Genomic DNA, 55323 nt, shown 5'->3' on the forward strand with positions numbered 1-55323 from the left:
AAGCCGAGAGTGGGGGAGTCGGCAACCGACGACAACGCCGCAGATCGGCGTGCCAGACCCCGCGTCTCCGGCATGATCCGCCGGACAGGCCCTAGACCGTACGTCGCCTGCGCACCGCGACGACGACGCCCGCACCCGCCGCGACGGTCACCGCGGCCGCCACCCCGAGCGCGCCGACCGGCACCTCCGACCCGGTAGAGGCGAGCGAACCGCTCACGCCGCCCGTCGTGGACCCGGTCGTCCCCGTGCCACCGGTGGTGCCGCCCGTGGTGCCCGACGTACCGGAGGACCCGCCCGTGCCGCCGGACCCCGACTCGCCGTCCCCTTCGGGAAGTTCGGCGTCCTCGCTCACCGCCACCGCCAGGTCCACCGGGTCCAGCTCGGTGCCGGTCGGGTAGAAGCCGCCGAACGCCTCCGCGCCCGCCTCGGTCAGCGTGGCCGTGACGTCGTCGAGGGTGATGACGTCGTCCGTCACCGTCAGCTCGGTGGACTTGGCCTTGAGCTTCGCGAGGACCACATCCTCGGACTTCTCGCCGAGGCTGTCGACGTCGGCGGTCAGTTCGCCGGAGCCGCCGTCCAGCTCCGCCTTGAGGTCGCTGAGGGTGAGGTCGAGGCCGTAAGTGCCGTTGTCCTCATGGCCCTTGAAGTTCACCTCGCCCTCGAAGGAGGCGGCGAGGGTGCCGGCGTCGGTGTCGTAGCTGCCGGAGGCGTCCGGGAAGGTGAAGACGCCGTTGTCGGTGGCCTGGGTCGCGCCGTCGGACGCGGTGATCTTCCCCTGGGCGACGCCGTCCACGACGTACGTGCGGAAGGACTGCTTCACGCCCCAGTCGAGCGTGCCGTAGGCGATCTCGCCCTCGGTCGCGGCCTCCGAGCCGGAGGGTGACGGGCTCGCGCTGGTGGACGCGGAGGACGAGGACGAGGCGGACGGCGTCGGGGACGCGCTCTGGGAGGGCGACGCGGAGGTCGACGTGGACGGGGACGGCGACGGGGAGGCCGACGTGGACGCCGACGGGCTCGGTGACTGGGATGCCGTCTTCTGTACGACCGTCAGCGGGTCCCCGGCCGCGCCCTCGTAGCTCGCGCTTCCGAGGACGTCCGCCGCCTGCGCCGTCAGCGTGGTCGCCATGTCCGTCATCGCGCGGGTGACGGTGACCGTGGCGAGCGGCACGTCGTCCGTCGTCGTGCCGTTCTTGGTCACGTCGGCGGTGATCTCGGTGGCGGCGCTGTCGAACTTCACGTCGGACAGGGAGATGTCGAAACCGTGCGCCTTGGAGACGATGCTCAGGCTGCCCTTGAAACCGAGGTCGAGCGTGTGCGCCGTGGAGTCGTAGGTGCCGGTGCCGTCCACGAAGGTGAAGGCGCCGTTGTCCGCGGCCTGGGTGGCACCGTCCGCGGGCGTGAAGGTACCGGCCGCGAACCCGGTCACGTACGTGCGGTAGGACTGCTTGATGCCCCAGGTCAACTCGTAGCCACTGAGGGGAACTTCGGCCGCCGCGGCGGTGGACGCGCCGACGGTGGCGAGCGCGGTGGCGCCCAGCGCGGCGGCCGTGGCGACGGCGGCGGCGAGGGCGAGGGGGCGGCGTGCTCTGGCGGACATGACGGCGGTTCTCCTTGGTGGGTGGTCCGTCACGTGACGGACTGGGTGGCCCGTCACGTGACGGACTGTGTAGGGGGTCAGTCCTCATCGGGGACTGCGGCGGCCGGTCGGGTACGGCGCCTGCGGACGGCGATCACGGAGGCCGCGCCCACCACCAGCAGGAAACCGACCCCGAGGCCGATGGGAAGGAGCGGAGTGCCGTCGGACGTACTCGCGGCGTTCTCGGTCCTGTCGGTCTTGGCCTCGGCCGCCGTCTCGGGCGCCGAGGGGGTTGCGCTCTCGGTGGCCGCGCTGCCCAGGTCGGGCAGGGCGGGCAGCGCCGCGTCGTCGGTGAGGGCGACGGCGAGCGAGAGGGGGTCCATCTCCGTACCCGCCTGATACATCCCGCCGAAGGCCTTCGCGCCCTTGGCGGTGAGCTTCGTGGGTGCCTCGGTCAGCTCGACGAGGTCGTCCCGCGGGGTGAAGTCCTTCGCGGTGAAGGTGGCGAGCGCGACCTTCTTGCCGGTGAAGTCCGCACTGGTCACGTCGGCGTACAGCGTGCCCTTGGTGTCCTCGACGGTGACCCGGACGCCGCTCAGCTTCAGATCGAGGCCCTGTTCGCCGGTGAAGCGCACCGCGCCCTCGAACTCCGCCTCCAGTGAGCGGTCTTGCTTCTTGTACGTCCCCTCGCCGCCGGGGAAGCGGAAGAGCGCGCCGCCGTCCTGGGCCCCGGAGGAGAGCGTCCACTTGCCCTGGGCGATGTCCCCGGTGACGTACTCGCGGAAGGTGCGACGTACGCCCCAGTCGACGGCGCCGTTCGCGATCGCGCCCGAAGTCTCCTTCTTCTTGGCGGACTTCGTGGGAGTGGGCGTGGCCGTGGGCGTGGCCGACGCCTTCGGCGTGGCCGCCGCTCGGACGTCCGCGGACAGACTCACCGGGTCCAGCGCGGTCCCCGCCGTGTAGTACCCGGCGAAGGACTCGGCACCCTGCGAAGTCAGCGTGGCGGGAAGGTTGTTGAGCTGTACGGCGTTGCCGCCGCCCTTCATGTCGATGCCACCGAGGGAGAGGGAGGCGAAAGGCACCTGCGAGGACGTCGTGACCGTCCCGGTGCCCTTCGCCTTGCTGATGATGTCGACGTAGAGCGTGCCGCTGCCGCCGGAGATGCGGACGGTGGGGCGGCTGATCGTGAGGTCGAGCTGGTACGTGCCGTCGTCCTCCTGGTGCCCGACGAAGTGGACCCCGCCGGAGAAGGAGGAGGTGAAGGCGCCGGTGTCGCCGTCGTACGTACCCGTCGCCGAGTGGAAGCGGAACTGGCTGCCGCCGACCGTGGCCGCACCGCCGGTGAGGGAGAAACTCCCCTTGGCGATGGGCCCGGTGACATAGCTCTGGAAGGAGGACTTGAGGCCCCAGTCGAGCCGGCCGCCCTGCACGGTGCGGTCGGCGGCGTGCGCGGCGGTGGCGGGGAGCAGTACTCCCAGCAGGGCTCCGAGCACGGCCACACTCACCGCGGTGATGAGAGCCCTCAGACGCACGGGCATGGGTTGTCCTCCGGATCCAAGGGTCAGCAACCGGCCACTCATGACAGGAAAGGCGAGCGAGAAAGGTAAGGCTAACCTAAGCTATGCCGGGCAGGTGTCGGAAGAGGACCGAGAGGATGGATGGACGAGGATGAGGGACGGGACAGTGCATCGGCGGGGCACACGAACGGCGGGCGTCCTGCTGTCCGCGCTCGCTCTCTTGTCGGCCGCGACCGGATGCGGAGGCTCCGCGGAGAGCGCGGCGTCCGCGAAGAAGGCCTCCGCCGTCGCCGCCTCCACCGCCGATCGAGTGGAACCCCTCACGGACCCGGCGAAGCCCCAACTCCCCGTCACCGTCGGCTCGTCCGACGGGAAGAAGGTGACGATCAAGGCCGCCGACCGGATCGTCCCCCTCTCCGGCAGCCTCAACGAGATCGTCTTCACGCTCGGGCTCGGCGACCGGGTCGTCGCCCGTGACATCACCGCCACCTTCACCCAGGCCAAGAAGCTCCCGATCGTCACCCGCAACCACGACGTCTCCGCGGAGAGCGTGCTCTCCCTCAAACCGGACCTCGTCCTCGCCGAGACGACGACCGGGCCCGAGGAGGCCATGGAGCAGATCCGCGACGCGGGCGTCCCGGTCCTCGTCGTCGATCCGGCCCAGGGCCTCGACGACGTGGGCCCGCGCATCGAAGCGGTGGCCGACGCCCTCGGCGTACCGGCCTCGGGGACGCGGCTGACCCAGCGTTCGGAGGAGCGGATCGCCGCCGTACGCAAGGAGATTCCCGCACAGGAGGACCACCCGCGCGTCGCCTTCCTCTATCTGCGCGGCACCGCCTCCGTCTATCTCATCGGCGGCAAGGGCTCCGGAGCCACCTCGCTGCTCGAAGCGGCCGGCGCGGTCGACGCCGGAGCGGAGTCGGGGCTGAAGAAGGACTTCACCGCCATCACCACCGAGGCGCTGGCGCAGGCCGCGCCGGACGCGATCCTCGTGATGACCAAGGGACTCGAGTCGGTCGGCGGGATCGACGGACTCGTCAAGATCCCAGGCGTGGCGCAGACCCCCGCCGGAATGGACCGCCGGGTCGTGTCGATCGAGGACGGAGTCCTCCTCAACTACGGGCCTCGCACGGACCAGGTGCTCAAGTCGATCGTGGAGCAGCTGTACGGGGACGCCAAGTGACCCTGGTCGAGGAGGGGGTCGCGGACGTGGCCGAAACTCCCGTACGCGGCAAGAAGGCCCGCAGCAGCGCCTGGCTCCTCACCGCCGGGCTCGTCCTCACCCTGCTCATGCTGGTCCCCGTCGCCGCCGGGCTCGGCGCCTATCCGATCCCCACCGGTGACGTCCTCGGCTCCGTGATGCACCGCGTCGGCCTGGGCGGCTCCGCGCTCGAGCGGGTCCCCGAGTCGGTCCTGTGGAACGTCCGCTTCCCGCGGATCGTGCTCGCGCTGCTCGTCGGCGCCTCGCTGGGCTGCGCGGGAGCCCTGATGCAGGGCGTGTTCGGCAACCCGCTGGCCGAACCCGGGGTCATCGGTGTCTCGTCGGGGGCGGCGGTCGGCGCGGTCGCCGCGATCGCGCTCGGTGTGAACTTCCTCGGTACGTGGACCATCCCGGCCTTCGCCTTCGCCGCGGGGCTCGGCACGGTTCTGCTCGTGTACGCGATGTCGCGCTCCGGAGGCCGTACGGAGGTGGTGACGCTGATCCTCACCGGGATCGCGGTGAACGCCTTCGCCGGCGCGCTGATCGGGCTGTTCCTGTTCTTCGCGGACACCGCGGAGGTCAATCAGATCACCTTCTGGCAGCTCGGCTCGCTCTCCCAGGCCACCTGGCCCAAGGTGCTCGCGGTGCTGCCCTGCGCGGTCGCCGGACTGGCCCTCGCGCCGCTGTTCGCCCGGCGGCTCGACCTGCTCGCGCTCGGCGAACGGCCCGCCCGGCACCTGGGCGTGGACGTGGAGCGGCTGCGGATCGTCCTCGTGCTCGTCATCGCGCTGCTGACCGCGGCGGCCGTGAGCGTCTCCGGGATCATCAGTTTTCTCGGGCTGGTCATTCCGCATCTGCTGCGGATGGCGGCGGGGCCCGGGCACCGCTTCCTCGTCCCGGGCAGCGCGCTCGGCGGTGCGGTCGTGCTGCTCGCCGCCGACCTCGCGGCCCGCACGATCGCCGCACCCGCCGAACTCCCCCTCGGCGTTCTCACCGCTCTGGTGGGCAGCCCGTTCTTCTTCTGGCTGCTGCGCAGGACCCGCCGCAAGCAAGGAGGTTGGGCATGAGGTTCCTCGTCCGGGAAAGGAGTTCCCTCGTCCGGGAGAAGAGTTTCCTCGTCCGGGGAAGGCCGAAGCCGCCGCCCCCGGTCTCCCCCGGCGACGTACTCGCCGAGGCCGATGGACTCCATGTCCGCCTCGGCGTCCGCGAGGTGCTGCACGGCGTCGACGTCACCGCCCGCGCCGGTGAGGTCCTCGCACTGGTCGGCCCCAACGGCGCGGGAAAGTCGACCCTGTTGGGCGCCCTGGCCGCCGATCTGCGGCCCTCCGCAGGAGTCGTACGCGTCCACGGCCGCCCGGCCACCCAGTGGTCCGCGCCCGAACTCGCGCTGCGCCGGGCCGTCCTCCCCCAGTCCGCGGCCCTCTCCTTCCCCTTCGCGGTCGAAGAGGTCGTACGTATGGGCCGCGCCCCCTGGGCGAGTGCGCCGGAGGACGACGACGCGGCCGTCGCGCAGGCCATGGCAGCCACGGAAGTGACCGAGTTCGCGGCGCGCCCCTTCTCCGCCCTCAGCGGTGGCGAGCGGGCCCGGGTCGCGCTGGCCCGGGTGCTGGCCCAGCGCGCCCCCCTGCTGCTGCTCGACGAACCGACCGCCGCTCTCGACCTCAGACACCAGGAGTTGGTGCTGCGGATGTGCCGGGACAGGGCGCGCGCCGGGGACGCGGTGGTCGTGGTGCTGCACGATCTGGGGCTCGCGGCCGCGTATGCGCACCGGGTGGCGATTCTGCGCGCCGGTCGCGTCGCGGCTGACGGTCCACCATCCGCGGTTTTCACCGGCGACTTGCTGAGCGACGTCTACCGCCAGCCCGTCGAGGTGTTCCCGCATCCCCGGACCGGCGCCGTCCTGGTGACCCCCGAACGGGACGCTTGACCCACCTTTGACCCTCTCATGGGGTCCACTTTGAGCCATCGTGATCAAGCCGTTTCTGTGCGGCTCCTGTGAGAGATGAATCACTGAACGGGCGGGTATAGGTGAGGTAAGGCTCAGATAAGTTAGGCCGACCTCACCGTGCCGTGCGGGTCCTTCCGTGCGGTCTGCCCGTCGTTCCCTGGGAGCCTGAATGCGCGCCGTCCGACTCTCCGTTGTCACCGCCGCCGCCACCGCGGCCGCTCTGACCGCCATCACGGGCTGCACCGAGAAGAGCGACGCGACGAGCGGTGACCGCGTCATCGAGGTGACCGCCACCGACTCCAAGTGCGAGGTGTCCAAGAAGGAGTTCCCCGCCGGGCATGTCGAGATAGCCGTGGAGAACAAGGGCTCCAAGGTGACCGAGATCTATCTCCTCTTCCCGGACGACCGGATCGTCACCGAGCGCGAGAACATCGGCCCGGGCACCAAGCAGACCGTCACCGCCGAGGTGAAGGCCGGCGACTACCGGATCGCCTGCAAGCCCGGCATGACGGGCGACGGCATCCGCCAGGACGTCAAGGCCACCGGCGGCGGCACAGTCGCCAAGCGCGACCCGCGCCTCGACAAGGCCGTCGCCGCCTATCGCGCGTACGCGCAGGCACAGGCCGACGAGACGCTGCCCAAGGTCAAGGTCTTCACCGACGCCGTCAAGGCCGGAGACCTCGAGGCCGCGAAGAAGGCGTACGCGCCCTCACGCATCGGCTGGGAGCGCACCGAGCCGGTCGCCGAGTCCTTCGGCGACATCGACCCGAAGGTCGACCTCCGCGAGGACGGCCTGGAGGAGGGCCAGGACCTGGAGAAGGACTGGACGGGCTGGCACCGCCTGGAGCGCTCGCTCTGGAAGGACAAGAAGCTCACCGACCGGGACTCCGAGCTGGCCGACCAGTTGGTCAGCGATCTGGAGGTCTGGCAGGACAAGGTCGGCACGGCCGAGATCACCCCGACCTCGATGGCCAACGGCGCCAAGGAACTCCTCGATGAGGTCGCCACCGGCAAGGTCACCGGCGAGGAGGAGCGTTACTCGCACACCGACCTGGTCGACTTCAAGGCCAACGTCGAGGGCGCGGAGAAGTCGTACGAGCTGCTGAAGGCGGTCGCCGCCGAGAACGACGCGGCGCTGACGAAGGAGCTCGACCAGCAGTTCGCGGCGCTGAACACGCTGCTCGACCAGTACCGCGAGGACACGACCTCCTACGAGTTCACCTCGTACGACAAGGTCGGCGAGGCCGATCGCAAGGAACTCTCCGACGCGGTCAACGCGCTCGCCGAGCCCCTGTCCAAGCTCGCCGCCGCCGTCGTCAAGTAAGCGAGGGGCCACCATGACGGAGACCACGGAGACCACCAGCGGCTCTTCTTCTCCCTCCCGGCGTTCGCTGATCGGCTGGGGTGGTGCCGGGCTCGCGCTCGGTGCCGCCGCGGCCGGTGGCGCGGTCGCGATGACCCGTACGGGCAGCGACGTGGACCCGGCCGCCGCCGAGTCCGGTGCCGCGATCGCCTTCCACGGCGCGCACCAGGCAGGCATCGCGACGCCGGTGCAGGACCGGCTGCACTTCGCCGCGTTCGACGTGAAGACGGACGACCGCGCCGAGTTCGTCCAGCTGCTGAAGGACTGGACCGAGGCCGCGCGGCGGGTCACCGCCGGGCACGCGGTCGGCGAGGGAGCGTACGGCGGTCTGGCCGAGGCGCCGCCGGACGACACCGGCGAGGCGCTCGGCCTCAAGCCGTCGCGGCTGACGCTGACGATCGGCTTCGGGCCTTCCCTGTTCGAGAAGTTCGGGCTCCAGGACCGGCGGCCGGAGGCGCTCGTCGACCTGCCGAAGTTCGCCGGCGACAACCTCGACAAGAACCGTAGCGGCGGCGATCTGTGCGTCCAGGCGTGCGCGGACGACCCGCAGGTCGCGGTGCACGCGATCCGCAACCTCGCCCGGATCGGCTTCGGCAAGGTCGTCATGCGCTGGTCCCAGCTGGGCTTCGGCAAGACCTCGTCGACGACGCCGGACGCGCAGACACCCCGTAACCTCATGGGCTTCAAGGACGGCACCCGCAATATCGCGGGGACGGAGACGGACCGGCTGACGAAGCATGTGTGGGTGAGCGCTTCCGCCGGGCCCGACTGGATGACCGGGGGCTCGTACCTCGTGGCGCGCCGGATCCGGATGAACATCGAGACCTGGGACCGGACTCCACTCCAGGAGCAGGAGGACATCTTCGGCCGTGACAAGGGCGAGGGCGCGCCAGTCGGCAAGGCGAAGGAGCGCGACGAGCCGTTCCTGAAGGCGATGAAGCCCGACGCGCACGTACGGCTCGCGCACCCCGACTCCAACGACGGCGCGACGCTCCTGCGCCGCGGCTACTCCTTCACGGACGGCACGGACGGGCTGGGTCGCCTGGACGCGGGCCTGTTCTTCCTGGCATACCAGCGCGATGTGCGCACGGGCTTCATCCCGGTGCAGCGCAGCCTGGCCATCGATCCGCTCAACGAGTACATCCAGCACGTGGGTTCGGCGATCTTCGCGATCCCTCCAGGCGTCCGGGACAAGGACGACTGGTGGGGCCGGGCGCTGTTCTCCGAGGAGGCGTAGCCGTGTTCGCGAACTATCTGATCGGCCTGCGCGAGGGTCTTGAAGCCAGTCTGGTCGTCTGCATCCTCGTCGCCTATCTGGTGAAGACCGAGCACCGCGAGGCCCTGCGGCCGATCTGGATCGGCATCGCCGTGGCGGTGCTGCTCTCGCTCGGATTCGGCTTCGCCCTCGAGTACGGCTCGCAGGAGATGACGTTCAAGGCGCAGGAGGCGCTCGGCGGTTCACTGTCGATCGTGGCCGTGGTCCTGGTGACCTGGATGGTCTTCTGGATGCGGCGCACCGCGCGGCATCTGAAGGCGGAGCTGCACGGCAAGCTGGACTCGGCGCTGCTCATGGGCACGGGCGCGCTGGTGGCCACCGCGTTCCTGGCGGTCGGCCGGGAGGGTCTGGAGACCTCGCTGTTCGTGTGGACGTCGGTGCACGCGGCCGGCTCCGAGGACGGCACGTTCAGGCCGCTGCTCGGCGCGCTGCTCGGCCTGGCCACAGCAGTGGTGCTCGGCTGGCTGTTCTACCGGGGCGCGCTGCGCATCAACCTGGCGAAGTTCTTCACCTGGACCGGCGGCATGCTGGTCGTCGTGGCCGCGGGCGTGCTCGCGTACGGCTTCCACGACCTGCAGGAGGCCGACTTCCTGCCGGGCTTGACGAACAAGGCGTTCGACATCAGCGGCACGGTTCCGCCGGACAGTTGGTACGGCACTCTCCTCAAGGGCGTGTTCAACTTCCAGCCCGATCCGACCGTCCTTCAGGTCACGGTGTGGGCGCTGTACCTGGTCCCGACGCTCGCGATCTTCCTCGCCCCGGTAGGGTTCGCCTCCGGGAAGGGGAAGGTGAAGGTACCTGATGAGCAGGGATCGCACGGCTCGCAGCCCTCAAAAGCTTCGTAGCCTCAACCGGTTCGCCCTGGCAACGGGCGCGGTGACCGTTCTGTCCTTGGCGGCGAGCGGCTGCGTGGTGGTGCACGGCGAGCGGGAGGTCGTGCCGGCGGCGACGCGCGCCGAGGCCGCCCGCGCGCTCAAGGACTTCACCACGGCGTACAACAAGGCCGACAAGGCGAACGACGCCTCGCTGGACGCGGACCGGGTCACCGGCGCCCTCGGTGCCATCGACGGCGGGAAGCTGAAGGCCGGGCAGGTGAACAACCCGGGCGGCAACCCGTCCCACGCGCCCTTGGAGTTGACCGACGCGAAGTTCGCGATACCCGAGAAGGCGGGCTGGCCGCGCTGGTTCGTGGCCGACGCCGCGGCCAACAAGGGTCTGACGAGCAGTCGTTGGATGCTCGTCTTCACTCGCGGCAGCGCGAACGACGTGTGGCAGGCCTCGTATCTGACCATTCTGGCCGCTGCCGACGTACCGAAGTTCCAGCAGGACGAGGACGGTTGGGCGCAGCCGGTCACGGCGGACGACGCGGCCCTCGCGATCGAGCCGGAGAAGCTGAGCCAGTCGTACGCGACGTATCTGAAGAGCGGCGGCGACGGCTTCGCGCCCGGCACCCACACCTCGCTGTACCGGGAGCAGCGAGAGAAGAACGCCAGCAAGCCCGGCCTCGCCCGGCAGTACATCGACGAGCCGCTGACCTCGGGCGACTACGCCCCGGTGGGTCTGCGTACGACGGACGGCGGAGCGCTGGTGTTCTTCACCACGCATCGCTACGAGAAGCAGACCGCCGCGCCGGGCGCGGACATCCCCGTCCCCAGCGCGGATGTCGAGGCTTTGACCACCGGCGAGATCAAGCAGTCCCTCACCCTGGAGTTCGTCTCCAACCAGGCGGTCCTGGACCCGGGGAAGACGGCGAAGGACCAGCGGGTGGCAGTGTTGGGGCGGGTCGAGGGGCTGACGGGGGCGAAGGGCGAGTAGGCCCTCGGCTCGCCACCGGACGGGCTTTCGGCTCCCCGTCGGCCAGGCTTCCGGCTACCCGCCGGTCAGGCCTTCGGCTCTCCGTCGGCGCCTCAGTGGCGGTGGGGCCAGGCCGCCAGCTGGTCCGACTCGTCCTCCCCGGCGTGGCGGGCGCAGGCGTCCGTCAGGGCTTCGAGGAGGCTCAGGGGGTCGGGGAGCGCGTGTTCCGGGCCCCGCACCCAGTCGACCGTAAGGTCACCGGGGAGCTGGGCCGGCGGCACGAGGACGTACGAGCCGCGGCAGTGCCAGCGCAGGCCCGGGTGCTCGTCCGTCGTCTCGGGGTGGGAGTCCAGCTCGCAGGGCCACCACTCGTCCTCGTCCTCGGGCGTGCCGCGGGTGAGGGTGAAGAAGAACATGCGCCCGTCGCCGCTCTCGGCGACGGGGCCGACCTCGACGCCGGTGGCGAGCAGCCGCTCCAGCGCCTCGCGGCCCGCGTCGACCGGCACGTCGAGGACGTCGTGCACCATGCCGGTCGCGGTGATGAAGTTGGCCTGCGGCTGGTGCCGGGCCCACCGCTCGATCTGGGCGCGGTCGGTCGTGGACTGGGTCTGCCAGGCGAAGGAGACGGGGTGGCGCCCGGGGGTGGGACAGCCGACGCGGTCACACGAGCAGCGGTAGGCGGTGGGGTACGCGGCCTGCGCGAGCGGCAGCCCCGCGGCGGCGGCAGCGAGCAGCAGAGCTTCACGCCCGCCGTCTCCGACGGTCTCCTTGGGGCGGCGACCACGCAGCCACTGGGAGATCCTGCCCTGCGCACCGGAGGGGCGGCCGAACTCTGCGCTCATCAATCTCCTCGCCTAGCAGTCGTGCCGACAGACGCCTTCAAAGCCGAAACCTTCAAGAGCAACGTCTCAGGAGCAACGCCCTCAAGAGCGGAGTCTTCAAGACGAACGCCTTCGAAACGCGTTCAAAACGCCTTCATCAAACACCTTCGACAAGCTCTATGATCCCACCATCCTGCGCCTCGGGTGGACAGAGCCCGCATCCGGGGTGGGTGGGGCGATGGTTCCCCCTGGCTCGTATCAGGCGTGATGGGGCGCTTTGACTGGATTTATCGTCGCGGGGCGAGACCGTGGAGGGCGTAGTCCACGAGGGTGTCCGTGTACGCATACGAGATCGGACCGGTGCGCTGGAGCCAGCGCTGGGCGAGCGGGGAGACGAAGAGCTCCAGGGCGACGCGGGGGTCGATACCGGGCCGTAGCTCACCCTTGCCCTGGGCGGACCGCAGCCGCTTCACGTACAGCTGGAGCTGCGGCTCGAGGAGCTTGGCCACGAATTCGACGCCGAGCGGTTCGTTGACGACGCCTTCCGCGGCCAGGGCGCGCGCGGGGATCTCGAACATGGGGTCCAGCAGCTCGTCGACGGTGGCGCGCAGGACCAGTTTGAGGTCGGCGGCCAGGTCGCCGGTGTCCGGGAGCTCGTACGCCTCCTGACCGGCTTCCCGGGCGGACTGCACGCCGAGGTCCAGAAAGGCATCCAGGAGCACCGCGGCTTTCGACGGCCACCACCGGTAGATCGTCTGCTTGCCGACTCCGGCACGGGCGGCGATGCCCTCGATCGTGGTCTTGGGGTAGCCGACCTCACCGACAAGCGCGAGGGCGGCGTCGAAGATCGCCCGTCGGGACTTCTCGCTGCGGCGGGTGGAGTCGGGGGCGGGCTTACGGGCGGACCGGTCGGACGTGGATTTCAGGGCCATGGTTCGAATTTATCAGGTTGACAAGACGGACCGTCTCGCCGCAGTGTGATAGCAGAACGCGGCGAGACGAGACGTGTCGTCCTGCAAGATGTTCCGGAGGAACCGGCCGGAGAACCGGCCGGAAGAGCGGGAAGGAGACATGCCATGGCCCGAGGCGGAGCCGGAAACATGCTGGGAGTGGGCGGTGCGCGCAGCAACCTCGGCCGGAATGCCCTGCGGGGTGGTGGCCGAGGCAAGCGGATCGGCGGCGGGAGCGACCCGCAGGCCCAGAAGCGGGAGCTGCTGCGCAAGCTCCAGGAACAACGTACGAACGACGCGAACGACAAGACCGGCACGACCGACAAGACGTCGTGAGGGGTCGGACGGGGTGCGCGCCTAGAGGTCTTGGTCGTCCTCAGCCGGGGGCGGCCAGGCGTCACCCCAGTCCGCGTCACGGGCCGCCCTGTACAGCGGCCCGTGGCGCTTCGTGACCGTTTCCCTGCGCAGGGACGGCTCGGTCTCGCACAGGTCCAGCAGTACCTGACCCTTGCGGATCTGCGGTCGGCGTACGACGCGGGAGGGGGCCGGGGCGGGCGGGAAGCGGGTGGCGGCCACGTAGCTGAACTTCTCGTCCTCGTACGGCAGGGAGCCGCCCTTGACCTGGCGGTGCAGGGAGGAGCGGCTGACCCGGGCGGAGAAGTGGCACCAGTCCTCGCCGGGGACGATGGGGCAGGCCGCGCTGTGCGGACAGGGGGCGGCGATGTGGAATCCGGCGCCGATCAGGCGGTCGCGGGCCTCGATGACGCGCGCGTAGCCGTCGGGCGTGCCGGGCTCGATGATCACGACGGCCTGGGCGGCGGCCGCGGCGGCGTCCACGACCGAGGCGCGGTCGGCGTCGGTGAGCTCGCCCAAAACATAGGAGACGGTTACGAGATCGGTGCTCTCGATGGTGAGCGCCGCTCCGATACGAGAGCGGTGCCACTCGGCGGACTTCAGCTCCGGGTTGGCGGCGGCGATCTCACGGCCCAGCGCGAGTGCCGGCTCGGCCCAGTCGAGCACGGTCACGGGGCGGGCTTCCTCCCAGGTCGCCTGCACCGCCCAGGTCGCCGCGCCGGTGCCTCCGCCGACGTCCACATGGCTCGACGGTGTCCACCCGGGCGCCGCGTCCGCGAACGCCGCCAGCGCCGACCGGACCGCCTCGAACGTCGCCGGCATCCGATACGCGGCGTACGCGACCACGTCCGAGCGGTCGCGGAGGACGGGGGTGTGTGTCGGGGTGGTGCCCCGGTAGTTCGCGATCAGCCGGTCGACGGCCTGGGCGGCGGCCTTCGGCGGCAGTCCGTCGAGCAGCCCGGCGAGGGCGGCGCGCAGGGTCTCGGCGGGGGAAACGGGGGCGTTCACCCCGCGATTCTACGGTTGGCGAAGTGAGGGTTTTCGCCCCCGCCGCCCCTACCCAGTCCCGTCCCCTGGGGGCTGCCGCCCCCAGACCCCCGCTTCGGCCTGAACGGCCTCGTCCTCAAACGCCGGACAGGCTGAGAGTGCCCAGGGCGCCGCCGCGTCGACCTCAATCGCCATGCTCCGCAACGGTGCCGCCCCTCACCCTCCCGCGGTGTCAGGGACCCGGCCGCCCGGGCGCGCCAGCCCCCGGATCGACAGTCCGCTGTCGGCAGTGACCATGGTTCCGGTCATCGCGGCCGACTGCGACGGGGATGCCAGCAGGGTGAAGATCCCGCTGTACGCGTCGACGTCCGGCACCTCCTGAAGCGGCAGCACCTCCCGGGTGCCGTCAAGGACCGAGTCGGCGGCCGTCTGGCCGAGGGAGGTCGTGCCGCGCAGCCGGGTCGGCGCCACACCCGGTGCCACGCCGTTGACTCGGACGTCCGGGGCGAGTTCGTACGCGAGCTGCCGGACGAGCCCCTGCACCGCGTGCTTGGACGCCGTGTAGAGCACGCCGCCGCCCGCGGCGTTCGAGCTGGCGAACGAGCCGGTCAGGATGATGCTTCCGCGGGACTTCACGAGATCGTCGAGTACGGCCCGCGCGCCGAGCATCGGTGCGAGGACGTTCACGCCGAACAGTTCGGAGAAGGCGTCGGTGAGCCGCTCTCCGGGGATCTCCTCCAAAGGCTGGGCCCCGTCCGTGATACCGGCGTTCCCGACGAAGACGTCGATGCGTCCCCATATCTCCCTGGCGGCAGCGGCCGCCCGGACGTTGCCTTCCCAGGACCGTACGTCCGTGACCACCGGGACGACGGCGTCGCCGAGTTCCTTGGCCAGTTGCTCGACGGTGTCGGAGACGTCCACGGCCACCACGCGGGCGCCCTCCGCGACATAGCGGGTGACGACCGCCCGTCCGATGCCCGATCCGGCGCCGGTGAACACCACGACCTGCCCGTCCAGTGCACCCATGAGAGACCTCCTTGTTCTGCGTTTGTCTATGGAACCCCGTCCCGTGTGCCGCCCCTCTTCGGGGGCGGCACACGGGGACAAGATCACGCGCGACGGGCCTCGAAGAACGCCCCGTGGAGGGCGTCGAAGACCCGTCCGTTGCGCGCGGCGCTGCCGAGCGTGACGACCTCCAGGTCCGGGGCGGCCTCGCGCAGCGCGGTCGCGAGCCCGGAGCCGCTGTCGTTGCCGATGGCGGCCAGGACCGTGGCGGCGGGTATCAGCCGTCCGTCCGCGGTGCGGACGCCGTCCGCGCCGCACTCCGTCACCTCGGCGCCGGTGAGGACCGTCACGCCCATGTCGGCGAGGATCTGCGGCAGCACCATCGCGTCGGTGAAGACCTCACGATTGCCGAGGATCCCCGCTCCGGCCTCCGCCAGGGTGACCTCGTGTCCGGCGCCGGCCAGCCACAGCGCCGTGTCGGCTCCGGCCATCCCGCCGCCGACGATCACAACGGGCGACACGACGTCCTTCGGATCCATGACATCCCGGGCCGGGCGCGCGCCCGGCAGCTCCCGCGGGACCGCGCCCGTGGCCACGTACACCAGGTCGAAGCCCCCGTCCGCGAGCGTCTTGGCGTCGGCGTGCTCGGCGACGATCTCGACGGGGCGGGAACGCACCTGGTGGACGAGGTGGTCGCGGAGTCCCGCGAGGTCCTGCTTGGAGGGCAAGCGCGTCGCGGGCACCAGAGCTCCGCCGAGCTCCCCGGGCTCGTAGAGCGTCACGTCGTGGCCCCGGTCGGCGAGCACGGCGGCGGCGCGCAGCCCGGCGGGGCCTGCGCCGACCACCGCGACGCGGCGGCGGACGGCCGCCGGTTCGACGGGGTAGCGGTACTCCTCCCCCATCGACGGGTTGACCGTGCAGCCCGTGCTGCGGCCCGCGTTGAGACCGCGGTCGAGGCATCCGTCGTTGCAGCGGATGCACGGGACGATGTCCAGCAGCCGTCCCTCCTGGGCCTTGCGGGTCCAGTCCGGGTCGGCCAGCATCGCCCGGCCGAGGGAGACGAAGTCGGCGCCGCCCTCCAGTGCCTCGGCCGCGACCTGAGGAGTGACCAGGGAACCGGAGCCGATGACCGGGATCGTCACCTCGGGCTTGATCTTCTCCCAGCCCCAGCGGTGCAGGGCGCGCGGCATGTACCAGGGGCTGACCTCGTACTCCATCAGCGCGTGGTGGCCGCCGGAGGCGTGGATGACGTCCACACCCGCGGCCTGAAGCAGTTGCGCCAGCTGGACGGTCTCCTCGATCGGGATGCCGTCCTTCTCGTAGTCGGTGACCGAGACGCGCACGCTGAGCGGGAAGTCGCGCGGCACGCGTTCCCGGACGGCGGCGACGACCTCCAGGGTCAGCCGGGCGCGGTTCTCGAAGGAGCCGCCGTAGCGGTCGGTGCGCTTGTTGGTGTGCGGGGACAGGAAGTTGGTCAGCAGGTAGCCGTGGCCTGCGTGCACCTCGACGAGGTCGAACCGGGCCAGCCAGGCGCGCTCGGCGGCGTCCGCGAAGGACGCGACGACTCCCTGGATCTCCTCATCGGTCAGGACCTGGGGCCGCTCGCCGTACTGGGACTCGACGTAGTCCCAGGAGACCTCGGACGCGGTCTTGATCGGCTGGACGCCGAGGAACTTCTGCCGGCCGCAGTGCTCGAGCTGGATGCCGATCTTCGCGCCTGCGGCATGGACCTCGTCGACGAGCCAGCCGAGGCCGGGGATGTGCTCGCGGCGGGAGATCCCGAGCTGCGCGTGGATGGACTTGCTGGCGTCGTCGTCGACGTAGCTGTACTCGACGACGATCAGGCCGGGACCGCCCTCGGCGAGCCGCTTGTAGTGGTTGACCAGCCGCTGGGTGACCGTGCCGTCCTGGTTGGCCAGGGCGGTGGTCTGGGGCGACTTGATGACGCGGTTCTTCAGTTCGAGCGAGCCGATGCGGCCGGGGCGGAACAGGGTGTGCAGTGCCATGGCATCCATCTCCTGGTTCGGTTCCTCAGCGGTTCCGGACAGCTCCGACCGGGTCGGGGCGGGAGGGGTCCGGGCTCGTGCGTTCGGCGCGAAGGCGGCGCCTGCCCGCGCCGGGTCCCCCTGCCTGCTTGTGCATGCACAAATGCATGCACAAGCAGGGCCAAAAGAAGGTCAGCCGCGGTCAGCCAGCAGCCACCCCGCGCGCGGCGCGACCGGGTCCAGTCCGAGCTCCCGCAGCGTCTTCCAGACCGTGGCCACGGAGGCGGTCACCACCGGGATGTCGAAGGCGCTCTGGATCTGCTCCACCGCCGGCAGCGAGGGCATCTGCACGCACGCGCTGAGCACCAGGGCGTCCACCCCGGAGGTGTCGACCTTGGCGGCGATGTCGACGAGCTGCGCCGGGTCCAGACGGCCGACCGCCAGGTTGTCCGGGACCTCCAGGCTGATCGAGTCGTGGACCTCCACGCCCTCGGCCTCGATGTAGTTGCAGACGGTCTGGGTGAGCGGCTTCATGTACGGCGCGATCACCGAGATCTTCTTCGCGCCGAGGTGCTGCAGCCCCTCCACCAGCGCGCCGGCGGACGAGACGACGGGGGTGCCCTCCGCGATCTCGGCCAGGCGCCGCTGGCTCTCACGGTGGTAACCCGTGGCCCGCGCCATGATGGCGACGAGGCAGGCGTAGGCCATCACGTCGACCTCGGCGTCCGCGAGTTCGCGGGCGCAGCGCAGCGACTGGTCGTCCATGTCCCGCAGCTGCTCCGGGGTCACCTGCTGCATCCGCATCCGGGACGAGTGGAAGGTGAACCGCTCGGGGCGCACCTCCTCGCGGGCCCGGAGCATCGCGGGGATCTCGGTCTCCATCGTGGTGTTCGAGCTCGGCACGATGAGGCCGACCCGGGTCGCGGTCATGAGCTGTCTCCTTCGGTGCGCAGCAGGCGCAGGTTGGACGTGTGCAGTTCGAGGTCGGCGCGTGCACCGAGGCGGCGCCAGCGCAGCGAGGCGGGTCGGTCCACCCGGTTGTCGGCGGTGGTGCCCAGCTCGATGCCGAGGCCTCTGGTCGCGACGAGCAGCGCGTCGAACCGGTGGTCCGGGTCGCTGTCCAGCACCAGGCCGAGCGCGGCGTCGATGAGGTGGAACTCCAGGATCTGGCGCGCGAGTTCGGTGTCGCGGGCGCGGACCGCTTCCAAGAACAGGCGATCGACGCTGGTGAAGTGCTCGGGGGCGTGCGGGTGCGACAGATAGAGGCGCTGGTGACGGTAGATCTTCAGGGTCAGCGACTCGGTGAGCTCGGCCAGCGCCTTCGGGTAGCGGCGCAGCGCGTTCCGGTGGAAGCGGTGGTGCGCCTCCTGGAAGTCGCGGATGCGGTGGCGGGCCGCCTCCATCGCCTCCAGGTCCTTGGTCATTCGTTCGAGGTCGTCCTCGGTGAGCTGGTCGATGATGCCGGAGATCGTCGGCGGCTCCACCAGCAGCCGCAGCACATAGTGCTGTTCCACGTCGGCCGGGCTGGTCGGCGCGACCTCCATGCCGCGGTTGGCCTCGGCGACCACCAGCCCGTCGGCCTCCAGGCGGTGCAGTGCTTCGCGCAGCGGGGTGCGGGAGGTCTCCAGCTCGGCGGCCAGCGCGCCCTGCGACATGCGGAACCCGGGCATGTACTGCCCTTCTATGATCCGCTCCCGCAGGGTCCGGTAGATCTCCTCGACCGTCGTCCCCGGTCTGGTTCCCGTTGCCATCAGACGTCGTCCTCCCCCGGCGCCGGCTCCTCGGCTCCGAACGAGATCGCGAACAGCTCGCTGAAGCGCCCGGGCTCCTGAGCCGCGATGATCTCCAGCTGCATGGCGTCGAGCAGGATGCGGTAGCCCCGCTTGGGCACGAAGAGCTCCAGCCGCTCGCCCTGTCGCGTCCACACCTTGCGTACCTGCACTCCGGTGAACTCGTTGCCGATGCCGAAGCTCTCGCCGGCCCGGACGACGCCCTCACCCAGCGGCGGTTCGGTGGTCATGTTCTCTCCCTCGCATCTGCATCAATGATCTCAGGAGGGACCCCGTAGGCGTCAGTCTTCACACCGTTCAGTACCGGCAAGGCCTGGCGACGTGCTGCCACCTGACTCAGGTCCAGGTCGACGACCTGCCAGGCCGCCGCCTGCTCACCGAGGTCGGCGAGCACCTCACCCCAGGGACCCACCGCGAGGGCGTGACCGTACGTGGGGAACGCGTCGTCGGCGTCGTCGCCCCGCCCCCGGATCGTCGCCGAGGCCACCACGTAGGCGGCGTTCTCGATGGCGCGTGCGCGCAGCAGCACCTCCCAGTGGGCCTCGCCGGTCCGCTGCGTGAACGCCGCCGGGACCAGCAGGACTTCGGCGCCGGACAGGGCGAGCGCCCGGTAGAGCTCCGGGAAGCGGACGTCGTAGCAGATCGTCAGACCTAGGGTGGTGCCGGCGACCCGGAGCAGCGCCGGGCGGTCGCCCGCGGTCTCGACGCCGGACGCCTCGAAGGACCGGCCGTCGACGCGGGCGTCGAACAGGTGGATCTTGTCGTAGCCGCCGACGATCTCGCCGTCGGCGTCGATCACCAGGGCCGTGTTGCGAATGTCGTCCGGGCCGCGCCGCTTGAAGCCGCCCAGCACGACCACCGTTCCCGACTCCTTGGCGGCCTGCCGCAGGCTGGTGATCTCCAGGGAGTCCACCGCGAGGGCGGCCTCACGCATCTCGGTGTTGGTACCGAGCATCAGCCCGTTCTCGGGCAGCAGCACCAGATCGGCCCCTGCGGCGGCGCACTCGCACACCATCCGTACGGCCGTGGCCGTGTTGGTGGCCAGGTCCCGGGTGGCGTGCCACTGGGTGAGGCCGACCCGCAGTGTCCGGTCAGTCACGGTCGCCCGCCTCCACGGCTTCGCGCTCCGACAGGAGCATGTCGACGACCGTCCAGCCGCCGCCGGACACCTCCATGGGCTCGTACGCGAGCACCTCGCCGCGTACGCCGGGGCCGGTGAGACCCAGCATGATCAGCCAGTTGGGGAATTCGTACTGCCCGTGGTCGAGCAGCGCGTACGGCTCGAGATTCGCCAGGTCGGTGCCTCGTCCGGCCTGCAGCATCTCCAGGATGTAGGTGTCGAACTCGACGTCCACACCGCCGAACTTGCCCGGGTCGAGCCAGTGCGACAGACCGCCGGTGGCCAGCATCGCCACCTTCAGGTCGCGCTCCTCGACCACGCAGCGGAGCACCTCGCCGAAGGCCCGGGCGCCGAACGGCGAGAAGGAGCGGGCGGGCTGCGTGATGATCGGGATCACCGGCAGGTCCGGTCGGGGCAGCAGTTGCCGCAGCGGGACGATCAGACCGTGGTCGAGGTCGATCCGCTCGGACTCCTCCACCTCCATCTCCTCGGCACGCACCGCGTTGGCCAGCGCGCGGGCGTACTCGGGCGCGCCGGTCAGGGTGAGGTCGAGGTCGGGGCGCTTGAAGAACTCCATCGACCCGGTGTGCTCCTTGCCGGTGCCGATGACGAAGGCGCCGGTCCTGAAGCTCTGGAAGTGGCAGTCCGCCGTCACGATGAGCACGTCGGGCTCGGCGGCCGCGATCCGCTCGGCCAGCTGCCGGTAGCCCTCGGTCAGCCGGGCCACCGCGTCGGCGGGGTCCACCTCGGGCCGGGCCAGCAGGTCCGGTACGTGCGAGCAGCCACCGGCGAACACCAGGTTCTCCGGCACGTTCGGCTCGGGCAGCGGCGTCGAGGTCTCGACGTGGAAGCGGCCGGAGCTCGTCGAGTCGCCCAGGTCGTCGGCGAACCAGCGGCTGACCAGGATGGTGATGCCGTCCACGACCCCGGCCGAGCGCAGCCGGTCGCGGTCGCCTCCGGCGATCACCCCGGCCCATTCGGCGTCCAGACCGAGCTCGGCGGCGCCCACGCCGGCCGGGTCGGCGCGGAACCGGCCCAGCAGCCCGGTGTCCTTGCCGAGCGCGAGGATCGCGCGCTCCAGTGTGCGGGTGTCCATCTACGCTCCCTCGCCGGTCAGCTTGCCGTCACGGACGACCGCCGTGCCGTCGATCTCGACGGTGCAGCCGCGCATCGGGATGTCGAGGTGCGCGGGGGTCTCGCGGTTCGCGAAGCGGTTCGGGCCGGTGGACCACATGAAGTTGCCCGCCGTGGAGCGCAGTTCCTGCCCGTACAGGGAGCGCGGCTCGTACACCTCGAAGGCCGACCAGCGGGCGATCGGGTGCACGCCCCAGCCCATGTGGGAGACCGCGAAGACCTCCGGGTCCTGCCAGGCGTCGAAGTAGTCCTGCAGGACGAACGCGTCGTTGCCCTTGCCCTCGACGCCGGTGATGAAGCCCTTCTCGACGGTGAGGGTGACGGTGTCACGCACGGCGCGCTGCCACGGGATCAGCACGTCGCCCGGCTGAAGCACGATGGTGCCCTCGGCGGTGCGGTCGCGCGGGAAGCAGGCGACGAAGCCGCTCGGCCAGTGGTCCCAGCGGCCGGGCTCGTCGACGTAGCCCCACTGGTGGGTGATCGGGAGGTCCTCGCCGGAAATGTCGGCGGTCAGGTCGGTGCCCGCGGCGCTGGTGACGCGCAGCGTGCTGCCCGCCTTCAGCAGCCGGCCGCCGGCCTCGACGGTCTTGCGGAGGTCGTCGTCGCCCATCAGGCGTTCCAGCACGTCGGCGGGCTCGGCGACGAACAGCATCCGCTTGCCGTTGCCGGTGATCCGGGTGCGCACGTCGGAGTGGATGAGCCCGCCGACGGTCACGTCGATCACCAGGTCGCACTCGGCGGCGGCGGCCAGCAGCGCGGCGACCTCGCGGCCGTCGGCCTCGTACGGCGGCAGCATCGGGTTGGACAGGCTGGAGGCGGTGAGCACCAGGGCGCCGGCGCCGATGTCCCGGGCGGCGGCCACGGCGGCCTCGGAGTAGTCGGTCTTCTGGCCGAGCTCGGAGATGATGGCGACCGTCTCGTTCGGGGCCAGCTTGCACAGCCGGTACTGGTCGACGAACAGTTCACGCAGGGTCTTCGGCATGTCTTACTACCAATCCTTCGGTCGGTCAGAGGGTGGAGCGGATGGCGCCGCCGTCGACGGCGAGCGTCTCGCCCGTGACGAACGCGGCGGCCGGGGAGACGAGGTAGGCGGCGGCCCGGGCGATCTCCTCCGGCTCGGCCCAGCGGCCCATCGGAATGGCGGAGACAACCTTCGCGATCTCCTCTTCACGGGTCGTGCCGTTGGCCGCCGACTTGGCCGCCACGATGTTCTCCATCCGGTCGGTTCCGGTGGCCCCGGGCATGAGCTGGTTGATGCGCACGCCCTGCGCCGCGAGTTCCAGCGACATCTGCTTGGCCAGGGCCGACAGCAGCGAGCGCATGGACGCCGAAAGGCCGCCACCGACAGCGGGCTGCTTCACCCAGGTCGAGGTGATGAAGAGGATCGAGCCGCCGCCGTTCGCCGCCATCGCCCGGGCCGCGCCGGTGGCCAACTGCACCGCGGGCCGTACGAGCTGGTTGTAGGCGGTGTCCCAGTCGGCCGGCTCGGTCTCGAGCACCGGCATGATCTTGGGCCCTGGTGTGTTGACGACCAGGATGTCCAGCGCGCCGTGCGCGGCGATCACATCGGGGATCAGCCTTTCGACGGCCGCGGGGTCCATCAGGTCCGTGGGATACGAGGTCTGGCCTTCCGCCACGACCGGCGTACGGGCGCTGACGGCGACGACTGCGTCCTCGGCGACGAGCTGACGTGCGATCGCCTGCCCGATGCCCTTGCTTGCGGCGGTGACCAGGGCCACCTTGCCCTTGAGTCCGAGATCCATGACTCTTCCGTTCAGTTCAGTCGTGAAGGGTGATGGCGCGCTCGGGGCAGCCCTCGGCGGCCTTGCAGGCGGCATCCTTGTCGGTGTCGGTCACCGTCCCGTCGCCGATGACACCGGCGTAGCCCCACTCGTCGAGCAGGAAGACGGTGGGCGCCTCGTCCGCACAGGTGCCGTATCCGTTGCATTTGGTGGAGTCAACGGTTGCCTTCATGGGGCTCTCCTTCGGTGTCACTGGTGCGGGTGTTGCTGTTGCGGGGTGGTGCCGTTCCTGCTGCTGGTGCTGTTCCTGCTACTGGTGCTGGTGCCGGTGCTGCTACTGCGGGTCCGTGTCGCCGGCGCCGATGTGCTCGGGGAACTCCGCCAGCACCGTGCGCGCCCAGGTCGCGGAACCGTCGAGGAAGGCACAGGCGCCCCGGCCGGGCAGGGTCTGTCCCCAGCGGGCGAGATTGTCCCGGTCCCGGGCCGTGGCGGTGCCCGCGCCGAGCGAGGCGAAGGCGTCCCGGATGGACGCGGTGCCCTTGACGCACACCCCGCACTGCTGCGCGGACTCGGCGGCGTACCAGGCCGAGACCTCGGCCGCGACGGCGAGCGGGTCCTGGTCGGCGTGCAGCGCGGTGATCGCCCCGCAGCCCAGCCCTGATCCCGCCGCGCGGACGGCGTCATAGCAGCAGACGGTCGCCGCGTGCGCCGGGCCGAGCAGACCACCGAACCAGCCGCCCATCAGGAACCCGGCCGGAGGCGAGGTGAACCCGCCCGCCAGCTCGAAGAGTTCGGCGACTGTCAGCCCGTAGGGGACCTCGTAGACACCCGGCCGCGCACAGGCACCGCTGAGCGTCATCAAGGTGGTGCCGGGCGACTCCGCGGTGCCGTGGGCGCGGTAGGCCGCCGCACCGTTCCGGGCGATCCATGCGGCGTGGGCCAGCGTCTCGACGTTCGACACGAGCGTCGGCAGGCCGTCCACTCCCTTCTCGCCGACCCGGGGCGGGCGGGCCGTCGGCAGCGCCGGGCCTCCGCTGATGGACCGGCAGACCGCCGTCTCGTCGCCCGCCACATAGGTCGGCGCCACGACGTGCACATCCAGGCGCACCCCGGTCGCCGGGTCGAGGATCGCCGCGTCGAACTCGGCGATCGCGGCGCGGACGGCGGTCTCGGTCTCGGGGTGGGAGAGGTAGACGACGGCCCGATCGGCTCCGACGGTGCGGGCAGCGAGCAGCAGCCCGTCCAGCACGAGGTGCGGCCGGTGCGTCAGCAGCCAGCGGTCCTTGTACGAACTCGGCTCGCCCTCCTCGCCGTTGGCCACGACCACTCGGGGCCCGTCGGCTTCCGCGACCCCGCGCCACTTGATGTGCGCGGGGAACCCGGCGCCGCCGCGGCCGCGCAGTCCGGCGGCCTCCAGTTCGGCGATCACGTCGGGGCACGTCGGCGGTCCGTACGTACCGCGTTCCTGCTCGGCGGCGAGGTCGAGCGGGCGGTCGGCGGCCAGACGGGGCTCGATGCCGGGCGCGTGCGCCGCGGTCAGACGGTCCACGGCCGGACCGGATACCGCACCGAACACATGCCCGGCGGCCTCTGCGAGGCTCGCGGTCGGCGGCGTCATCCGGCCGTCACCTCGCCGAGCACCTCATTCAGCACCTCGTCCAGGCCCACCACATCGGCGTACTTGGCGTCGATGTCGAAGAGGTTGGCCTCATGCGGCCCTGCGGCCCGGTCGCCCACGCACTCGCGCGGAACGCGCACCGAGAAGTTCTCCGCACACGCGTCGATCACGGTGGCCCGGATGCAGCCGGAGGTGGTGGCGCCGCAGACGATCAGGCTGTCCACCCCCGCGGCTGCCAGCCTCTGGGCGAGATCGGTGCCGTGGAAAGCCGAGGCGGCCTTCTTGGCGATCACCGGCTCGGTGTCCCGGGGCGCCAGCCGCTCGTCCACCTCCACCCACCGCGAACCCGCTGTGAGCGCCCGCAGCGCGGGCATCTTGCGCAGCCAGACGAGTTCGTCCAGGTCACGGTGCTCGTACGAGATCGTGGTGAAGAAGACGGGCAGCCCGGCCGTACGGGCCCGCTCCAGTAGCTCAGCCGTGCGCTCGACGACCGCGTCCAGGTCGGAGCCAGGGGGGCAAGCGGGGTCGGTGAAGCCATTGATGAGGTCCACGACCACCACACCGGGCTTCCGGCCCGCTGCCAGCCGCTCCCCCACTCCCCGCCCGCGGTACTGCTCCCGCACCGCCTCCATCCAGTCAGTCATCGAAACTCGACTTCGGCCAGGTGCCGGGCTCGGCACGCATCATGTCCGCGTAGTGGCGGTACAGGTTGCGCTGTACGCCCTCCTCGTAGCGGGTCCAGTAGGCGATACCCGGGCCCTCCCAGTCCTCCACCGGCTTGGCGATGCCGACGCCCGGCATCCCCATCTGGTAGTTGAGCTTGAAGTCCAGGAGGTCGGCGGCGACGGAGCGGCCGGTGCGGCTGACGGTGATCCACGGCTCGGTGTCGTCCATCTCGAACGCGCCGCCCATGGAGAACGTGCCGAGCCCGGCCCGGTAGGAGCGGTCCTTCTGCTCGGGCGTCATGTTCTTGTAGACGCAGAACCAGTTCCAGATCTCCACCTGGCCGACTCCGTGCGGCTGCCACATGCGAATGGTCACGACGCCGGTCGGCGCGTGGTTGGCGCCGTCCTCGGTCATCGGCAGAGCCAGCATCGAGAAGTTCGGGAAGACGTTGGCGACCATCACGCGGGAACGCCGCGCGATGTCGAGCTGGTGGTCGCTGATGCGGCTGGTGTCGAAGGTCTCGGCGAGCTCCTCGGGGAACCCGAAGAACTTCGGGCCCGGCTCGTCCTCGGTGGGCGCCATCGAGAACGACAGCGAATGCCCGGGGGCCGCCTGGATGTGATAGCCCATCATGTTCTCGCGGAAGGGCACCGGGAAGGCGCCGATCTCCCACACCGACCGGTGCAGTGTGCCCAGGTGGTAGTCGTCGCCGGCGAAGTTCTCGCTGCCCGACTTCCAGTTGGCGTCGATGACGAAGCGCTGCGGCGGCCCGACGACCTCCATGCCGTGCTCGTTGAGACCGAACAGCAGGTCCAAGTACCAGGCCATGCCGCCCAGATACTCCTCCAGCGGAGGAGCCGAAGGATCCAGCGTCGCGAAGATCAGGCCGTGGTACGACTGCACCCGCGCGGCCTTCGACAGCCCGTTGCCCTCCTTCGGCATCCCGCCGAACGCGTTGCGCCACAACGGCGCACCCACGAGGTCGCCCTTCGCGTTGTACGTCCAGCCGTGGTACGGACACCGGAAGTGCGAGGTGTTGCCCGAGTCCGCGCGGCACACCTGCACCCCGCGGTGCCGACATGCGTCGAACAGGACGTTGATTCCGCCCTCTTCATCGCGGATCACGATGAAGTTGTCCTCGCCGATCTTGCGTAGGACGTAGTCGCCGTTGGCCTCGATCTCCGACTCGTGTGCGAGGAACACCCAGCACCGGCCGAAGACCGCGCGCAACTCACGGTCGTAGATCTCCTGGTTCCCGAACAGCCCTGCGGGGACCTCGCCCTCAGCCAGACCGGTGTCGAGTTCGTCGAGAAGCGCGTCGGCTCTCGTGCTTTTCGCCTGCGTCATCGCCGCGTTCCTCTCGGAGTCAGAAGAAGATGGAAAGGTTGTGGGTCCCGATCACCGTGAGATCCAGCAGGACCTCGCGGCGGAGGAGGCGTAGCACACCGTCCTCCCTGCGCAGTTGGTCCTGCCGCTCACCGGAAAGCAGCTGCGGCTGGGTCTGCTCCTGCCGCGTGCGGTAGATCAGCAGATTGCTGCGTACGGTCACCCGGTCCGCGTCCTCGGCGACCCTGATCCCGGTCACGAAGTGGCGGATACGGGAGGGCGGATCCTCCGCCCAGGCGTAAGCGGTCTCGTTCCGCGCCACCCGGCTCTCCAGCGATCCGTACGTCTCATCCAGGTGGAACGCCCCGTCGATGAAGCCGTTCCCGCGCGCCCGCTCCACGGTCTGCCGGATCGGCACCTGGTACACCACGTCACGGCTGACCATCGCCTCCAGCCACTCGCGTTCCCGGTAGGCGTCCAGCAGCTCAGCCTCGGTGTCCATCCACTCGACGACCTCGTTGTAAAGAGCGCTGCCCACTCTCGCCCTGACACTCGTCCCGGCCATGGAGACCCTCCCTTCCAAGATGAACACACTTTTGCATGCACTTTTGTGGACGGCAATACCCCGCGGTGAACTGCTTGTAACCGCCACGCAGGAGACCCAGGGGAGATGCGGCTCATCCGGTCCGGCAGGCACGGCCGACCTCACGGGCCCGACGGTGACCGCAGCCCGCCGCTCGGGGCACCCCGTCAAGCCCCCCGTACCGCCCGCGCCAGCCGCGTCCCCGCCGCCGCCCGTGGGGCGCTGTTCGCCGGGCGGCGCCTCGGGTGGACGGTGTTCGCCAGCAGCACCAGGAACGTGTCCGTCGCCGGGTCCAGCACCAGGGACGTACCCGTGAAGCCCGTATGACCGGCGGCGCCACGGCAGGCGAGGTCGCCCATGAACCAGGGCTGGTCGAGGGCGAAGCCGAAGCCGGGCGGGGTGAGCATCAGTTCGACGAAGTCGGGGCCGAGGATACGGGCGGGGCCGTAGGAGCCGCCCGCGAGGAGGGTGCGGCAGAAGACCGCGAGGTCGTGGGCCGTGGAGAAGAGGCCCGCGTGCCCGGCCACCCCGCCGAGCGCCCACGCGTTCTCGTCGTGCACGACTCCCCGCAGCATCCCCCGGTCCGTCTTGGCCCACGGCCGCCGCTGGTCCTCCGTCGCCGCCGCGCCGGGGCAGGGGCCGAAGCAGGTCGCGGTCATACCGAGCGGCCGGGTGATCCCGTCGCGGATGAGGACGTCGAGCGTGTGGCCGGTGACGCGTTCCAGGACGTACTGGAGGAGGAGCGGGTTCAGGTCCGAGTACAGGTATGCGCCCGGTTCGGACGTGGGGGCCTCGGCACGCAGCATCGCGAGCCGTGCCCCGTCGTCCGGGCAGTCGTACAGCGGGAGTTCGGGCCGCAGCCCGGAGGTGTGCGTGAGCAGCTGCCGTACGGTGATGTCGCAGGCGGAGGCCGCGCGGAACTCCGGCAGATACGCCCCCACCCGCGCGTCGATGCCGAGCGTGCCCCGCTCCAGCTGCTGCACCGCGGCGACCGCCGTGAACAGTTTGGTGAGGGAGGCCAGGTCGAAGGGGGTGTCCACGTTCATGGGCACGCGCGCCTCGGGCGGCAGTTCGACCCCGGTGTCGGTCTCCTCGTCGTACGACGCGTAGCGCACCGCCCAGCCCGCAGCCTCCTCGACGGCGATGACCGGGCCGCGCCCTGCGACCAGCACGACGCCCGCCGTCCAGGGGCGCGGCCCACGCGTGAGGGCTTGGACGTCGCGTACGAGTCGGCGCAGTTCCGTGGGGTCGAGCCCGGCCCGCTCCGGTGTGCCGACGCGCAGTCTCGGTGCGCTCAGCTGTCCGCCGCCTTTACTTCCGATGTGCTGCGTCCCGTCTGCCAGGGACGGCACAGTCCCACGAAGCAGACGGCGGCCACCAGTACCGCGGCCAGTTGGACGACGGCCATCGGAACGGCGGTGTCCTCCCCGGCGATACCCACGACCGGCGAGGCGATCGCGCCGATGAGGAAGGAGGAGGTGCCGAGCAGCGCCGACGCGGAGCCGGCGGCGTGCCGCACCCGCATCAGGGCCAGCGTCTGCGTGTTGGGCAGGCCGATGCCCATCGCGGACATCAGCACGAACAGGGCGGCGGCGACCGGCACGAGTCCTACGTCGCCGAAGACACCGGTGGACATCAGGAGCAGGGCGGTCGCGGCGAGGGTGACGACCGCGAGGCCGACGCCGAGGACCTTGTCCAGGCTGACCCGGCCGACCAGGATCTTGCCGTTGACCTGACCGGCGATCATCAGGCCGACGGAGTTGAGTCCGAAGAGCAGGCTGAAGGTCTGCGGGGACGCGCCGTAGATCTCCTGGATCACGAACGGCGAGGCGGAGATGTAGGCGAACAGCGCGGCGAACACGAAGCCGCCCGTCAGCATGTAGCCGGTGAAGACCCGGTCGGCGAGCAGTCCGCGGATCGAGCGCAGGGCCTCGCCGACCCCGCCGCTGTGCCGCTCGCGGGGTTCGAGGGTCTCGGGGAGCCTCGTCCAGACGACCGCGGTGAGCGCGATGCCGACCACGGCGAGGAGAACGAACACACCCCGCCAGTCCGTGGCGCGCAGGATCTGGCCGCCGATGAGCGGCGCGACGATCGGGGCGACGCCGGAGATCAGCATGAGGGTGGAGAAGAAACGGGCCATCTCCACACCGTCATAGAGGTCGCGTACGACGGCCCGCGCGATCACGATGCCGGCCGCGCCCGCGAGGCCCTGAGCGAGCCGGAAGGCGACGAGGAGTTCGATGTTCGGCGCGACGGCGCACAGCGCGGTGGCCACGATGTAGACGAGGAGGCCGATGAGGAGCGGGCGCCGGCGGCCCCACTTGTCGCTCATCGGTCCGATGACGAGCTGGCCGAGCGCCATCCCCGCGAGGCACGCGGTCAGCGTGAGTTGGACGGTCGCGGCGGGGGCGTGCAACGAGCGGGTGACCTCCGGCAGGGACGGGAGGTACATGTCCATGGCCAGCGGGGGCGTGGCGGTGAGCCCACCGAGGATCAGGGTGACGAGGAGTCCGGTGCGGCGGAGGGTTCCGGGGTCGGGGGCTGCCGCATAGGTGCCGGTGCCGCTGCCGCTGCCGCTGCCTGTACCTGTACCTGTGCCGGTAGCGAGGTCGGTGTCGGTAGCGAGGTCGGTGTCGGTAGCGAGGTCGGTGTCGGCGACCGCCGTGTTCGATATGTGCCCCTCCGGGTCTTCCTGGTCCCGCGCGGTACGGCCACGCTCGGGCATGAGCCCCTCCCTCTCCGAGTAATCCGCCACCTATGCTCTCAGTTCGAACGGGATGTTCGGGGTTACAGAACTGAGCGAGGGGCCGGGATGACGGGCGAGCGCGAGCTGGTCGAGCGGGTGCGGTGGGGAATTCTGGCGACCGGCGGGATCGCCGCTGCGTTCACGGCGGATCTGGTGGACATGCCGGATGCCGAGGTGGTGGCCGTGGCGTCGCGGACGGACGCGTCGGCGAAGGCGTTCGCGGAGCGGTTCGGGATACCGAAGGCGTACGGGGACTGGGCGTCGCTCGCCGAGGACACGGACATCGATGTCGTGTACGTCGCCACTCCGCACTCGGCGCACCGGGCCGCCACCGGGATGTGTCTGCAGGCCGGACGCCATGTGCTGTGCGAGAAGGCGTTCACGCTGAACGTGCGCGAGGCCGAGGAACTGGTCGCGCTCGCGAAGGAGCACGACCGCTTCCTGATGGAGGCCATGTGGATGTACTGCAATCCGCTGATCCGGCGGCTCAAGGGGCTTGTCGACGACGGCGTGATCGGTGAAGTCCGCACGATTCAGGCGGACTTCGGGATTTCCGGGCACCTCTTGCCGGAGGCGAGGAACGGGGTACTGCCTCCGTCGCACCGGTTGCGTGACCCCGCGCAGGCCGGCGGCGCGCTCCTCGATCTCGGCGTCTATCCGGTGTCGTTCGCGCAGTTGTTGCTCGGGGAGCCCTCGGACATCACCGCGAGAGCAGTGCTCTCCGACGAGGGCGTCGATCTCCAGACGGGAGCGGTGCTCAGCTGGGAGAGCGGCGCTCTCGCTTCGGTGCACTGCTCCATCAACGGCGGCACCCCCGTCTCCGCCTCCATCACCGGCTCCCAGGGCCGCATCGACCTCCCCGACGGCTTCTTCTTCCCCGACCGCCTCGTCCTGCACCGCGACGGCCGCGACCCCGAGGAGTTCACGGCTGAACCGGCCGACGGCCCCCGCACCAGCCTCAAGCACGAGGCCGCCGAGGTGATGCGCGCCCTGCGCGCCGGCGAGACCGAGTCCCCGCTCGTCCCCCTCAACGGCAGCCTCGCCGTGATGCGGACGCTCGACGCGATACGGGACCGCATCGGCGTCCGCTACCCCGGCGAGATCAACTGAGGGCCCATCCGGGCGAGCTCAACCACTGCGGCCGATCAACCACTGACGCCGATCAACCACTGCGGCCGATCAACCACTGACGCCGGTCAGATCAATCACCGAGGCCTCAGACCGGCCAGAGCCCCTGCTCCCCCACCTCGGTCACGAACGACGCTGCCGTCGCGACCGGCGCCCCCGGCGCCGTCACGGCGGACACCGTCTTGAAGTCGGCCCGCGCCGCCCGTTGTAGAACTTCAGATGCGGATTGGCCTGGCGCAGGTGTCCCAGTTGGCGGGCCATGGCGGACCGACCGCCGCCGAGCCCTCCCGTACGCTGCGGGCCCATGAATGCCGTGAATGCCATGGATGCCATGAACACCGAGCCGACGAAGATCGCGGTGGTGACCGGAGCGGGCTCCGGCATCGGTCGCGCCGTGGCGGTGGAACTGCTGCGCACCGGCTGGTCGGTGGCGCTGGCCGGACGCCGGATCGAGACCCTGGAGGAGACGGCGGCCCTCGCACCCGAGGGGAGTACGACAGCCGTACGCACCGACGTCTCCCGGCCGGACGAGGTGGCCGCCCTCTTCGCCGCCGTGCGCGACCGCTTCGGTCGGCTCGACCTTCTCTTCAACAACGCCGGTACGTTCGGCCCGGGCGGTGTCCCGCTCGAGGAACTGCCGTACGACGCCTGGCGGCACGTCGTGGACACCAACCTCAACGGTGCCTTCCTGTGTGCGCAGGCCGCATACCGGCAGATGAAGGAGCAGGCCCCGCAGGGCGGCCGGATCATCAACAACGGCTCGATCTCGGCGCACACGCCCCGCCCGCAGTCGGTGGCGTACACGGCGACCAAGCACGCACTGACGGGCCTGACCAAGTCGCTGTCCCTGGACGGGCGTCCGTACCGGATCGCCTGCGGTCAGATCGACATCGGCAACGCGGCGACGGACATGACCGAGCGGATGCGGACGGGAACCCTGCAGGCGAACGGGGAAATGGCGGTCGAGCCGGTGATGGACGTGACGGATGTGGCGCGCACCGTACGGCACATGGCGGAACTGCCACTGGAGGCGAATGTGCAGTTCGCGACGGTCCTGGCGACGGCGATGCCGTACGTGGGGCGCGGCTGAGGCCGCCGCGCGCACCTCGTCAACGGCTCAACTTGCACAAACGGAAGCTGAACATCCGTACCGTTCGGGCCGATAGCTGGCTTATGCTCGTTCCTCCTCCACAAGAGCTTCACACTTGGAGTGGAGGGCTTCGGTACGACCACGGTCCACACCGAGGGGGGAGGTGGCAGCCGTTCCGCGACCCGGATGGGGGCGGACCTCGCGCGGGACCGCGAGGAAAGCACCGGATCGCGGGGCGGCTGCCCCAATAACGGCCGGTAACAGCCAATAACAGTCGGCACGGCGCCACGTCAGCGCCGGTGGTGGCCTTCCGAGGACTCGTCCCCCGCGACCACGCGCCGCCGCCCGCGCACCGCCAGCGCCCCGCCCGCGAGCAGAGCGACCGCTCCCGCGGCCCCGCCGACCAGCCCCCAGGACGAGCGGTCCCCCGCGGCGGAGGCGGGCGCACCGGCCGCGCCCTTCGCCGCCTTCCGCGTGGGCGCCGGCGTCGCACGGGAACCGCCCTCGCTCAGCGGATCGACGAGCGTGCCCACCGCCTCGGCCTTCGCCCCCGCCCCGAATCCCCAGTCGAGCAGCACGGCCGTCTCCTCGTAGACTCCGCTGCCGCCGCTCTTCGGGTGCAGCACCGTGACGAGAAGGGTCCGCCCGCCGCGGGTCGCCGCGCCGGTGAAGGTGTTGCCCGCGTTGCTGGTGTAGCCGTTCTTCACGCCGATGAGACCGTCGTACGTCTCCACCCCCCACGCGCCCGTGAGCAGTCGGTCGGTGTTCTGGATCTGGAAGGTCTTCTTGCCGCCGGCCGGGAAGTCGGCTGTCTTCGTCGAGCAGTAGGAGCGGAAGTCGGCGTCGGCGAGGCCGTGCCGGGCGAAGAGCGTCAGGTCGTACGCGGACGACATCTGGCCCTTGTGGTCGAAGCCGTCGGGGCTGACCACCTTCGTGTCCAGGGCCTGCAGGTCCTCGGCCTTGGTCTGCATCTGCGCGACCGTCTCGGCGACGCCGCCGTTCATGCGGCTGAGCACGTGCACCGCGTCGTTGCCGGAGCGCAGGAAGACGCCGAGCCACAACTGCTCGACGGTGTACGTGATGCCGGCCTTGACGCCGACGAGGCTGGAGCCCGCGGGGATGCCGACGAGGTCGGCGTCGGTCACCGTGTACCGCTCGGCCCGTTCGAACTTCTCCAGCACCGTGTCCGCGAACAGCATCTTCAGCGTGGAGGCGGGCGGCAGCCGCCGGTGCGCGTGGTACGAGGCGAGCACCTGGCCGCTCTCGTGGTCGGCGACGAGCCAGGCACGGGCGGTGAGCCCCTTGGGCAGCCCCGAGGCGCCGCGCACCTGGACGCCGGCGCGGCCGAGCCGCTCACCACCGATCACGGTGGTGGCGGCCGACGCCGGTGCCGCCGCGCTCAACGGAACGGCCGCGGCGGCGAGGCCGAGCGCGGCACGACGGGACAGCGTCGCGGCACGCGGAGGGACATGCGGAGGGGCATGCGGAGGGAGCGGGGAGGAGTCGCGCATTCCGGGACCGTACAAAGCCGGTCCGCGGCGCCGCGCGGCGGGGTGATAAAGAAAAGGCACGGCGCTCCCAAAGGAACGGCAAAGCGCGGCAGGGCACTGCCGGGCGCGGCTTTTGGATGCGAGGAAGGTGCGGGCCCGCACCGTACGTCCGACCGCCGTCCCACCGGAAGCTACGCGCCGGGCGGGCCCGCTGTTCTTCACCAAGAGCCCACCCAACAGGCGTTTCCTGGCAGTAGCCCCTCCGGACCTTAGGAATCAGCTGTCTTATGGAATATTGATTCCGGACCCCACTTTCTCAGGTCTCACACATCTCTTACTCAGGCCGACTCAAAGGTTTCTCCATAGCTTGTGGCCGCGCCCACAGCGGGCGCCAAGAACCTTTGAGGAACGGGATGTTTGGCATCTATCTCAAGCGTGAACTGAGCCGGCGCAAGAAGGCGGCCCTGGTCATCGCCATGGGTCTGGCGCTCGGTATCGCGCTGGTCATCACCGTCAACTCGGTGTCGGCCGGCATGCAGCAAGCGCAGGACAAGGTCCTGAAGTCGCTGTACGGGCTCGGCACCGACATGACGGTGACGAAGGCCCAGACAGCGCCCACGGGCAACTCCTCGGGCAGACCTCAGTTCGACTTCGACGCCCAGTCCTCGGACAGCAGCAAGACGCAGAGCTCGGACCGGGTGATGACGCAGGGCGGGCAGTCGCTGGCCTCCTCGCTCGTCACCAAGGTCGCCTCGCAGAAGGGCGTTTCCAGCGCGGTGGGCGCGCTGAGCCTGAACGTCACCAAGGTCGACGGCTCCTTCACCCAGGGCGAGGCGCAGTCCTCGACCACCCAGCAGCAGGGCGGCCAGGGCGGTCCCGGCGGCGGCACCAGCACCGGCCAGCCGCAGGTGCGGGGCGGCGGCGCCTCCTTCGACGTGAACTCGTACTCGGTCGCGGGCGTCGACGTCACCGACCTGGACCTCGGTCCGCTCGCCACCTCGAAGATCACCACGGGCAAGGCGTTCACGACCTCGCAGACCAACGCGAAGGTCGCGGTGCTCAGCAAGTCGTACGCCAAGGAGAACAAGTACAAGGTCGGCAAGACCGTCACGATCTCCGGCACCAAGTACAAGATCATCGGCATCGCGACGCCCGACAGCAGCGAGTCGACCACCGACGTCTATCTGCCGCTGAAGCAGGCGCAGACGCTCGGCGACTCGAAGAACAAGGTCACCACGATCTACGTCAAGGCGACGGACTCGAAGCAGATCGACACGGTCAAGGCGACCATCCAGAAGAACATCTCGGGTACGACGGTCACCACCTCCGCCGACCTCGCGGACACCGTCTCCGGCTCGCTGTCGACCGCCTCCAACCTGGCGACCAGCGTCGGCAAGTGGCTGTCCATCGCGGTGCTCGTGGCCGCGTTCCTGGTGGCCGCGCTGCTCACCTCCTCCGCCGTGTCCCGCCGGGTGCGTGAGTTCGGCACCCTCAAGGCGCTCGGCTGGCCGTCCCGCAAGGTCACCCGGCAAGTCGTCGGCGAGTCCATCGTGAACGGTCTGCTCGGCGGCGCGCTCGGCATCGCCATCGGCCTCGGCGCGGCGTACGCGGTGACGGCCATCAGCCCGAAGCTGACCGCGGAGCTCGGCTCCACCGGCGGCGGTGGCGGGATGGGCGGCGGTCCCGGCGGCGGCGGTCGTGGCCAGCAGGCGGCCTCGAACACCCTGGAGATCGCACTCTCCGCGCCGGTCTCGGTGACCACCATCGCGCTCGCGGCCGGTCTGGCCATCGCGGGCGGTCTGATCGCCGGTGCGATGGGCGGCTGGCGTGCCTCCCGGATGCGCCCGGCGGACGCGCTGCGCAGCGTCTCGTAACCCTCCCCCGAGCCGGGGCGCCGCGTCCGTACCCCCCGGGCCGCGGCGCCCCACCCCCTTCTGCATCTGCTGCTTCTTCTTCACTTTCTTCACTTCGGAGAACTCATGTACAAGCTCACCGGCGTCACCAAGCGCTACACACGGGGCAAGGAGACGGTCGAGGCGCTGCGTGGCATCGACCTCACCATCGAGGACGGCGACCAGCTCGTCATCCAGGGCCCCACGGGCGGCGGCAAGTCCACCCTGCTCCAGATGATCGGCGGTCTCGACCGGCCCTCCTCCGGCAGCGTCGAGCTGGACGGCGTTGACCTCGCGTCCATCAGCGAGGCCAAGCTGACCCGGCTGCGCGCCGAGAAGATCGGCATCATCTTCCAGTCGTTCAACCTCATCCCGACGCTGACCGCGCAGGAGAACGTCGAGACGGCGCTCGTACCGCTCGGTGTGAAGCCCAAGGAACGGCGTGAGCGGGCCGCCGAGGCGCTGACCTCGGTCGGCCTCGGCGACCGTCTGGGCCACGCGCCGAGCGAGCTGTCCGGCGGCCAGCAGCAGCGCGTCGCCATCGCCCGCGCGCTGGTCAAGAAGCCGAAGGTGCTGCTCGCCGACGAGCCCACCGGCAACCTCGACGAGGGCACCCGCGACGACATCATGGGCCTGCTCGAAGGCCTGTGGCACGAGTACGGGCTGACCTTCATCATGGTCACCCACGACTCGTCCATCGCCCGTCGCGCGCCCCGCCTCGCGACCATCAAGAAGGGGCAGATCACGTTGAAGGAGCAGAACGGCGGCGTGCGCCGCGCTCCGGCTCCCGCTTCCGAGCAGTTCGCCCAGTAGCAATAGGTCGCCCTCGGCGGTCCTCGTGGCCGCTCACCGTCCCAGGATGCGGTCGACCTCCGTCAACTGCTCGGCGGTGAGCGGCCCTTCGGCGATCGCGCCCGCGTTCTCCTCGGCCTGGGCGACCGAGCGGAAACCGGGGATCGGGACGGTACGCGGACTGCGCGCCCACAGCCAGGCGAGGGCGCCCTGCGCGAGCGTACGGCCGTTGCTGGTGAGGATGTCCCTGAGGGCGTCGACCCTGGCGAGCCACTCCGGGTCGGCGCCGCTGCTCTCGTTGAAGCCCGGCAGCCAGGCGGGCGGCGCGTTGCGGATGTCCCCCGCTTCGAGCGCGCGCCCCGCCCGCTGCTTCCCGGTCAGCAGCCCCATCGCGAGGGGACTGCGGTTGATGCTCGCAAGGTTCAACTCCTCGCAGAGCGCCAAGAGTTCGGGTGCGTCCTGGAGGATGTTCAGGCGGTGCTGTACGGCCGCGCAGTGCTCGCCCGCCGCGAAGACGGCCGCACGCTCGGGGTCGTCGGTGCTCCAGGCGTACGCGCGGATGAGCCCCTCACGTACGAATTCCTCGCAGGTGTCGCGGAGTTGGGCCGCACGGTCCGGGTCAGCGTCGGAGATGTGCAGCTGGTACAGGTCGACGTAGTCGGTGTCCAGGCGGCGCAGTGAGGCGGTCAGCGCGCGGCGGGCGTACGCCGGGGAGTCGTCTTGCCCGAGGGCGAGGCGACGCTCCTCGTCGATCACGTTGCCCCACTTCGTGGCGACGACCACGTCGGCGCGGCGCTTGCCGAGGGCGCGCGCGAGGACCCGCTCGCTGTGCCCGGTGCCGTACGCGTCGGCGGTGTCGAAGAACGTCACGCCGAGGTCGAGTGCGCGACGTACGGCCCGTACGGACTCCTCGTCGTCGACCTTGCCCCAGCCCAGGGGCTGCCCGTCGGGGGTCGCCCACTCGCCGCCGATGGCCCAGCAGCCGAAGCCGAGGGCGCTCACTTCGATGCCGCTGCGGCCCAGTGTCCTGGTCCCGTTGGTGTGCTCGGTGTTCTCCATACGTGTGGACGCTAGGGGTTGGAGTGCACACGAAGGCAAGCCCTTTACAGCGGTCGGTGCTTCAGGGCTGGCCGGTCTCGAAGCGGGAGATCTTGCCTCCGCCGTCGACGGTGAAGCTCCACTTCGTCTTCATCTCGCCCCAGGTGTCGTTGCTGTAGTGGGCGATGAGGGCGAGACCGCCCCGCGACTCGTTGTCGACGTCCATGTGACCGTGGGAGGAGAAGATCTCCCGCTCCGCCCAGTCGGCGAGGTCGCGGTCGGAACCGTCGTCGGACATGGTCGCGCCGGGTGCGAGGACGGCCTGGAAGGCCTCGCGGTCGTGGGCGTTCACGGCGGTGACGAAGGCCCGGACGGCCGGATCCCTGAGTTTCGTTGCCTGAATCGTCATGGCAGCCAGACTCACACCGCGCCCCGAAGCCCGCCACCCGACCCACCACCCGAATGGACGCGCGCGCCGGGTACGAGGCGGCCCGGCCGGTGAGGGTGGAGGCAACAGTTCGAAGCAAGGATCAGCTCTGCCGCCTCTTCCGGGAGTCACCGTGACCTGTTACGACCGACGCGATCTGGGACTGCTGTTGCTCCGTCTGGGCGCGGGCGGGGTGTTGGCCGCGCACGGGGCGCAGAAGTTGTTCGGCTGGTTCGGCGGGGGTGGGCTCGAGGGAACCGGGGCGGCCATGGAGTCCATGGGCTACACCCCCGGGAAGGCGAGCGCGACCGCGGCGGGGCTGTCCGAGGGAGGCGGCGGCGCCTTGCTGGCGCTGGGGCTCGCGACACCCGCGGCCGGTGCGGCGGCGGCCGGTGCGATGGTGGCCGCGTCCGCGGTGCTCCAGCCCAACGGGTTCTTCGCGGACGGCGGCGGCTACGAGTACGCGGCGTCGCTGGGCCTGACGGCTGCGGGCCTCGCGGTGACGGGCCCCGGCCGACTGTCCCTGGACCATCTGCTGGGCGACACGCTGAACCGCGGCTGGATGGTCCCCGTTGCATTCGGCGTGACGGCGGCGGCCACCCTGGCCGTGGTGGGGGCGCGCAACAAGAGGGTACGGCTGGCCGCCGAGGGCGAGCAGGAGACACTGTTCGACGAGTAGGCGTCGGGGCCACGGCCCGCGGGGAAGCTGGTCCCATGGCTGATGAAGACGTCTGGGACTCGATCGACCACCTGCACACCTGGCTGGACGCCAACCGCGCCCACGACGGCCAGGAGGGCCTGCTCCTGCGCATGCTGAAGCTGTCGGAGGAGGTCGGCGAGGTCGCCCAGGCGGTGATCGGCGCGACCGGCCAGAACCCGCGCAAGGGCACCACACACACGTGGGACGACGTCCGGTCGGAGCTCTGCGATGTCGTGATCACGGCGCTGGTGGCGCTGCGCACACTGACGCCGGACGCGCGCGAGGTCTTCCTGACCCACCTGGCGGGGGTGACGGAGCGGTCGGTCGGGACGGGCCGAACTCCCTGAGCAGCGCGCACACTTGACGTCGCACGTCGGGTGGCGAAGGTGTTCATCCCGTGGACGTGTACGAGCCTTCCGCAGTTGGTGAGGGCGGCCGAGCCTTCTCGTCGATGATCACGCCGACGAAAGGGTCCCCGTGCAGGACTACGTTTTCCGCTCAGGTCGCAGGTCGGTCGCCGTGGTCGGTGGTGTGGTGACGCTCGCCGTCGTGGGGATGGGAATCCAGGCGCAGGCGGCGAGTTACGGAACGCCGACGCTGTCGCTGTCCGCGGCGTATCTGTCCGGTGCGGTGGGCGCGAGCGGGGATCCCGCGGTGAGCGTGACGGTCGGGCAGAGCGGGGCCGACGCGGGCGCACTCGCCGTCACGGTGACCAAGAGCAGCAAGACCTCCGTGGCCACCACCACCGACGTCACGGTCACCGGAACCGGCGCCACCCGCCGGGTCGCCGTCGCCGCGCGGGGCCTGGGTTACACCGACTTCACCGTGAAGGTCACCGGCGTGGACGGGAGGACGGCCACCAAGACGCTGCACTACGCGGCGTCCGCGGCGGTCCAACAGGCCGCGGACAGCCGGTACTTCACGGGTTCCAGCGACGCCTCCGCGGCCGTCGACGTGGGCGGCGGATACGTCGTCGTGGCGGACGACGAGTCCAATGTCCTACGTCTGTACGACCGTTCGGCCTCGGGCGCCCCGGTCAAGACCTGGGACTTCAGCTCGCAGATCGGCGTCTCGAAGGAAATCGACATCGAGGGCGCCGCCCGCGTCGGAAACACGATCTACTGGACGGGGTCGCTGGGCAACAACAAGGACGGCGAGTACAAGTCGGCCCGCAACACGGTCTTCACGACCGCGGTGACCGGCTCCGGCGCGGCGACCGGACTGTCGTACGGCGGCTCCTACGCGAAGCTCCGTGACGACCTCGTCGCCTGGGACGAGGCGAACGGCGACCGTTACGGCTTCGCGGCGGGCACGCAGGACGGTCAGGTCCCCAAGCAGATCGACGGATTCAACGTCGAGGGGCTGGAGTTCGCCCCGGGCTCGACGACCACGGCGTACGTCGGCTTCCGCGCGCCCCTCGCCCCGGCGGTGACGGGCGGCAAGGCACTCCTGGTCCCCGTCACGAACATCGACAAGGTGGTGAGCGCGGGCGCGGCGGCCACCTTCGGCACCCCGGTCGAACTCGACCTCGGCGGCCTCTCCGTCCGCGACCTCCGCAAGAACGCCGCGAACCAGTACCTGATCGTCGCGGGCTCCTGGGCCGCCGACGACAACTCCGACCCGTACGCCCTCTACTCCTGGGACGGCGACCCGTCCCACACCCCGGTCAAGCGCCTCGACCTGCCCACCTCGGACCCGGGCGGCTGGGAGGCGGTCGTCGACGTCCCCGACCTCACCGTCCCCGGCGCCCGCGCACAACTCCTCACCGACAACGGCTCCTCCGACCTGTACGGCGACGGCACGGAGGCCAAGGACCTCACCCACGCGGAGTGGAAGAAGTCGCGGACGACGTGGTTCACGGTGGGCTGAGGCGGGGGTAAGGTCCTCGGCCGGGGGCAAGGTCCTCGACAAAGGGCGGTCAGGAGCTGAGGATCCTGCGCTTCTGCTCCTCGAATTCGGCCTCGGTGAGGACGCCCTGGGCCTTGAGCTCCCCGAGTTCCTTCAGCTGATTGATCTTGCTGCTCATGTCGTCGGCCGGCGGAGGGGGAGGGGGAGGTGCTGCCGCAGGCGCCGGCTGCGGCGGGGCCTCCTGATAGTCCTGCTGGGCCCATCGCCCTTGCTGGCGACGTGACACACGGTTCGACACGGCGGTCGCCGTGCCCGCCACTGCGGCTGTGCGGGCGACCCCGCGGAGGAGACCTGGCACGGCGCTTTCCCTTCTCGCGGAAGGCATGCGAAGCAAACAACAGCTCCTGAAGCCGATGTGCGCTTCTCGGCGCATCGGACCATTCCATTGGAGCACCGTATGAATGCCGTCGCACATTGGCCCGGAGCTGCCTCGAGCAACCCGTGAGCCTTCTACGGTGCCGACGGCCGGGCGGCGTCCGTCGCGTCCAGCGCGGCCAGGACGTCAGGCACCGGAATCCGTCCGGAGGCGACCAGTCGAGCACCGCCGCGTCGCAGGGCGGTGGCGAAGGGCGCGGCCCACAGGTTCTCGTAGACCAGGATTCCGGCGGAACTGCCGGGCTCCAGGGCGGTGCTCGCCTCCTCGATGTCGTCCTGGCCGAGCAGGCCGGAGGACGCACCCTCGAAGACGGCCAGGTCCAGAGCTCCGTCGCCGGTGAGGTCGGCGATTTCGAGGCCGACCACGGATCCGTCCTCCTCCTTCCTGACGAACATCAGATCGAGGATCCGGATGAGGCCGCGGTCCACCAGATCGACCAGCAAAGGAAATCCCTCGCCGGTCATTCGGTTACCGGGAAACTCGACGACCACATAGTCGATCGGCCCCATCTCGACGAATTCATCGCTCACGGCTTCACTCCTGATCGGTCGCGGAATTCCCACTGTTCCCCGCCTGCCGATGCATCATCACCCTGTATCAACACCCCGCATCAACACCCCTCACCATCACCCCGAATTCCATTGCATCATCGGACGCAAGCAGCCGCACTTCGGTGAGGTATTCACGCCGGCCGTCCGACCTCGCGCTCGTGCCGGCGTTTGCTCACCCGCCGCCAGATCGCCCGCTGGCACTTGAGCATGCCGGTCCCGACCACGATCAGTACGACGATGTTGAGCAGCAGCTGGAACAGGGACCCCCTGGCCTCGGTCCAGCTGGCGAACGCGCACGAGACGCCGATGTCGGCCGCCGCCGGAATGGTGGTCACCGAGATGAAGACGCCGAGCAGCGCGCTCGTGCGGGCCTCGGCCAGCGAGACGATGCCGACGATCCCGGCCAGCACCGCCACCACGGCCGAGAAGAAGTTGGGGGTGTCGATCAGATTCGAGACGGGCCGCAGCCCCAGCTCGAAGGCCTTCGGCTGCAGCCCGAAACCCCGGACGAGGAGGGCGAAGAGGAAGGTCGCGACGACGGCCAGCAGAAAGCCCACGAGCAGGGCCATGAGGCCCTGCCGGACTCTCGGCCGGGAACGGTGGTCGATCCCCAGAGCGACGCTGGTGATGGCGCCGTACTCGGGTCCCACCACCATGGCCGCGACGATGAGGATCTGGGAGTTGGTGATGATGCCCACCGCGCCGATGAGTCCGGCGATGACCAGGAAGAGGTAGAAGCTCGGGGGGTATCTGCCCTCGGCCCGGATCCGGGCCTCCACCTGCTCCCACACCGGCGCGCGCAGCCGGGCCCCGAGTTCCTCGGCGCCGGTCCTGGCCGCGCGCTCCGAGAACACCGTGTCCACGGGCTCTAGAACGATGGAGCCGTGGTGTTCCAGTCCCAGTTCCCGCAGGCCTCGCAGCACCTCGTTCGCGGCTCCGGTCAGCACGTCGCACTCGATGGCGGCGCCGTCGGGGTTGCGTACGCGGCCCGGCTGCAGGAGGAGGTTCAGGACGCACGGCTCGGCGCTCAGCAGGGCCATGGTGCGTTCCGTGAGGTCCGGCGGGCACACCGCGCGGACATGAATCATGTCCATCCGGACCTCCGCGTACCGATGCGGTGCGGTGCCGTGCACCGGGCTGTGGCCTGGGCAGGTCGCTCATCCATTAACGCGGCGGCGCCTGGGCCGGGCAACTCGGCGTGCCGGAATCCGACACCTGCCGGATGGTGGGGACATGTGGACGCCCGACGAGTTGAGCGAGGCCGAATTCCGGTTGAGCGAGGCCGAATTCCGGTCGCTCTACCGGCGCCTGCGCCGCATATCCCCCGGCGCCGCCACGAGCCGGGGCGCCCTGGACACGATCACCGAGGAACAGGTGCTGGCGGCCCTTCTCGAGGTGCGGTCGGGACGCACGGTGTCGCTGGCCGCTCCCGTGAACACCCGTGCCGGACCTGACGACGCCGATCCGGCCGAGCACCGGCTGACCGCTCCGGCCGATGGCCGACCGGGCCCCAGCGGCCTGGACTTCGCGCGGGACCGCTTCTCGATGAACATTCACGGCGATGTGGACAGTCACATCGACGCGCTGTGCCATGTCATCTACGACGGCACGCTGCACGGCGGCATCCCGGCGGCGGACGTGCTGTCGCCGGACGGAGCGAGCGCCCTGTCCGTCGACCTGGCCCGCGACGGCATCGTGGGACGCGGGGTCCTCCTCGACATCCCCCGGCTGCACGGCGTGTCCTGGCTCGAACCCGGGGCGAACGTGATGGCCGAGGACCTCGCCGCCGCCGCGGCACGGCAGGAGATACGGGTCCGCCGGGGCGACATCCTCCTCGTACGGGTCGGACACCGCCGGCGCCGCGAGGAACTGGGCCCCTGGGACACGGCCGACGCTCGTGCCGGGCTCCATCCGACCGCCATGGAGTACCTCGCCGAGCGCGAGGTGGCCGTACTGGGCAGTGACGGCAACAACGACGCGGGCCCCAGCGCGGTGCGGGGGGTCGCGTTCCCGGTGCATGTGCTCGCCATCCACGCGATGGGACTGCATCTGCTCGACTATCTGCGGTTCGAGGACCTCGCGCCGATCTGCGCGCGGGAGGGCCGCTGGTCGTTTCTCTGTGTGATCGCCCCCCTCCGGCTGCCCGCGGCCACCGGCTCCCCCGTCAACCCCCTCGCGATCCTGTGACCCGGCGGCGCCACGCCGCTCCACCGCCCCGGTTCACCCGACCGGCCCAACTCGCCGGAAACATCGCCGGGAGATACGTTGGTGGTCGGGACTGATGGCCCCCATCAATTCCCCCTCGCTTCCCTTCGATTCCCCTCTCCCCCTTTCATTTGCCCTCGCTTCCCTTCATTTTCCCTGCATTTCCCCTTCACCCGGCAGGACCGGACCGTGTTCCAAGGACGGTGGCCGGCATGACCGAAGCGCGGCACTACGACGTCATCATTATTGGCACCGGTGCGGGGGGTGGCACGATCGCCCACCGACTGGCGTCCACGGGAAAACGCATACTCCTTCTCGAACGCGGCGGATATCTCCCTCGCGAACGCGACAACTGGGATTCCACCGCGGTCTTCGTCAAAGGGAAGTACCGCGCTCCGGAGTTCTGGTTCGACAAACACGGAAACCAGTTCCCGCCCGAGGTCAATTACTACGTGGGCGGCAACACCAAGTTCTACGGCGCCGCACTCTTCCGTATGCGCCCCGAGGACTTCGGCGAACTCCGCCACCACGACGGCGTCTCCCCCGCCTGGCCACTGAGCTATGAGGAACTCGAGCCCTACTACACACAGGCCGAACACCTCTATCTCGTCCACGGTCGGCACGGCGAGGACCCGACCGAGGGGCCCACCGGCGCCCAGTACGCCTACCCGCCGGTCCTGCACGAGCCGCGCATCCAGCAACTCAGCCACGACCTGGAGAAGCAGGGGCTGCACCCCTTCCACCTCCCGATCGGGTTGAACCTCACCCAGGACGACCGGGGCCGGGCCGTACACACCAGCGCCTGCATCCGCTGCGACCGCGTCGACGGCTTCCCCTGCCTGGTCGGCGCCAAGTCCGACGCGCAGGTCATCTGCGTCGACCCCGCTCTCGAACACCCCAACGTCGAGATGGTCACCCATGCGGACGTGCGCCGACTCCAGACGGATGCGACCGGCCGCAGCGTCACCTCGGTCGTCGCGACGGCGGGAGAGGATCCGGACGGTACGACCGTGGAGTTCAGCGCGGACATCGTGATCGTCGCCTGTGGCGCCGTCAACTCCGCCGTACTGCTGCTGCGTTCGGCCAATGACCGACATCCGCGGGGCCTGGCCAACAGCTCGGACGTGGTGGGCCGGCACTACATGCGGCACAACAACCTGGCGCTGATGGCCGTGTCCAAGGAACCGAACGACACCAGGTTCCAGAAGACCCTGGCGCTGCACGACTGGTATCTGGGATCCGACGACTGGGACTACCCCCTCGGCGGCATCCAGATGCTCGGCAAGTCCGACTCCGCGCAGATCCACGGCGAAGCGCCCCGCTGGGCGGGGGCCGTCACTCCCGACATGCCGTTCGAGGTACTGGCCCACCACGCGGTCGACTTCTGGCTGTGCGGAGAGGACCTGCCCGTCGCCGACAACCGGGTCACCCTGGACCAGGACGACGGCATCCACCTGGCCCTCGACGAGAAGAACAACATCGCCGGGCTGAAACGCCTGCGGCACAAACTGCAGGGCATGCTCGGCCACTTGGGCATGCACGAACACCATCTGCTGTCGCACAGCATCTACCTGCACAAGGGCATGCCCATCGGCGCCACCGCGCATCAGGCGGGCACGGTCCGCTTCGGCCATGACCCCGCCGACTCCGCCCTCGACGTCAACTGCAAGGCCCATGACCTCGACAACCTGTACGTGATCGACACGAGCTTCTTTCCGAGCATCGGAGCAGTCAATCCCTCGCTGACCGCCATCGCCAACGCCCTGCGCGTCGGTGACCACATCGCGGAGCGACTGCAATGACGCCCAGCAACCCGGCCGACGACGACACCCGGCACCGTACGCCGCAGGAGCGCATCGCACTCGGCAAGGCCGCCCGGGCGGCCGTACCCCGCTCCAGCCACGTCGAGTTCACTCCCTCGCAGAAGCGGCCCGACCCGGTGGACATCGTCGAGGCGCAGTCGGCGACGCGGGTGCCCGAGCTCGTACCGATCCGCTACGGCAGGATGACCGAGTCACCGTTCCGCTTCTATCGGGGGGCCGCCGCCATCATGGCCGGGGATCTCGCCCAAACCCCCCGGTCCGGGATCAGAACGCAGCTGTGCGGCGACGCGCACCTGCTGAACTTCCGGCTGCTGGCCTCACCCGAGCGCCGCATGATGTTCGACATCAACGACTTCGACGAGACGCTGCCCGGCCCGTGGGAGTGGGACGTCAAGCGACTGTCCGCCAGTTTCGTCATCGCCGGCCGGGCGAACGGCTTCAGCACCAAGGAGCGGGCCGACATCGTGCAGGCGACGGTGCGGTCCTACCGCGAGTGGATGCGGAGTTTCGCCGGAATGGGCCATCTTGCCGTGTGGTACTCCCAGTTCGACGAGGAGTGGGTGTGGTCCCACTTCGTCGAGGACGCGAGCGCGCGGGCCCGCCGCCGCTGGGCGCAGTCGGTGGCGAAGGCACGTACCCAGGACAGTCTCCAGGCCTTCGACAAGCTCACCCACATCGTCGACGGTGCGGCCCGCATCGCACCGTACCCACCGCTGATCACCCCACTCCAGGACCTGCTTCCGGATGTCGAACGCGGCTCCCTGGAGAAGCAGATCCGCCGCATGATCGAGCGCTACGGACAGACCATGCAGTCGGACCGGCGGTTCCTGCTGAGGCAGTACCGGTTCGCCGACGTGGCCCGCAAGGTGGTCGGGGTCGGCAGCGTGGGTACCCGCTGCTGGATCGTGCTCCTGCTCGGCCGGGACGACAGGGATCCGCTGCTCCTGCAGGCCAAGGAGGCCGACGCGTCGGTGCTGGCGCCCCACGCCGGCGCGAGCCGCTACCGGACGCAGGGCGAACGTGTGGTCTCCGGCCAACGGCTCATGCAGGCCACCAGCGACATCTTCCTGGGCTGGGAGCGGATCGACGGTATCGACGGCCGCCGACGGGACTTCTACGTACGGCAGTTGCGGGACTGGAAGGGCATCGCCGAGCCCGAGACGATGGTGCCGACCGGAATGCGGGCCTTCGGTGAGCTGTGCGGCGCCACGCTGGCCCGCGCGCACGCGAGGTCGGGCGACCGGATCGCCATCGCCTCGTACCTGGGCAAGGGCGACGTCTTCGACCGTGCGCTGGTGACGTTCGCCGAGCGCTACGCCGACCAGAACGAGAAGGATCACGGGGCACTCGTCGAGGCCGTCCGTACGGGGCGGGTGACGGCCGAAGCGGCCTGACGGGGAGACCGGTCCCGACACCTGCCAAGGAGACCAGCCCCGACAAGAGCAGAACCAGGAGAACCAGGAGGACCAGGGAAACCAGCAGGACCAGGAGAACCGGGAGAACCCGCATGGACCGCTATCCGCCCATCGCCGACCACGGTCTCGTCGGAGACCTGCAGACCGCGGCCCTGGTGTCGTCCCACGGCGTGATCGACTGGTTCGCGGCACCGCGCTTCGACTCGCCCAGCATCTTCGCCGCCCTGCTCGACCACGACGGCGGCGGCTACTTCCTCCTGGCGCCCGAGAATCCCGAAGGGACCTGGAAGCAGCTCTACTACCCGGACACCGCCGTCGTGGTGACCCGCTTCATGTCACCCGACGGAGTCGGCGAGATCATCGACCACATGCCGGTCCACCCGGGCCTGACGGCGACCGACCGGCACCGCCTGGTGCGCGTCGTACGCTCGGTGCGCGGCACCGTACGCTTCGGCCTCGAATGCCGGCCGCGGTTCGACTACGCGCGGGCCACCCACGAACTCGACCTGACACCCGACACGGCGACGTTCCGGGCCCCCGGGACGACCGCCTACCTGCAGAGCGCCATCCCGCTGGAACGCGACGGGCAGGACGTCCGGGGCGCCATCACCCTCAACGCCGGGGAGTCGGCGGCCGTGGTGTTCACCGTGTGCGCCCCGGACGGCGAGGCGCCACCGCCACCCACCACCGAAGGAGTCACCGAAGAGCTCTGGGCGAACATCGACTTCTGGCAGCTGTGGGTGCGCACCTCGCGCTACCGCGGCCGCTGGACGGAGATGGTGCACCGCTCCGCGATCACCCTCAAGCTCCTCACCTACGCCCCCACCGGCGCTCCGGTCGCCGCCGCCACCATGGGACTGCCCGAGCAGGTCGGTGGCGAGCGCAACTGGGACTACCGGTACACCTGGGTGCGGGACGGCTCCCTGTCGGTACGGGCACTGCTCGACCTCGGCTTCGTCGAGGAGGCGACCCGCTTCACCAACTGGCTCGGCGACCGCCTGCACGACTGCCAAGGACCGGACGACGAACCCCTCCAGATCATGTACCGGGTCGACGGCGACCCACATCTGACGGAGGAGATCCTGGAACACTTCGAGGGCTACCGCGGCTCCTACCCGGTCCGGGCCGGCAACGCCGCCACCGACCAACTGCAGCTCGACATCTACGGCGAGGCCCTCTACGCCATGGCCGAGAGCCGCGAGGTCGGCGAACAGGCGGGCTATCACGGATGGAAGGGCCTCGCCCGCACCCTGGACTGGCTCGCCGACTCCTGGGACCGGCCCGACGAGGGCATCTGGGAGACCCGGGGCGGCCGCCAGGACTTCACCTACAGCCGCATCATGTGCTGGGCCGCCTTCGACCACGGCCTGAAATTGGCAGCCGCGTTCAGCCGCCCGGCCGACACCGCGCGCTGGACCCAGGCCCGGGACGCCATCCTCGAACAGGTCATGGAACGCGGCTGGAACGACAAGGAACAGGCCCTCGTCCAGCACTACGACGGCGAGGTCCTGGACGCCTCCCTGCTGCTCGCCCCCCGCGTCGGATTCCTGGCCCCCCGTAGCCCCGCCTGGCTCAGCACCCTGGACGCCATGGACCGCGTCCTCGTCTCCGACAGCCTCGTCTACCGCTACGACCCCAAGGCCTCCCCCGACGGCCTGCGCGGCTCCGAAGGAACCTTCAGCCTCTGCACCTTCCTGTACGTCGACGCCCTCGCCCGCGCGGGCCGACTCCCCCAGGCCCGCTACACCTTCGAGAAAATGCAGACCTACGCCAACCACGCCGGCCTCTTCGCCGAGGAAATCGGCCCCAGCGGCGAACAACTCGGCAACTTCCCCCAGGCCTTCACCCACCTGTCCCTCATCATGGCGGCGACAACATTGGACAAAGCCCTGGACGCGCTCCATCGCTGAGCCTGTGCCGTTGGCCCCACAGGACAGGGGAGGCGGGCGTGGGGGCCGCGGAGATACGGAAGGCGGAGCTCCGTCGGAAGCTCCTGAACCGGGCCGGGAAGTGGCAGGAGCGCGGCATTGGGCTGCTGATCCTCGCCGCGCTCATGTGGGGCTACGTGGCCTGGCAGTTGCTCATGCCCGGCGGCGCCTTCTCGGGCGGCAGCAGCTGCTACGGCCTGCTCTTCGAGAAGCAGACATACGGCGATGGCACCGTCGCCCGCTGCGTCGTCGAGCGTCCCTGGCCCCGCCTGCTCGGTGTGCTCGGCCTCGGTCTCCGGGCCGCGTTGCTGCCGACCGAAGCGGTCGCCGCCGAGATCGGCGAATCCTGGCGGCACCTGGAGACAGCGGGCGTGTTGGGTGCCTGGGCGGTCGCCGGGCTGCTCCACGCACCGTCCGTCCTGCGCAGGATGGCCCGCCGCGAGTCCGGGCCGCGATGGCGGAACGGCGCCGGAAGGCGATGCAGCGGGTCGGTTAGTGATGTGCCGGGGATGTCGGCCCGGTTCCTGGTCAGGCTGCGTTGGACAGAGGGCGTCCGCCCCAGCGGATGTTCTTTGTGATGCCGCGGCGCCGGAGCAGGCAGCGTGAGGCTTCGCGGCCGATGCGGATGACGCGTCCGTGCACGCGGCGCAGGTAGGCGGCGAGTTTGCGGATCGACCAGCGGGTGAAGGGCTGGCCGAGCTTGGTGGGGCGCTCGTCGGCCTGGACCATGCAGGCCGGCGGTCGGAGGGGGTCGTTCGTCAGTCGGCCGGGCGCGAACGGCCGGGCGGCCGTTGTGTGGTGGCGCAGGGCAGGGTCAGGACCATGCGGGCGCCGTGGCCGGTGCCGTGGGGGGCCTGCGCGGTGAGGGTGCCCCCGTGGGCGGTCGCGATGTCGCGGGCGATGGCCAGGCCGAGGCCCGTACCGCCCTCGCTGCGGGTACGGGCGTTGTCCAGGCGTGTGAAGCGGTCGAAGACCCTGTCACGGTCCGCTGCGGGGATGCCAGGACCGTCGTCGACGACCTCGACGGCCAACTCGTGCTCGGTGGGGCGTACCTGGACGGTCACCGTGGTGTGAGCATGGCGCAGGGCGTTGTCCAGGAGGTTGGTGAAGAGGCGGGCGAGTGCTGTGCGACTGCCCAGGACCGGCTCGTCGGGGCCGGCGTGTGCGACGAGTACGACGGGCCGGCCGCGATAGCGCTCGGCGAGGGTCTGCCGCAGGAGGTCGGACACGCACAGGGGCTGAAGCTTCAGCGGCTGGCGCGCGTCCAGGCGGGCGAGGAGCAGCAGATCGGCGACGATCTCTTCGAGGAGAGTGGTGTCGCGCAGGGCTTCGCGACCAACGGCGGTCCATTCGGCCCGTTCGGGACGGACCAGGGCCAGCTCGAGGCGGGCCTTCAGGGTGGTGAGAGGGCCCCGTAGTTCGTGCGAGGCGTCCGAAGTGAAGGTCCGCAGGCGCCCGACGGCACGCTGGAGTTGATCGAGCGTGCCGTTCATCGTCTCCGCCAGCAGGGCGACCTCGTCGTCGGAGTCGGGGACGGGAACACGGTTCTGGAGACTGTGCGCGGTGATGTCGGCGAACTCGACCCGGATGTTGTCCACCGGTCGCAGCGCCCTGCCCATGGCGTACCAGGTCAGGTAGGCGACCAGCAGCACCAGGAGGGCGGTGCACGGGATCAGGGCCCAGGTCAGTGTGGTGACGGCGGTGTGGGCGGGGGCGAGGTTAGGGAAGGCCTGCACCAGGAACGTCCCCGAAGAGGTGTCGACACTGGCAAGGGCGCTCTCGTCCGCTGGTTCGATGGTCGGTGACGAGTCGGCGGGGCGTGCGGTGACCATGGTGACGTCCGGCAGGGCGGACCGCACCTCGGCCGGAGGCGCGCCGGAGGCGAGTCGGCGGGCCGCCTGGTCGACGTGGTCGCGGGCCGCGGTCTGGGCGGAGGCGATCAGGTTGGTGTGGACGGCGTAGATCAGAACCACCGAGCAGGCGGCGAGCGCAAGACTGGCGACGAGTGCCACGGCAGCGGTGGCACGGCCGCGCACCGTCTGCGGCCGCAGCCGTGGACGCCGTCGGCGCCGGCGGTCAGGCACCGTCGGAGCGGAGTCGGTAGGCCCCGCCGCGTACGGTTTCGATACTGGCCCGGCCGAAGGGGCGGTCGATTTTGCGGCGAAGAGCACTGACGTAGACCTCCACGATGTTCGGGCCGCCTTCGTACGCGCTGTCCCAGACTCGTTCGAGGACGGCGGCCTTGCTGACGGCGATGTCCGGGGTCGCCGCGAGCAGCGTCAGGACTTTGAACTCCCGCGGGGTGAGGGCGATGTCCGTGCCCGCCCGGCGGCAACGGCGGGCTCCCGTGTCGATCTCCAGATCCCCGAAGTGCCGGACGATCTGTCGCTCCGGGCGTGTGCGCCGCATCAGGGCATGCAGCCGGGCGGTGAGGACGACGAACGAGAAGGGCTTCGTGAGGTAGTCGTCGGCCCCGGTCTCCAGCCCCTCTGCTTCGTCGTACTCACCGTCTTTCGCCGTCAGCATCAGGATTGGGGTGTTGTCGCCGGCCGACCGCAGGTGGGCGCAGACCTTGTAGCCGTTCAGGCCGGGCATCATGACGTCGAGAATGATCACGTCATAGGTGTCGGCCGCAGCCCGGGCGAGGCCGTCGAGGCCGTCGCTCACGGCGTCCACCGCGAAACCCTCGGCCCGAAGACCCTGTTGGAGCAGCTCCACGAGCCGGACGTCGTCGTCCATCACCAGCACACGCATGCCGTCCACCTTGCCTCAACGGCGGCGTCGGGTGCTGAAGAGGGTCTTCAGGACGTTCAGCGGATCTTCAGCGGGCGGAGGCGAGAGTCGTGCCGTACTCGTTCCCGGCGGGACCGGGTCCGGATCGCGTCCGGCATCCCCGTGTCCCTCCCCGCATGAAGGGGCTGATCCCATGAAGACGCGATGGCACGGCATCTCACGCCGCCGAGGCCTGCTGACGGCCGGCGCGGTGGCCGCCCTGCTCGCCTCCGGCGGGGTTGCCGCCGCGGCCTCCGGCCAGGGCGGCGCGGCCCAGAACAACGGTGTCACGCTCTCGCCGGTGCCCGGCAATCCGCACCCGCACCACGTGGAGCCGGGGCAGGACGTCCAGCTCACCGAGGTGCCCGGAGCGGAGCCTCACGACGTGCGGCCCGGCACCGCCGTACCGGTGGACGGCACCACCGTCGTCGGCGATGAAGATGTGACGCAGGCGCGGCCGTAGGCAGGACTCCCGGCGACCCGCAGACGGCTCGGTCGGCTGCGGGTCGCTCCCGCAGGCGCCCGGTCGGGAACTCTCGACCGGGCGTTTTACGCAGGGGGACGGAATCCGGCTACGACCGCAGGACGGGCGTGTTCCTGATGAAGCTGTCGAACCCCAGCGGGGGGCGCCCGAGCAGTTCGGCGACGTCGTTCGTCGCCCGGTCGTACCGGTTCTCGCCATGCAGCCGCGCCATCGTGGCGATGTGCTCGAAGACGTGGGGCGGGAGGTCCAGGCGGCCGAGGTCGTGTTCCAGCCACTCCTCGTACGGCACGTCGACGTAGGTCACCGGACGGCCCAGAGCCGAGGAGAACTCGGCCGCGATGGTGGTCATGTCACGGGAGCGCGCCCCGGTCAGCTCGTAGACCCGGCCGGTCGGCATGGCCGGGTCGAGCAGGAGGTGTGCGATGACCTCCGCCACATCGGCCGCGGCGACCGGCGAGGTCCGGGCGGAGCCGAACGGGAGGCGGATCGTGCCGTCCCGCAGGATCGAGGCGACGGCGACCCGCGAGAAGAGCGGATTCTCCATGAACACCGTGGGCCGGACGTGGACGACCGGCGCCCCCGACCAGTCGAGCACGTGCTCGGCCAGCCAGTGCAGTCGCTGCTGCCGGGACTCGGTATCGCTGGTGAGGTCCATCTGCGAGACCGTCATCTGCGAGATGCTCACCAACAGATCGAGGTCGCTCTCCCGGGTGGCCGCCGCGACCGTCGTCGCGGCCTCCAGGTACGCGGGCGACACGCTCATCCCGAAGTAGGCCCGGCGGCAACCGGCCAGCGCCTTGACCACCTCGGCGCCCCGGGTGAGGTCGCCGACCACCACGTCCACGCCGGTCATCGCCCGCAGGGCCGAGGCCCGTTCATCGTCGTGGTGCACGAGAGCCCGGACGGGCACGCCCTCCGCATGCAACCGGTCGAGGACCATGCGTCCGACTCCGCCGACGCCGCCGCCGGCGCCGGTGACAAGGACGGGGTGGACCTGCATGCGATCGCCTCCTGCTTTCCAGACCGGGGCCTGCGGTCAGCTCGGGACCGCGCACCCTAAGGGCTGTCAGCGGGTCCCCCGGGCAGCCGCGGCCGCCCCTCACCTGTTCATGTGACGGGGTGACACAACGACGATGTCAGAGGGACCAGCGGCCCGCAATCTGCCGTACGAAGCCCCAGCTGCGCGGAGCGGATGGCCGCCACATATCCGCCGGGGTCCGCTTCGAGGACGACGACATCGAAGTCAGTGTCCATCTCCAACTCTCCATTGGTGTCGGATGGCCTTGGGTAATCCCGTCGTCGCCGTTCACAGCGCTGGCTCCAGGAGCTCCACAGGGCCGGACAACGCCGCGCGCACCCGGCGGGAAGCCTCATCGACCAATACCTCGGGCACGTCGCGGCTGATCGCGTCCATAGTCTGCGCCGCCACCTCCGCAGCCGGCACTTTCGGAACGTCGAGACCCACGGTGGCGTCGGTGTCTACAGGGCCCACATGCACCCCGACGACCAGTGTCCCCTGCTGTCGCAGACCAACACGCAACGCATTCGTCAGCGACCACTCAGCAGCCTTCGACGCCGCGTAACTGGGCCACCGCTTGTTCACCCGCCACGACGCCACCGACAGCATGTTCACCAGGGCTCCGCCGCCGTTGGCCGCGAGCACCGGCGCGAAGGCCCGCGAGACCGCCCAGGTGCCCAGGTAGTTCACCTCCAGCTCGCGCCGCGCGCCCTCCAGAGATCCCTCCAGCAGGCTTGGCCCGACCTGGATGCCGGCATTGTTGATCACGATGGTGGCGTCGGACGCCGCCACCGCCGCAGCCGCGATCTGGTCCTCGTCGGTGACATCGAGACGCAGCGTCTCGACCCCCGGCTCCCGGACGTCCTCGGGGCCGCGGACGCCCGCATATACCTTGGCTGCGCCCCGGGCGAGCAGAGCACGGGTGAACGCCAGTCCGATACCCCTGTTCGCGCCGGTCACCAGCGCGACCGATCCTTTGATCTCCATGGCCGGACACCTCGTTTTCGTAAGTTGCCGCCGTGCCGATAGAACCGCGGGCCCCGTATCTGGAACATCCAGCCAATAGATGGATAGGCGGTCTGCGGCTTGTCTCTGAACTCCGCAAGCCCATGGCGCCCCCTCCAGGTAAACCGCCGCGCGACCAACACAGCCCGAACGCCGGCGCCGGTCGCCGGCTGACGAGCAACCGGGACTCAACCCAGGGTTTCGCATCAGCAACGGCGCTGCATCACGTGGGCGCGTAGTTCCGGCGCCTTACGGATCTGCTCGTGCTGCTTCACACCAGACGCCTGATCTCCCCGCGCACTCGGTAGAAGCCACCCGAGGAGGAGTGCAGCGCGTCCACCACGTAGCGGGCGCCGGGCTGGCGTATCGCACGCGGGAACTGGACGTTCCAGCTCGGCTCGTAGCCGTCGGAGACCACATGCACCCGCACGCGCCCTCCTTCTTGAATGCACTCCACGACCACCCCGTTCCCCGCTGCGGGGACAGCGCTGACCGTGGCGACGGAGGCGGCGGTGGTCAGCGGTGCGTACGTCGGCAGGGCAGCCGCCAGTTTGATGTCCGCGGCGACCGGGACGGTGCCCGACTGGGCGGCGTTGATCGCGGCCTCGGTCGCGTCGATGCAGGCGAGCGAGCCGTCCGTGGAGACGATGTACAGCCGCTCGTCGTGGTACTGCATGGAGAGCGCCGAGCCGCCCCCGGTGCCGAGCTTCCACAGCCGGGTGCCGTCGGCGGTGAAGCAGTAGACGGAGGAAGCGGAGTCGCCCGCGAAGACGTACCGCCCGCCGGGGGATGTGGCGCACGAGTACACGGCGGCGTCGCACAGGTAGGACGCCTCGATCCGCCCGGTGGACTTGGCGAGCCGCTGGACGACCCGCCGCCCCGTCCCGGCGTAGACCGCGTTCTCCTCCTGCCACCCGAAGAGCACATTGCCACCGGTCGCGGTGTGCCAGAGCTGACTGGTGCCGTCCGCCGCGTACGCCGTCACACCGCGGCTGTGCCCGTGGTACACGGCATGGTCGTCGGCCCGCACCATCCACGCGTTGTCCCCGGACGAGTTGCGCGACCACTGGAGCTCGTCCTCATGGTCGATGACCGTGAGCCCGCCGTTGCGGTCGGAGACGCTCAGCACGCCCGCGTGGATGTCCAGCCAGAAGATGTCCACCTCGGCCGCTATCTCGTAGGCCGCGAACGGCACCTTCGAGGAGAGGTCGTACACCCGGCCGTCGTCGCAGCCCGCGTAGATCCAGAAGTCGTCCGCCACCAGGCACTTCACACCGTCGGGCAGCGAGTAGTGAGCCAGCACCTCGCCGGCATGGCTCAGGTTGTAGACGTCGCCGTGCTGGTTGCCGACCCAGCAGCGGTCCTCGTCCACATGGATGCCGAACGCCGAGGCGCCGGTACGGAACCGCCACAGCACCGGGGCCGTCGCCCGCGCCGTGGACGGGGCGGAGGTCACCTGACGGCGCGTCACGGGGCGGGCCGCGCGCTGCCCCTGGACTGCGGGCGCGTACCCCTTCCGTACCTTCTCGGCTATCTTCTTCGCCGCCGCCGCATTCGCCTTCTCGACGGTCGGAAAGGTGGAGATCTGGCGCTGCCCGTCCACGCCGATCCGCCCGTACCGCACGGCGACGGTCGTCCCCGCGACGGTCACCTCGTAGAACTTGTGGGCACCGCCGTCCTCCTGAGACAGCTCCAGATACGTCGTGTTCCCCGACTGTCGTGCCTGCGCAGCGGACACAGCACACCCCTCCCCTAAGGCCCCGGTCGGCCAGTACGACC

The 55323-nt window shown here is 70.2% G+C and carries 53 protein-coding genes and 2 pseudogenes; 21 read left to right on the plus strand and 34 right to left on the minus strand.

Translation table 11 applies throughout. From position 1 onward, the window contains the following. Positions 1-91: 91 nt before the first annotated feature. Both AB0D57_RS30970 and AB0D57_RS30975 read right to left on the minus strand, forming a co-directional pair. On the minus strand, positions 92-1597 hold the full coding sequence (locus tag AB0D57_RS30970) for an HtaA domain-containing protein (protein WP_362080309.1): 1506 nt from the start codon (positions 1595-1597) through the stop codon (positions 92-94). A gap of 77 nt (positions 1598-1674) precedes the next feature. Then, on the minus strand, positions 1675-3114 hold the full coding sequence (locus tag AB0D57_RS30975; protein ID WP_362080312.1) for an HtaA domain-containing protein: 1440 nt from the start codon (positions 3112-3114) through the stop codon (positions 1675-1677). Between the two features lie 130 nt (positions 3115-3244). Here AB0D57_RS30975 and AB0D57_RS30980 point away from each other — a divergent pair, with 130 nt between their 5' ends. From AB0D57_RS30980 to AB0D57_RS31010, 7 genes are all read left to right on the plus strand, one after another. Then, on the plus strand, positions 3245-4276 hold the full coding sequence (locus tag AB0D57_RS30980) for an ABC transporter substrate-binding protein (RefSeq protein ID WP_362080315.1): 1032 nt from the start codon (positions 3245-3247) through the stop codon (positions 4274-4276). A 107-nt stretch (positions 4277-4383) separates the two neighbouring features. Further along, positions 4384-5361, plus strand: coding sequence for an iron ABC transporter permease (locus AB0D57_RS30985; RefSeq protein ID WP_362080465.1), 978 nt, complete (start codon positions 4384-4386; stop codon positions 5359-5361). Further along, positions 5358-6221 (plus strand): heme ABC transporter ATP-binding protein, encoded by an 864-nt coding sequence (locus AB0D57_RS30990; RefSeq protein ID WP_362080318.1) that lies wholly within the window; start codon positions 5358-5360, stop codon positions 6219-6221. Before AB0D57_RS30985 ends, AB0D57_RS30990 begins: the two co-directional genes overlap by 4 nt. 190 nt (positions 6222-6411) lie before the next feature. Continuing rightward, positions 6412-7566: an iron uptake system protein EfeO gene (gene efeO, locus AB0D57_RS30995; protein WP_362080321.1), complete on the plus strand. Its 1155-nt coding sequence runs from the start codon at positions 6412-6414 to the stop codon at positions 7564-7566. A 13-nt stretch (positions 7567-7579) separates the two neighbouring features. Then, positions 7580-8842, plus strand: coding sequence for an iron uptake transporter deferrochelatase/peroxidase subunit (efeB, locus tag AB0D57_RS31000; protein ID WP_362080324.1), 1263 nt, complete (start codon positions 7580-7582; stop codon positions 8840-8842). 2 nt (positions 8843-8844) lie between these two features. Next, positions 8845-9726 carry an iron uptake transporter permease EfeU gene (gene efeU, locus AB0D57_RS31005; RefSeq protein ID WP_362080328.1) on the plus strand — a complete coding sequence of 294 codons (882 nt, stop codon included), beginning with the start codon at positions 8845-8847 and terminating at the stop codon, positions 9724-9726. Then, complete coding sequence (locus AB0D57_RS31010; protein WP_362080331.1) at positions 9683-10696, plus strand: hypothetical protein; 1014 nt, start codon at positions 9683-9685, stop codon at positions 10694-10696. The genes efeU and AB0D57_RS31010 overlap by 44 nt, the downstream gene beginning before the upstream one ends. 92 nt (positions 10697-10788) lie before the next feature. Here AB0D57_RS31010 and AB0D57_RS31015 read toward each other — a convergent pair whose 3' ends face one another. Further along, positions 10789-11517 (minus strand): bifunctional DNA primase/polymerase, encoded by a 729-nt coding sequence (locus AB0D57_RS31015; RefSeq protein ID WP_362080334.1) that lies wholly within the window; start codon positions 11515-11517, stop codon positions 10789-10791. Positions 11518-11783: 266 nt separating this feature from the next. Continuing rightward, the gene (locus AB0D57_RS31020; RefSeq protein WP_362080337.1) at positions 11784-12428 is read right to left on the minus strand and encodes a TetR/AcrR family transcriptional regulator; all 645 of its coding nucleotides are present in this window, start codon (positions 12426-12428) and stop codon (positions 11784-11786) included. Between the two features lie 144 nt (positions 12429-12572). Here AB0D57_RS31020 and AB0D57_RS31025 point away from each other — a divergent pair, with 144 nt between their 5' ends. Next, complete coding sequence (locus tag AB0D57_RS31025) at positions 12573-12782, plus strand: DUF6243 family protein (protein WP_362080340.1); 210 nt, start codon at positions 12573-12575, stop codon at positions 12780-12782. A 21-nt stretch (positions 12783-12803) separates the two neighbouring features. Here AB0D57_RS31025 and AB0D57_RS31030 read toward each other — a convergent pair whose 3' ends face one another. The 17 genes from AB0D57_RS31030 to AB0D57_RS31110 all read right to left on the minus strand — a co-directional run bounded on the left by AB0D57_RS31030 (position 12804) and on the right by AB0D57_RS31110 (position 29481). Then, positions 12804-13808, minus strand: coding sequence for a small ribosomal subunit Rsm22 family protein (locus AB0D57_RS31030; RefSeq protein ID WP_362080343.1), 1005 nt, complete (start codon positions 13806-13808; stop codon positions 12804-12806). A 195-nt stretch (positions 13809-14003) separates the two neighbouring features. Beyond that, positions 14004-14813 carry an SDR family NAD(P)-dependent oxidoreductase gene (locus AB0D57_RS31035; RefSeq protein ID WP_362080346.1) on the minus strand — a complete coding sequence of 270 codons (810 nt, stop codon included), beginning with the start codon at positions 14811-14813 and terminating at the stop codon, positions 14004-14006. A gap of 83 nt (positions 14814-14896) precedes the next feature. Beyond that, positions 14897-16798 carry an FAD-dependent oxidoreductase gene (locus tag AB0D57_RS31040; RefSeq protein WP_362080349.1) on the minus strand — a complete coding sequence of 634 codons (1902 nt, stop codon included), beginning with the start codon at positions 16796-16798 and terminating at the stop codon, positions 14897-14899. 171 nt (positions 16799-16969) lie between these two features. Further along, on the minus strand, positions 16970-17707 hold the full coding sequence (locus AB0D57_RS31045; protein ID WP_362080352.1) for an Asp/Glu racemase: 738 nt from the start codon (positions 17705-17707) through the stop codon (positions 16970-16972). Beyond that, a complete protein-coding gene (locus tag AB0D57_RS31050; RefSeq protein ID WP_362080355.1) occupies positions 17704-18528 on the minus strand; it encodes a GntR family transcriptional regulator in 825 nt (274 codons plus the stop codon). The genes AB0D57_RS31045 and AB0D57_RS31050 overlap by 4 nt, the downstream gene beginning before the upstream one ends. Beyond that, positions 18528-18797, minus strand: coding sequence for a dihydrodiol dehydrogenase (locus tag AB0D57_RS31055; RefSeq protein WP_362080358.1), 270 nt, complete (start codon positions 18795-18797; stop codon positions 18528-18530). The genes AB0D57_RS31050 and AB0D57_RS31055 overlap by 1 nt, the downstream gene beginning before the upstream one ends. Then, complete coding sequence (locus tag AB0D57_RS31060; protein WP_362080361.1) at positions 18794-19666, minus strand: nitrilase-related carbon-nitrogen hydrolase; 873 nt, start codon at positions 19664-19666, stop codon at positions 18794-18796. The genes AB0D57_RS31055 and AB0D57_RS31060 overlap by 4 nt, the downstream gene beginning before the upstream one ends. Continuing rightward, positions 19659-20783, minus strand: a complete 1125-nt coding sequence (locus AB0D57_RS31065; protein WP_362080364.1) for a hypothetical protein — start codon at positions 20781-20783, stop codon at positions 19659-19661. Before AB0D57_RS31065 ends, AB0D57_RS31060 begins: the two co-directional genes overlap by 8 nt. Beyond that, on the minus strand, positions 20784-21803 hold the full coding sequence (locus AB0D57_RS31070) for a hypothetical protein (RefSeq protein ID WP_362080367.1): 1020 nt from the start codon (positions 21801-21803) through the stop codon (positions 20784-20786). Positions 21804-21828: 25 nt separating this feature from the next. After that, positions 21829-22584: an SDR family oxidoreductase gene (locus AB0D57_RS31075; protein WP_362080370.1), complete on the minus strand. Its 756-nt coding sequence runs from the start codon at positions 22582-22584 to the stop codon at positions 21829-21831. Between the two features lie 16 nt (positions 22585-22600). Then, positions 22601-22795: a ferredoxin gene (locus AB0D57_RS31080; protein ID WP_362080373.1), complete on the minus strand. Its 195-nt coding sequence runs from the start codon at positions 22793-22795 to the stop codon at positions 22601-22603. 102 nt (positions 22796-22897) lie between these two features. Then, on the minus strand, positions 22898-24181 hold the full coding sequence (locus AB0D57_RS31085) for an NADH-ubiquinone oxidoreductase-F iron-sulfur binding region domain-containing protein (RefSeq protein ID WP_362080376.1): 1284 nt from the start codon (positions 24179-24181) through the stop codon (positions 22898-22900). Further along, positions 24178-24825 (minus strand): isochorismatase family protein, encoded by a 648-nt coding sequence (locus tag AB0D57_RS31090; protein ID WP_362080379.1) that lies wholly within the window; start codon positions 24823-24825, stop codon positions 24178-24180. Before AB0D57_RS31090 ends, AB0D57_RS31085 begins: the two co-directional genes overlap by 4 nt. Further along, entirely contained in the window at positions 24818-26194 is a 1377-nt protein-coding gene (locus AB0D57_RS31095) for an aromatic ring-hydroxylating dioxygenase subunit alpha (RefSeq protein ID WP_362080382.1), read from the minus strand. The genes AB0D57_RS31090 and AB0D57_RS31095 overlap by 8 nt, the downstream gene beginning before the upstream one ends. Positions 26195-26213: 19 nt before the next feature. Further along, entirely contained in the window at positions 26214-26738 is a 525-nt protein-coding gene (locus AB0D57_RS31100; RefSeq protein WP_362080385.1) for a 3-phenylpropionate/cinnamic acid dioxygenase subunit beta, read from the minus strand. A gap of 185 nt (positions 26739-26923) precedes the next feature. Next, positions 26924-28108: a serine hydrolase domain-containing protein gene (locus tag AB0D57_RS31105; RefSeq protein ID WP_362080387.1), complete on the minus strand. Its 1185-nt coding sequence runs from the start codon at positions 28106-28108 to the stop codon at positions 26924-26926. Beyond that, on the minus strand, positions 28051-29481 hold the full coding sequence (locus tag AB0D57_RS31110; RefSeq protein WP_362080390.1) for a multidrug effflux MFS transporter: 1431 nt from the start codon (positions 29479-29481) through the stop codon (positions 28051-28053). The genes AB0D57_RS31105 and AB0D57_RS31110 overlap by 58 nt, the downstream gene beginning before the upstream one ends. Before the next feature lie 87 nt (positions 29482-29568). Here AB0D57_RS31110 and AB0D57_RS31115 point away from each other — a divergent pair, with 87 nt between their 5' ends. Together AB0D57_RS31115 and AB0D57_RS31120 are read left to right on the plus strand one after the other, a co-directional pair. Continuing rightward, positions 29569-30612 (plus strand): Gfo/Idh/MocA family oxidoreductase, encoded by a 1044-nt coding sequence (locus tag AB0D57_RS31115; protein WP_362080393.1) that lies wholly within the window; start codon positions 29569-29571, stop codon positions 30610-30612. A gap of 349 nt (positions 30613-30961) precedes the next feature. Further along, positions 30962-31720, plus strand: a complete 759-nt coding sequence (locus AB0D57_RS31120; RefSeq protein ID WP_362080468.1) for an SDR family oxidoreductase — start codon at positions 30962-30964, stop codon at positions 31718-31720. Between the two features lie 290 nt (positions 31721-32010). Here AB0D57_RS31120 and AB0D57_RS31125 read toward each other — a convergent pair whose 3' ends face one another. Next, a complete protein-coding gene (locus AB0D57_RS31125) occupies positions 32011-33231 on the minus strand; it encodes a serine hydrolase (RefSeq protein ID WP_362080396.1) in 1221 nt (406 codons plus the stop codon). 392 nt (positions 33232-33623) lie between these two features. On the opposite strand from AB0D57_RS31125, the gene AB0D57_RS31130 reads away from it, so the two are divergent. Both AB0D57_RS31130 and AB0D57_RS31135 read left to right on the plus strand, forming a co-directional pair. Next, positions 33624-35084 (plus strand): ABC transporter permease, encoded by a 1461-nt coding sequence (locus AB0D57_RS31130; protein ID WP_362080399.1) that lies wholly within the window; start codon positions 33624-33626, stop codon positions 35082-35084. A 105-nt stretch (positions 35085-35189) separates the two neighbouring features. Continuing rightward, positions 35190-35915 (plus strand): ABC transporter ATP-binding protein, encoded by a 726-nt coding sequence (locus tag AB0D57_RS31135; protein ID WP_362080402.1) that lies wholly within the window; start codon positions 35190-35192, stop codon positions 35913-35915. Between the two features lie 33 nt (positions 35916-35948). On the opposite strand, the gene AB0D57_RS31140 is transcribed toward AB0D57_RS31135, so the two are convergent. Together AB0D57_RS31140 and AB0D57_RS31145 are read right to left on the minus strand one after the other, a co-directional pair. Beyond that, positions 35949-36953, minus strand: coding sequence for an aldo/keto reductase (locus AB0D57_RS31140; RefSeq protein WP_362080405.1), 1005 nt, complete (start codon positions 36951-36953; stop codon positions 35949-35951). A 61-nt stretch (positions 36954-37014) separates the two neighbouring features. Then, on the minus strand, positions 37015-37341 hold the full coding sequence (locus AB0D57_RS31145; protein ID WP_362080408.1) for a nuclear transport factor 2 family protein: 327 nt from the start codon (positions 37339-37341) through the stop codon (positions 37015-37017). Between the two features lie 151 nt (positions 37342-37492). Here AB0D57_RS31145 and AB0D57_RS31150 point away from each other — a divergent pair, with 151 nt between their 5' ends. From AB0D57_RS31150 to AB0D57_RS31160, 3 genes are all read left to right on the plus strand, one after another. After that, the gene (locus tag AB0D57_RS31150) at positions 37493-38038 is read left to right on the plus strand and encodes a DoxX family membrane protein (protein ID WP_362080411.1); all 546 of its coding nucleotides are present in this window, start codon (positions 37493-37495) and stop codon (positions 38036-38038) included. 35 nt (positions 38039-38073) lie between these two features. Further along, positions 38074-38406 (plus strand): MazG-like family protein, encoded by a 333-nt coding sequence (locus tag AB0D57_RS31155; protein ID WP_362080415.1) that lies wholly within the window; start codon positions 38074-38076, stop codon positions 38404-38406. A gap of 208 nt (positions 38407-38614) precedes the next feature. Continuing rightward, the gene (locus AB0D57_RS31160) at positions 38615-39928 is read left to right on the plus strand and encodes a hypothetical protein (RefSeq protein ID WP_362080471.1); all 1314 of its coding nucleotides are present in this window, start codon (positions 38615-38617) and stop codon (positions 39926-39928) included. Positions 39929-39977: 49 nt separating this feature from the next. Here the strand turns inward: AB0D57_RS31160 and AB0D57_RS31165 are convergent, their stop codons facing one another. The 3 genes from AB0D57_RS31165 to AB0D57_RS31175 all read right to left on the minus strand — a co-directional run bounded on the left by AB0D57_RS31165 (position 39978) and on the right by AB0D57_RS31175 (position 41988). After that, on the minus strand, positions 39978-40265 hold the full coding sequence (locus tag AB0D57_RS31165) for an SHOCT domain-containing protein (protein ID WP_362080418.1): 288 nt from the start codon (positions 40263-40265) through the stop codon (positions 39978-39980). A gap of 152 nt (positions 40266-40417) precedes the next feature. Further along, positions 40418-40873: a DUF6325 family protein gene (locus AB0D57_RS31170; protein ID WP_362080421.1), complete on the minus strand. Its 456-nt coding sequence runs from the start codon at positions 40871-40873 to the stop codon at positions 40418-40420. Between the two features lie 152 nt (positions 40874-41025). Next, a complete protein-coding gene (locus AB0D57_RS31175) occupies positions 41026-41988 on the minus strand; it encodes a DUF389 domain-containing protein (RefSeq protein ID WP_362080424.1) in 963 nt (320 codons plus the stop codon). A 139-nt stretch (positions 41989-42127) separates the two neighbouring features. On the opposite strand from AB0D57_RS31175, the gene AB0D57_RS31180 reads away from it, so the two are divergent. From AB0D57_RS31180 to AB0D57_RS31200, 5 genes and pseudogenes are all read left to right on the plus strand, one after another. Further along, positions 42128-43081 (plus strand): cyclase family protein, encoded by a 954-nt coding sequence (locus AB0D57_RS31180; protein ID WP_362080427.1) that lies wholly within the window; start codon positions 42128-42130, stop codon positions 43079-43081. 230 nt (positions 43082-43311) lie between these two features. Then, positions 43312-44901: a GMC family oxidoreductase gene (locus AB0D57_RS31185; protein ID WP_362080430.1), complete on the plus strand. Its 1590-nt coding sequence runs from the start codon at positions 43312-43314 to the stop codon at positions 44899-44901. Further along, on the plus strand, positions 44898-46316 hold the full coding sequence (locus tag AB0D57_RS31190) for a DUF2252 domain-containing protein (RefSeq protein WP_362080433.1): 1419 nt from the start codon (positions 44898-44900) through the stop codon (positions 46314-46316). Before AB0D57_RS31185 ends, AB0D57_RS31190 begins: the two co-directional genes overlap by 4 nt. Before the next feature lie 113 nt (positions 46317-46429). Next, the gene (locus AB0D57_RS31195) at positions 46430-48247 is read left to right on the plus strand and encodes a glycoside hydrolase family 15 protein (RefSeq protein WP_362080436.1); all 1818 of its coding nucleotides are present in this window, start codon (positions 46430-46432) and stop codon (positions 48245-48247) included. Between the two features lie 299 nt (positions 48248-48546). Further along, a pseudogene (locus AB0D57_RS31200) lies at positions 48547-48761 on the plus strand (ABC transporter permease); the annotation flags it as partial. 77 nt (positions 48762-48838) lie between these two features. Here AB0D57_RS31200 and AB0D57_RS31205 read toward each other — a convergent pair. From AB0D57_RS31205 to AB0D57_RS31215, 3 genes and pseudogenes are all read right to left on the minus strand, one after another. Beyond that, positions 48839-48976 (minus strand): annotated as a pseudogene (locus AB0D57_RS31205) (IS630 family transposase); the annotation flags it as partial. Positions 48977-49023: 47 nt separating this feature from the next. After that, on the minus strand, positions 49024-50349 hold the full coding sequence (locus tag AB0D57_RS31210; RefSeq protein ID WP_362080439.1) for a HAMP domain-containing sensor histidine kinase: 1326 nt from the start codon (positions 50347-50349) through the stop codon (positions 49024-49026). Further along, on the minus strand, positions 50342-51019 hold the full coding sequence (locus AB0D57_RS31215) for a response regulator transcription factor (RefSeq protein WP_362080442.1): 678 nt from the start codon (positions 51017-51019) through the stop codon (positions 50342-50344). Before AB0D57_RS31215 ends, AB0D57_RS31210 begins: the two co-directional genes overlap by 8 nt. A gap of 172 nt (positions 51020-51191) precedes the next feature. On the opposite strand from AB0D57_RS31215, the gene AB0D57_RS31220 reads away from it, so the two are divergent. Then, complete coding sequence (locus tag AB0D57_RS31220; RefSeq protein ID WP_362080446.1) at positions 51192-51500, plus strand: hypothetical protein; 309 nt, start codon at positions 51192-51194, stop codon at positions 51498-51500. A 109-nt stretch (positions 51501-51609) separates the two neighbouring features. Here AB0D57_RS31220 and AB0D57_RS31225 read toward each other — a convergent pair whose 3' ends face one another. The 4 genes from AB0D57_RS31225 to AB0D57_RS31240 all read right to left on the minus strand — a co-directional run bounded on the left by AB0D57_RS31225 (position 51610) and on the right by AB0D57_RS31240 (position 55282). Next, entirely contained in the window at positions 51610-52521 is a 912-nt protein-coding gene (locus AB0D57_RS31225; protein WP_362080449.1) for an NAD(P)H-binding protein, read from the minus strand. Between the two features lie 107 nt (positions 52522-52628). After that, the gene (locus tag AB0D57_RS31230; RefSeq protein ID WP_362080474.1) at positions 52629-52775 is read right to left on the minus strand and encodes a hypothetical protein; all 147 of its coding nucleotides are present in this window, start codon (positions 52773-52775) and stop codon (positions 52629-52631) included. Between the two features lie 52 nt (positions 52776-52827). Next, on the minus strand, positions 52828-53526 hold the full coding sequence (locus tag AB0D57_RS31235; RefSeq protein WP_362080452.1) for an SDR family oxidoreductase: 699 nt from the start codon (positions 53524-53526) through the stop codon (positions 52828-52830). A gap of 289 nt (positions 53527-53815) precedes the next feature. Next, a complete protein-coding gene (locus tag AB0D57_RS31240; RefSeq protein ID WP_362080455.1) occupies positions 53816-55282 on the minus strand; it encodes a WGR domain-containing protein in 1467 nt (488 codons plus the stop codon). Positions 55283-55323: the final 41 nt, after the last annotated feature.

Origin of the sequence: Streptomyces sp. NPDC048275, from assembly GCF_040652275.1 — a bacterium.
In the GTDB taxonomy this organism is placed as follows: domain Bacteria; phylum Actinomycetota; class Actinomycetes; order Streptomycetales; family Streptomycetaceae; genus Streptomyces.

What these genes read in the sequence shown, in the direction of transcription:
- AB0D57_RS31050 (WP_362080355.1), bottom strand. Translation starts at nt 18,528, where the DNA reads ATGGCAACGGGAACCAGACCGGGGACGACGGTCGAGGAGATCTACCGG.
- AB0D57_RS31140 (WP_362080405.1), bottom strand. Translation starts at nt 36,953, where the DNA reads ATGGAGAACACCGAGCACACCAACGGGACCAGGACACTGGGCCGCAGC.
- AB0D57_RS31045 (WP_362080352.1), bottom strand. Translation starts at nt 17,707, where the DNA reads ATGACCGCGACCCGGGTCGGCCTCATCGTGCCGAGCTCGAACACCACG.
- AB0D57_RS31230 (WP_362080474.1), bottom strand. Translation starts at nt 52,775, where the DNA reads ATGGACACTGACTTCGATGTCGTCGTCCTCGAAGCGGACCCCGGCGGA.
- AB0D57_RS31180 (WP_362080427.1), top strand. Translation starts at nt 42,128, where the DNA reads ATGTGGACGCCCGACGAGTTGAGCGAGGCCGAATTCCGGTTGAGCGAG.
- AB0D57_RS31160 (WP_362080471.1), top strand. Translation starts at nt 38,615, where the DNA reads ATGGGAATCCAGGCGCAGGCGGCGAGTTACGGAACGCCGACGCTGTCG.
- AB0D57_RS31120 (WP_362080468.1), top strand. Translation starts at nt 30,962, where the DNA reads ATGAACACCGAGCCGACGAAGATCGCGGTGGTGACCGGAGCGGGCTCC.
- AB0D57_RS31175 (WP_362080424.1), bottom strand. Translation starts at nt 41,988, where the DNA reads ATGGACATGATTCATGTCCGCGCGGTGTGCCCGCCGGACCTCACGGAA.
- AB0D57_RS30970 (WP_362080309.1), bottom strand. Translation starts at nt 1,597, where the DNA reads ATGTCCGCCAGAGCACGCCGCCCCCTCGCCCTCGCCGCCGCCGTCGCC.
- efeO (WP_362080321.1), top strand. Translation starts at nt 6,412, where the DNA reads ATGCGCGCCGTCCGACTCTCCGTTGTCACCGCCGCCGCCACCGCGGCC.
- AB0D57_RS30985 (WP_362080465.1), top strand. Translation starts at nt 4,384, where the DNA reads ATGCTGGTCCCCGTCGCCGCCGGGCTCGGCGCCTATCCGATCCCCACC.
- AB0D57_RS31055 (WP_362080358.1), bottom strand. Translation starts at nt 18,797, where the DNA reads ATGACCACCGAACCGCCGCTGGGTGAGGGCGTCGTCCGGGCCGGCGAG.
- AB0D57_RS31025 (WP_362080340.1), top strand. Translation starts at nt 12,573, where the DNA reads ATGGCCCGAGGCGGAGCCGGAAACATGCTGGGAGTGGGCGGTGCGCGC.
- AB0D57_RS30975 (WP_362080312.1), bottom strand. Translation starts at nt 3,114, where the DNA reads ATGCCCGTGCGTCTGAGGGCTCTCATCACCGCGGTGAGTGTGGCCGTG.
- AB0D57_RS31220 (WP_362080446.1), top strand. Translation starts at nt 51,192, where the DNA reads ATGAAGACGCGATGGCACGGCATCTCACGCCGCCGAGGCCTGCTGACG.
- AB0D57_RS31010 (WP_362080331.1), top strand. Translation starts at nt 9,683, where the DNA reads ATGAGCAGGGATCGCACGGCTCGCAGCCCTCAAAAGCTTCGTAGCCTC.
- AB0D57_RS31155 (WP_362080415.1), top strand. Translation starts at nt 38,074, where the DNA reads ATGGCTGATGAAGACGTCTGGGACTCGATCGACCACCTGCACACCTGG.
- AB0D57_RS31145 (WP_362080408.1), bottom strand. Translation starts at nt 37,341, where the DNA reads ATGACGATTCAGGCAACGAAACTCAGGGATCCGGCCGTCCGGGCCTTC.
- AB0D57_RS31115 (WP_362080393.1), top strand. Translation starts at nt 29,569, where the DNA reads ATGACGGGCGAGCGCGAGCTGGTCGAGCGGGTGCGGTGGGGAATTCTG.
- AB0D57_RS31075 (WP_362080370.1), bottom strand. Translation starts at nt 22,584, where the DNA reads ATGGATCTCGGACTCAAGGGCAAGGTGGCCCTGGTCACCGCCGCAAGC.
- AB0D57_RS31215 (WP_362080442.1), bottom strand. Translation starts at nt 51,019, where the DNA reads ATGCGTGTGCTGGTGATGGACGACGACGTCCGGCTCGTGGAGCTGCTC.
- AB0D57_RS31235 (WP_362080452.1), bottom strand. Translation starts at nt 53,526, where the DNA reads ATGGAGATCAAAGGATCGGTCGCGCTGGTGACCGGCGCGAACAGGGGT.
- AB0D57_RS31135 (WP_362080402.1), top strand. Translation starts at nt 35,190, where the DNA reads ATGTACAAGCTCACCGGCGTCACCAAGCGCTACACACGGGGCAAGGAG.
- AB0D57_RS31035 (WP_362080346.1), bottom strand. Translation starts at nt 14,813, where the DNA reads ATGGGTGCACTGGACGGGCAGGTCGTGGTGTTCACCGGCGCCGGATCG.
- AB0D57_RS31195 (WP_362080436.1), top strand. Translation starts at nt 46,430, where the DNA reads ATGGACCGCTATCCGCCCATCGCCGACCACGGTCTCGTCGGAGACCTG.
- AB0D57_RS31070 (WP_362080367.1), bottom strand. Translation starts at nt 21,803, where the DNA reads ATGCCGAAGACCCTGCGTGAACTGTTCGTCGACCAGTACCGGCTGTGC.
- AB0D57_RS31020 (WP_362080337.1), bottom strand. Translation starts at nt 12,428, where the DNA reads ATGGCCCTGAAATCCACGTCCGACCGGTCCGCCCGTAAGCCCGCCCCC.
- AB0D57_RS31100 (WP_362080385.1), bottom strand. Translation starts at nt 26,738, where the DNA reads ATGGCCGGGACGAGTGTCAGGGCGAGAGTGGGCAGCGCTCTTTACAAC.
- AB0D57_RS31185 (WP_362080430.1), top strand. Translation starts at nt 43,312, where the DNA reads ATGACCGAAGCGCGGCACTACGACGTCATCATTATTGGCACCGGTGCG.
- AB0D57_RS31090 (WP_362080379.1), bottom strand. Translation starts at nt 24,825, where the DNA reads ATGACTGACTGGATGGAGGCGGTGCGGGAGCAGTACCGCGGGCGGGGA.
- AB0D57_RS31190 (WP_362080433.1), top strand. Translation starts at nt 44,898, where the DNA reads ATGACGCCCAGCAACCCGGCCGACGACGACACCCGGCACCGTACGCCG.
- AB0D57_RS31080 (WP_362080373.1), bottom strand. Translation starts at nt 22,795, where the DNA reads ATGAAGGCAACCGTTGACTCCACCAAATGCAACGGATACGGCACCTGT.
- AB0D57_RS31125 (WP_362080396.1), bottom strand. Translation starts at nt 33,231, where the DNA reads ATGCGCGACTCCTCCCCGCTCCCTCCGCATGCCCCTCCGCATGTCCCT.
- AB0D57_RS31040 (WP_362080349.1), bottom strand. Translation starts at nt 16,798, where the DNA reads ATGGCACTGCACACCCTGTTCCGCCCCGGCCGCATCGGCTCGCTCGAA.
- AB0D57_RS31130 (WP_362080399.1), top strand. Translation starts at nt 33,624, where the DNA reads ATGTTTGGCATCTATCTCAAGCGTGAACTGAGCCGGCGCAAGAAGGCG.
- AB0D57_RS31015 (WP_362080334.1), bottom strand. Translation starts at nt 11,517, where the DNA reads ATGAGCGCAGAGTTCGGCCGCCCCTCCGGTGCGCAGGGCAGGATCTCC.
- AB0D57_RS30980 (WP_362080315.1), top strand. Translation starts at nt 3,245, where the DNA reads ATGAGGGACGGGACAGTGCATCGGCGGGGCACACGAACGGCGGGCGTC.
- AB0D57_RS31085 (WP_362080376.1), bottom strand. Translation starts at nt 24,181, where the DNA reads ATGACGCCGCCGACCGCGAGCCTCGCAGAGGCCGCCGGGCATGTGTTC.
- efeB (WP_362080324.1), top strand. Translation starts at nt 7,580, where the DNA reads ATGACGGAGACCACGGAGACCACCAGCGGCTCTTCTTCTCCCTCCCGG.
- AB0D57_RS31065 (WP_362080364.1), bottom strand. Translation starts at nt 20,783, where the DNA reads ATGGACACCCGCACACTGGAGCGCGCGATCCTCGCGCTCGGCAAGGAC.
- AB0D57_RS31095 (WP_362080382.1), bottom strand. Translation starts at nt 26,194, where the DNA reads ATGACGCAGGCGAAAAGCACGAGAGCCGACGCGCTTCTCGACGAACTC.
- AB0D57_RS30990 (WP_362080318.1), top strand. Translation starts at nt 5,358, where the DNA reads ATGAGGTTCCTCGTCCGGGAAAGGAGTTCCCTCGTCCGGGAGAAGAGT.
- AB0D57_RS31225 (WP_362080449.1), bottom strand. Translation starts at nt 52,521, where the DNA reads ATGCAGGTCCACCCCGTCCTTGTCACCGGCGCCGGCGGCGGCGTCGGC.
- AB0D57_RS31110 (WP_362080390.1), bottom strand. Translation starts at nt 29,481, where the DNA reads ATGCCCGAGCGTGGCCGTACCGCGCGGGACCAGGAAGACCCGGAGGGG.